The organism is Streptomyces sp. NPDC020875 (assembly GCF_040641415.1).
Classification (GTDB): Bacteria; Actinomycetota; Actinomycetes; order Streptomycetales; family Streptomycetaceae; genus Streptomyces.
Map to the genome: position 1 here is coordinate 1 of NZ_JBFADP010000018.1, position 55,407 is coordinate 55,407.

Sequence of the window (55,407 nt, forward strand, 5' to 3'; positions counted from 1 at the left end):
CAAAGCTGCCTTTGGGGGGACCCCCAGGGGGCGACCCTGCACCCCCCGACCACGCGCACTGGACATGCCACTCGGGGCTGGAGCCCGTCCCGGGGGAGGGGTGACTGCCACCTGATGTGGTTGGTCCACCCGCGCCCCGGTGGAGGGTTGCCCGCGCAGTTCCCCGCGCCCCCAAGAGGGCCCGTCTTCTCTACAGGTCCGGTGCTGGGGAGAGCATTTAGGGGCGCGGGGAACTGCGCGACAAGCCACGACCGGGGCGCGGTCGAAACACCTCCGGAGGAGGCACATCCATCCCCGCCCGAAGGGCGCCCCCTTTCCGAGGCGGCTCGGAGGGGGCAACCAGGGGCGCGGGGAACTGCGCGACCAGCCAGCCACGGTCCGCAGACCGCGAACAACAGCAGGGCGCCGGGCGCGGCCCGGTAGTGGCGGGTCCTCCCCCGGAGGGCCCCGGCGCGGCGCACCCCGCAGCGGGAGGCGACCCCGCGGGAGGCGACTACCCCTTGCTGACCGCCGTGAGGATTTCCGGGCCCCGGCGGGCCGTGAGGGGTGCGGCCAGGCGGAGGCCCGCCCAGGCCAGCAGCGGCCCGTAGACCACTCCGGCGGGCAGCAGTATCCACAGGCGCGCGTCGTCGAGCAGGAAGAGTGCGACGATCAGCGGTGATACGAGGAGTGCCGAGAGGAGTCCGCCGCCCGCGAGGGAGATCCAGGCGAGGGACGCCTGTCCGGGGGCGACGTTCTTGTAGGCGTTGTCCTGGGGGATGGAGTAGGGGAAGCGCGCGGAGCCGTACGCCCCGGTGCCCAGCATCGCGCCGAGGACGGCGAAGGTGATTCCGAGTGCGGGCGGGAGTCCGGGGAGGTCGTCGACGGCGATGGCGACGGCGACGGTGACGAGGATCGAGTAGGGGAGGGCGATCAGGAGGAGTGCGAGGGCTCGGGCCCGGAGTTCCTCGTAGGCGTCGCGGGGGGTGGACATGGTCTGGAGGACCATCCAGAACGCGGAGGTGTCCTGCCCGAACTGGTTGTACATCTGCATGCCGAGCATGCTGGTGGCGAAGGCCGCGAGGTAGATGGAGCCGTTGCCCTGGAGGACGTAGAAGAGGGGGATGATCGCCCCGAGGGCCAGTCCGGAGACGAGTCCGGCTTTGGTCTTGGGGTCGCGCCACAGGTAGCGCAGGGCCCGCTGCATCACGGCGCCGGTCCGGCCGCCGGGCAGGAGCCGGAAGAGGCGGCTGTCGCCGCTGGTCTCCTGTTCGGAGGCGGCGGCGAGGGTGGAGCCGTCGGGGGTGGTCATCAGCCGGGTCAGCATCCGGCGCCACCACAGCAGCAGTGCGGCGAGGGCGGTCGCGGTGATCGCGAGCTGGGCTGCGGCGATGCCGTACGCGCCGTCGCTGGTGGCGTCGACGGCGCTGATCGCGGAGGCGACGGGGAGCCATTGGGCGATGTCGGCGGCGGGGTCGAGGGCCCGGAATCCGTCTTCGGAGCGGCCGAGTTCCTGGAAGGCGAAGTTGACGCCCTGGAGTCCGACGGCGATCACGAGTCCGCTGAGGATCGCGAGGTCGCGTCCTTTGCGGGAGGTGAGGAGCCGGATGTTGGCGGCGGCGACGGCCCGGGCGAGGGCTATGCAGCCGAGCAGGGCGAGGGGTACGGCGACGATCGCGACGGCGACGGCGGCCCAGCTGTGGGCGAGGCCGATTCCGGCGCCGAGCAGGACGCAGAAGGTGAACAGGGGGCCTGTGCCGACGAGGGAGGCGGCGGTGAGCGCCGTGACCAGTGGCCCGGGCCGCAGCGGCAGCATCACGAGCCTGGTGGCGTCGAGGGTTTCGTCGCCGCTGGGGAAGAAGAGCGGCATCACGGCCCAGCCGCCCGCGAGCACGGCGGCGTACAGGATGCCGAAGGTGGTGACGTAGTCGCTGTCACGTCCCAGGACGAAGCCGAGCAGTTGGGCGAAGGCGAAGAGGACGGCGAGGACGAGGGAGATGACGAAGACCGTCTTGCGCGCGGTGGACTGGTGGAGCCCGTTGCGCAGCAGGGTCAGCTTCAGCCGTACGAAGACGGCGGCGAGCTCGCCGGTGGACAGTTCGCGCGGCCCGGCGGGGGAGTCGGCGACGGGTCCGGCGGCCGGGGCTGCCGCGCTCATCGGTCCGTACCGTTTCCGCCGCCCAGCCAGTCGAGGGCCGCGCCGGTGTCCTCGTCCCGTACGCCGACGAGTTCGAGGAACGCGTGCTGGAGGGTGGGCGCCTCGCCCCTGACCTCCGCGAGCGGGCCCTGGGCCACGATCCGGCCCTGGGCCATCACGGCGACCCAGTCGCAGAGCGATTCCACCAGCTCCATCACATGGCTGGAGAAGATCACGGTCGCGCCGGACGCGGTGTACCGCTCCAGGACGCCCCGGATGGTCTGGGCCGAGACGGGGTCGACGCCTTCGAAGGGTTCGTCGAGGAAGAGGACTTCGGGGTTGTGGAGGAGCGCGGAGGCGAGTCCGATCTTCTTCCGCATGCCGGTGGAGTAGTCGACGACCAGTTTGTGCTGGGCGCCCGCGAGTCCGAGGACGTCGAGGAGTTGGGTGGCCCGCTTGTCGACCTCGTCGCCGGGGAGGCCGCGCAGCCGTCCGCTGTAGGCGAGGAGTTCCCGGCCGGAGAGCCGTTCGAACATCCGCAGGCCCTCGGGGAGTACGCCGATCCGGGACTTCACGGCGACCGGGTCGGCCCAGACGTCGTGGCCCGCGATGGAGATCCGCCCGGTGTCGGGGCGGAGCAGGCCCGTCACCATGGAGAGGGTGGTGGTCTTGCCCGCGCCGTTGGGGCCGACGAGGCCGATGAACCGCCCGGCGGGGAGGGTGAGGTCGATACCCGAGACGGCGAGTTGTTCGCCGAACCTCTTCCACAGACCTTCCACCTGGACGGCGGGCGGTGCGGTCGCCGCCCTGCCGTCCGCCGGGTTCTCCCCGGCCGCCGTCTGCTGGTCCGGCATGGTCGTGCTCCTTCGGTCCCCTGTTCGTGCCTGTACGGGGCCAGCCTAGACAGCTGGGAGAAACGATTTTTCAGGTGCGGGTACGGGTACGGGGTCCCGGGCTTTCGGCCGCCCGGTGGGGGGAGGAGGGGGCGGGGCGACCGGGTGGGGGGAGCGCCGGTCGGAACGCCGGCGGCGCCGGTGCCGCGTATGTCCATACGTAACGGGGCGTGGGGGCCCCGGGTCGTTCAGGTCCTCGGGTTCTCGGGGCCGGTCAGGCGGACGGCACCGTACCCGGGCGGCTCCGCTCCCGGCCGCAGGCGTACGCCAGCGGGCTGATCAGCTCCTCCGCGTCCGGCAGCCAGCGGTTCTCCGGGGTGGGCCTGCGGGCCCACTGCACCGGGCCCAGGCCGCCGATCCGGGTCGGCGGGGCCGCGATGTAGTGGCCCTGGCCGCGCGGGACCAGATCGAGGGAGCTGGGGGCCCAGCCGAGGTCGCGGACGAGCGCCGGGGCCTTGGCCGCGCCGCCCGGCAGCACCAGGAAGATCATCCGGCGGTCGGGGGTGGAGATCACCGGACCCAGCGGAAGGTCCATCCGTTCCAGCCGCGCCAGGGCCAGGAACCCGGCCGACTCCGGCACGTCCAGTACGTCGAACGTCCGTCCCGTGGGCAGCAGTACGGCCGCCTTCGGCTGCTTGCCCCACATCCGGCGGGCCCCCGCCGCGCTGCCCGTCGCCTGGTTCACCCAGTCCGGGCGGGTGGCGTGCGCGCCCGGGGCGGCGCAGTCGGTGTCGCCGCAGGAGCAGTACTCCTTGCCGTCGCCCGCCTCCAGCCACGTACCGGGGAACACGTCCCAGTGCCGTTCCTCCGCATACCGCACGGCATGGTCCAGCAGCTGCTCGCCCGCCCGTTGCCGGGGGATCTGCGCGGTATCCGTAGTTCCGATGGTCTCTTCCACGACCTCTCAACTCCCGTGATCACCGGGGGTTACGGGCCCCCTACGGGCCGCCCCCGGCATCATGATCCCGCATATGGGGCGCATCGATGCACATACGGGGGCGCGCCTGTACAGCGGTCCCGGGACCGGGTATCACCCTTGGGAGGGGCGGTCGTGCGGGGGAGCGCGCCCCCGCGGGCGACGATGCCCGGTGACCGTGGACGGGTGCAGCGATCCGGAGTGCTTCATTCCGGTTCGGTCGAGTGCGTCCGGGGGCATCTTTCGGGGGGACTTCCGGATTTCTTGACGTACGGGCCCTCGGATGCCTCCAGCATTCTGGAGAAACCCGACCAACTCGACCAACGCTCTTAAGTCTGCATTCTCCGTATATCCGCCGGGCAGTGATCAAGACCCTCTCGGAACCCTCCGGGTCTTCTCGGACCGAGGTATTTCCGAATTCAAGGATTTCGATCACCCGACGGCGCCTCAGGGGGTTAAGGATCCAATGGCAGCCAGGCCACTCGTCGCCCGCCAGCCGAACGAACGGCTGCAGGCGCTCATCCAGGAAGCCGGGTGCTCCAACGCCGGGCTCGCGCGCCGCGTCAACATGGTCGGCGCGGAACGCGGACTCGATCTGCGCTACGACAAGACATCCGTGGCGCGCTGGCTCCGAGGCCAGCAGCCCCGGGGCCGGGCACCCGGCATCATCGCCGAGGCCCTCGGCCGCAAACTGGGCCGTACGGTCACGATCGACGAGATCGGCATGGCCAACGGCAAAAACCTCGCGTCCGGCGTCGGACTCCAGTTCTCCCCGACCGTACTCGGCGCCATCGAGCAGGTCTGCGAACTCTGGCGCAGCGACGTCGGCCGCCGCGACTTCCTCTCCGGCGCGTCCGTCGCCGCGTCGGCACTTGTCGAACCCAGCCGCGACTGGCTGATCACCGGCGCCGACACCCAGGTCGCCCGGACCGCCGGAGCCCGCGTCGGCAGCGCCGACGTCGAAGCCGTCCGCGCCATGACCGCCGCCCTCACCGACCTCGACCACCGGTTCGGCAGCGGACACATCAGGCCCGTCGTCGTCCACTACCTCAACTCCGTCGTCTCCGGACTGCTCTCCGGGTCCTACCGCGAATCCATCGGCCGCGAACTCTTCGCCGCCGTCGCCCGGCTCACCGAACTCGCCGGATACATGGCCGTCGACACCGGCCAGCCCGGACTCGCCCAGCGCTACTACATCCAGGCGCTGCGACTCGCCCAGGCCGCCGACGACCGGGGGTACGGGGGGTACGTCCTCGCCGCCTCCATGAGCCACCTCGCCGCCCAACTCGGCAACCCGCGCGAGATCGCCCAACTCGCGCGCGCCGCCCAGGAAGGCGCCCGCGGCCAGGTCACCCCCCGGGCCCAAGCCATGTTCTACGCAGCCGAAGCGCGCGGCCACGCCCTCCTCGGCGACGCCCGCACCTGCCAGACCGTCGCGGGCAAAGCCCTCGCCGCCCTCGAACGCGCCGAACCCGACAAGGGCGACGACCCCGTCTGGATCGACCACTTCGACGAGGCGTACCTCGCCGACGAACTCGCCCACTGCTACCGCGACCTGGGCCACTCCGAAGCCGCCGCACACCACGCGGCGGGCGCGCTCGAAGGCCACCCCGAGACCCGGGCGAGGCGCCGCGCGATCGGCTACGCACTGCTGGCCACGGCACAGGTCCAGCAGCGCGAAGTGGAACAGGCGTGCCACAGCGGCACCCGCGCCCTCGAACTCCTCGGCACACTCCGCTCCAGCCGGGGCGCGGAATACCTGGACGACCTCCAACAACGCCTGGAGCCCTACGCGGCCGAGCCCCCGGTCCGCGAATTCGGCGCGCGCTTGGAACTCCAGGCGGCGTAGTCGCCTCCCGCTGTGGGGTGCTTGGCTTCTCGGGCGCCTGGTGCCGGGGTTGCCTGTGCCCAGGCGGGGTGTTCGCGCCTCAGGCGCCGGCGGGGCTGTTGAAGATGTGACCGTTGCTCCGGCGGTATGCGGGCGGTCTTGTGCGGCGTCGGGAGGGTCGGTGGCCTCCGGGCTCACCTCCTCTCGGACGGCGGAAGTGGGGGTCTTGTCCGGGAGACCCGGTCTTTTCCGCCGTCCGTTGCGGGGGCGACCCTGCACCCCCCGACCACGCCGACCGAACATGCCACTCGGGGCCGGAGCCCGTCCCGGGGAGGGGTGGGTGCCACCTGATGCGGTCGGTCCACCCGCGCCCCGGTGATGGGCTTGTCGCGCAGTTCCCCGCGCCCCTGGTTCCCCCCGGTTGTCGCCCTCCGAAAGGGCCCCGCCCCTCACCCCGGGGCCGGGACCCATCGGAAAGGACCCAGCCCTTTCTCCCGGGGCCGGGACCCTTTTCAGGGCCGGTGCGGGGGAGAGCATTTAGGGGCGCGGGGAACTGCGCAGACCCTACACCCTGGTAAGTCGAAAAGCACCAGGTCAGACGCAGAAAAGCCCCGTCCGGCACGGTGGCCGAGCGGGGCGTTTTGCTGTCTGGGTCCGTCAGCAGGTGGGCCAGTTGGGTACTGCGGGCCGGTCGCCCACGGTGGCGGCGTAGCTGATCACGTCGCCGATCCGCGAGGCCCCTTCGTGGTCGCCCTGGTCCTCGGCGCGGGCTGCCGCTGCGTCCAGCGCGGGGAGCAAATCGCTTCCGATCGCCCCTGTCTCGAACAGTCTGGTGATCGGGCCCCCTCCATCCTGGTGGGCTCGGATGTTGGTCCGGACAATCTCGTCTGCGGGGTCACTCATGAACCGAGGGTATGCGCGCTTCCGGTCCAGTCAGGAGCAGAACGACGACTTCACGGCGGCCACGATCGCGGCGGCCTGGTCGTCGCTGAGGCTCGGCACCGTTCCGCCCTCGAACCGTTGCTTCGTGTTGCTCTGCACCGCCGACGCTTCCTTGCCCTGTTTGATGTCGAGACACGTGCTCCGGGCTCGGCTGACGGCTCGGTCTTCCTTGGTGACCAGGCCCGTGTCTACGGCTGTCAGAGCGCTTATCAGGGCTGCCCGCTGCGCCGTGTCCGGTGTCGGGACGCCGGTACCCGTGGGGGGCTTTGACGGCGTCGTAGAGGGTGTGTCCGCTGGATCCGTGGTCGCGGTGGCGGATTTCGTGGCGGTGGGCTTGTCGGTGGAGTCGTCGCCGTCTTGCACCAGTGACAGGACTCCGCCGAACGCGACCGCTGCCGCACCGATGATGATCCACTTCTTTCGGTCCACTGTGTCCCCTCCACTGACTTACGGGCATGTACACCCACTACGGATCGATCATGGATCCTCACGGTGGACATGGGAGAGCCCCGTCCGACACGTGGCCGAACGGGGCTCTCTTCTGTCTGGTACTTACCGGATCACATCGTCCGGGGACGGTCCGGCACCGTACAACGCGGCATGGTCGGGGCACGCGTACTGAAGTATCGGCGGGCCGCTCGCGCGTTCGGTCGCGCCGACGACGACGGCAGCCGTGGTGCAGCGTCCGCAGTAGACGCAGGGGGCGGCGAATTCTGTCGGGAGGGTGGCGTTCAGTCCGTCGCGTGTCACAGGACCACCGCCGATACGCCCTCGGGAACGTACGCGTAGTCGATGCCTGCCAGTGCGAGAGCCACCGCCACCCGTCGCTGTGCTTGCTTCTGCCGCTCGATCCAGGGACCCATGTACGGCGGGATGCGGAACGTTCGGGGCGGGGGCGGCATCGTCCGGGCGAGGACGTGCACGGGGATCGGAGATTGCGGGGCGCAGATGACGACGGGGACGGGCCGGCTCGGCTCGGGGGCGCGGTGTCGGCCCCGGGCGGGGAGTAACTGGTGCAGGGTCCATGTGAGCGCGCGGACGATAAGGTCTCGCATGTCGGTTCAGCTCCTCAGTGGCTGATCGGCAGCCCCGATGACCGGGCCAACGGTTCATCGGGGCGTTTTCATGTCTGACGGTAGAGAGCCTGTACACCCCTGTCCACCCCCATGGGTCGCTATGGGTGGAAGTGCGTCGTGGTTGCCCCCTCGGTAGCGTCAGGGTGTGGAGTTCGACCCCATGCGCCCGAAGTGGCAGCAGATCGCAGAAGAGATCACCCGCCGCATTGAGCGCGGGGAGTATCCGGTGCGCTTCCAGCTTTCAGAAGTCCGGTTGGCAGCAGAGTTCGGCGTGAACCGGGACACGATGCGCAAGGCGACGAAAGCCCTGCGTGAGTCCGGGATGATCACCACCATCCCAAGCATGGGAACCTTCGTGGGGTCCCCCGAGGGTGACAAGGGCCAGGGGTAGCCGATCCGAAGTGCACGGAGCCCCGCCCGTCACGATCGGCGCCGTGACAGGCGGGGCCGGCGGGGGCGCCGCGCCGTTCCGGCCCATTCCTCCGGCAGGGGCAAGAGGGGCCGAATCGGAGCCCGGAGCCTGCCCCACAGGGCTAGGCTCCGGTCTGTGGACGCACCTTTCGTCAGCGCGGACGATCTGGACCATCCGGCGTGCGGTATCTGCCCTGGGAAGAGACTGCCCCGGTCCGGGTTCGTGGTCTATGACCGGCCGAACCGGGACTGTCCGTTCAACCCTGCGGACGGACATCGGTACACGTCGGACGGAACTCCGGCGTGCGTCCACCCTCACAAGATCGGGCTAGAGCCTGATCGGTTCGCCCCGCCCCCGCTTCCGGTGGACCTACCTGCCGCGCCGACTGATGCGTCTACCTGGTGGTCACGTCTACGCCGAGCGGGATGGAAACGCGCTTCGCGCGCTCGGTGACCCCGATCCGGGAGAACACTCCGTCCAGCACCCTGCGACGACGCTCGGTCTCAGCCGCGCCGATCCAGTACCGGTCATTGACCGGTCCGAACGCGAGCCGATACGACTGATGGGTGTAGTCGCCGTGGTCCCAGAGACCACCACCCGCGCCGTCTTCCATGTCCGTCATGTGCACGAACCGGAAGCCGCCCCGCTCCTGCATACGGCACAACAGTGTGAATTGAGCCGTGAGCGCGTGCGACATGACGTCGACCGGGACGGGCAGCCGGAGTTCTGCGGCCCGCTCGTTGCCGTCCGTCAGATCGAACACGGCGCTCTTGAGGGCCATGGCCCGGGTGGTTTCCTTGAACAGGGCCGGAGCGTCGGCGGTGGCGTCGTACTCCGGGATGATCGTGTACCCGTAGCAGTCGGTCCAGTCGGACGAATACTTCGCGCACGTGTCCCACAGTCGCCCGAACTCCGGGTCAGCTTGCATGGTGCGGTGGATCTCGCGGGCACGCTCCGCCACCTTCTCAGGGGCGGGGCGGACAAGGGTTGCGGTGGTCACTTGCCACTCTCCCTTTTCGTTGGGTGTCTTTCAGGACCCGTCCCCGCCGAACGGCCATGACAGTGGTGTCCGGCGGGGACGGAGCTTGGGAAGCGCTACACGGCTCCGGGTCGGGAAGCCCAAGCGTCGAAGCCTCTAGTCCTCGCCCTGGTCCGGGGATCCCGTTCCGTTCGGGCCCATCTGCACCCGGTCTTGTGCGTGCTGCCGTCGTACGCCGGTGCTAGCCCCGCGCATCAGGGCCCGGCGCCCCGCAGCTTCCTGGTTTTCTTCCGGGGTGGCAGGCTCCCCCCGTGCGGCTCGGACCGCTTCGGCACGTACGGCCTTGACCGTGGAGGACTTGCGCTTGTACATGTTGCGCTCTCTCTCGGTGGTGTCCGGACCCGAACAGGTACCGGAATACTCTGGGGACGGCATTCCTGGGCGGGGGGCCCGTATGGCTTTGGTGTCGGCGTGCGCACGGCGTGCAATACCGAGGCCATCGAAGAACTCGGCCAGCCATCCGTAGCTGACGCAGTACTCCCGGGCGAGCCTGGTGAGGGAGGCGCCCATCAGATACCTGTCAGCTACGCGATCCTGCGCGAGGATGACCCGTTCCTGCGCTGCACTCGGCGGGGGCAACTCCCGGTCCGGGCGGGCCGATGCCTGGTGCGGATTGCAGTTGTCGGTATGTGCGGTGTTCTCGTGCAGGGACCGCAGATCTCGGACTTTTATGAACGGGTCGATCAGCCCTGCCGCTGCCGCGTCGTGCATCCGCGTCCGCAAGGTCCGGCACACCTCGCAACGCTCCGGGTCGGGCGGGAACCCACGCGGCCGGGACAGGTTTACGGCGATCATTGGGGAGACTTCAAGCGTGTGTCTCGCGAAGGGGTCAGTCCGAGGTACTGCCGCACAGGCGCATAGGCAGCCGGGACATAGGTATCCAGCAGATAGGGCGGGATCCAGGCCGTTTCAGCAACTTCGCGCGGGGCGGCCACGTGCGCCGTGCCGGATACCACCAGGCATGCCACGTAGACGATGTGGCGACCGGTCCAGTTATGGGTTCGTTCGCCGATCCGGACCCCGGGCACGACCGTGATACCGGCCTCCTCGTGTGCTTCCCGTACCGCCGCCTGCTCCGCGGTCTCCCCGGGCTCGATCCCTCCGGCAGGGTGCTGCCATAAGAGACCGGGCTCCGGCTTCCGGCGCCGCACCAGCAGCAACCGCCCATCGGTAATACGGGTGACGACGGCAGCGGCTATGGACAAAAGAGGCTGTCCCTTGCGCATGGCTGATCGACTCTCCAAAGCGGTTAGGGTTTCGGGCCCGGCCGTTCCATGGCGGGGGACAGTAGAACGGCCGGGACCCAGGAGCGGGGATCCTCAGCCCCGCCCCGCGCCTCACCTCGCGGGGTCTCTCAGTAGCAACCCGTGCCAGGTTGCTCCCCGTGGGGTGAGCGTTGGTCCGCACTCGGTCGGACTTCCCGCGACTACGACGGGGCCGATACCGAGAGCGGCGTTCGCAATGATGATGTGTACTTGCTACGGGCTTGCGGTGCTCGACTCCAGATCGGCACGCCGTTTGGCAGGGGCCAGCGAGCGCGACACGGGCCATATCGCCAGCGTGTAGCGACCCGAGTAGTCGGCCACGGTGAATGCGACCGGACTCCCGGCGGCGAGTAGCGCTAGGGCATCCTCGTGCGCATGGTCGTCCGACTCCCATCGGCGTAGCTCCGTGGGCACGTCGGTGCGCGGTCCGGGCAACTCGACCAGCGCCCCCGGGGCGTCCCTCGCCCACCATGCGTTCGGTGCGGGGTCGAGCCCATCGGCGAGGCGGTGCGCCTGGTCGCGTAACCAGCGCAGCGCGAGCCGGCGCGAACCTGCCGAGGTGGACCCGAGTTTGACGCAGACCAGCTTGCCGCCCGCGGGGCCCTCGGCGGTCACTTCGGCCAGATAGGGCCCGGTCATCGGCGGTGCTCCCGACGCGCGGTCTCGAACTCGCGCGCACGGAGGCGAGCGAAGGTGTCGGCGGGTTCGGTGTGCTCGGGGAGTACGGACCAGCTCGGCCCCCCGCCCACGGGGCGGAGCGTCCAACGGTCGCTGGTCGCTCTGCGGAACTCGCCCGCGCGGTCCCGCGCCGTGTCGTGCAGCAGCGTGCCGAGCGGGGGCGGGATGGCGGGCGGGGGTTCCGGCGAGGTGAGTAATCCGGCCGCCGCGTCGTGCAAGGTTCGGCGGCGGGACTGGTCGGCTTCGGTTCGCTGTGTCATGGCTGCTGCCTCCGGGGGATGTGAGGCCAGACACCGGAACCGTACGGACGGGTGCGGACCTAGACCACGGACGGTGCGCCATCGATTACGCAGCATGCTGCTACCGAACTAGCACGTAGCGTGAGAGCTAGCCGGAGATGCCCAGGTGAGTGGCCATGTCCCGCATCTCAACGGAGAGAGTTCGCTTACGGGTCCGAAGAACGTCGGTCATGATCCTTCGCGCCATGGGCTGGTGCTTGATCCACTCGGGCTGATCCGCACAGACCTCCGTAAGGGTGTCCATAACGTTTTGGTGCGCGCCCAACAGCGAGTGAGCCTGTGCCACATCCAGCAGATGTCGGCCCCAGTTCGCACCCTGCGGCTTCCCGATCCGCTTGCGGTTCTCAGGGTGGAGCACCTCACTCTCTGACTTGCGAAGGACCGCACGCGCCTCGGCCCTACCGTCCCCCTTGATCAAATAGTCCTCAATGGCCTTGATCGATGCTGTGATTGGACCGAACCCGCCCCACGTGGCGGGGAACTCGCCATCCTCCGTCACCAGCCCCGCAGATGCTCGCGCAACCATTCTGCGAGCGGCCTTTGCTTCCTGCGGGCGGTTGTCGCGGACTGCTGCCGCCGCCGCGCGCATCCAGAGTTCGCCCCAGATACCAATGCGACTCACGTCAGTATCCGAGATTCGGGGCTCCATCGCCTCTGCGGTCTGTACCGCGAGGGTGTAACAGTCGGCAAAGCGATCTTGCCGAAGTAGCAACCAGCACAACCCCACTACCCCGGTTGCGACTGTCGACCGATCCCTTGCCGAACGTGCTTCCCGAATCCCCTCGGTCAGTGCGTAGTAGGCAAGATCGTATTGCCGAACTTGTGTGAGGTACTTACCGCTGACCAGGAACGCAAGAGCGCGAACCCTGGCAGCACTATTACGAGCTTCCTCGGTCTCAGCACTTGCGTGGGCAACTGCGGCATCCCGCAACACACCGGGCAGCGCCTTCGCAACCGCGTCGAAGTCATCCGCGCGATAGAGATCATGGACGGATAGCACCGAACCCCGCAGGGACGGCAGTTCCACAACGGCGTGGGTCGTGCCTGTCAGCACCCCGTCAACCCCGACGGGTGGCATCAGGGCTGCACGGATTGGCATCAGTTTGCGCCGAGTGCCGTCGTCGCCCCTCACGGGTTCGGGCGAGCCAGCCACAAAGAGTTCGGATGTGGTCACGCCCAGGACTCGCGCGATGGTGTGGAGGGTGGCAGTGCGCACCGTCCGGCCTTGTTCGGCCTTTTGCACCGTGCTGATCGACAGCCGCGCGGCTTCGGCTAGGTCTTCCTGAGACAACCCGCGCGTCCGCCGGACACGCTTGATGGTCTCGCCAACTTCTCGCGACATCGGTTCACTCCGCCTCTCTCGGGGCCCAAGTACGTCGCACCCAACGTACGGGCCCCGAGGGAGATTTACCCCGGGTGCAGCAAACGGCACCCTTCTGTGGAGATCCCGCCCGTCAGGCGACCAGCCCCATCATCCGGGCCGGCTGCGGGATGTGCTGCCCGTAGGCGCACGAGGTCACCGGCTCGATGTCCCCGTTCGGCTTCCAGGTGCCGCACGGGTGGCGCACCCAGTAGGAAGCCCCGGCCAGGGCGCCGGTCGCAGCGTCCCGCGCCAGCAGCCGGAATCGGCGGACGCTCGGCACGGCGAGCAGATGCGATGTCGCCCCGCCGAGGGTGACCAGAACGCGGGACAGATCGCGACAGGTACTGATGATGTCTTCACCGAGGACTGTTGGAAGCGAGGGACAGGCGCCCCACGTGCCGTTGCTCCCGGGAATTTCAACGTGCGTATGAGCTAGGTACTCCTTGCTGTGCGTCACCATGGCGTCACGCTAGTACAAGAGTTCGATTCAAGGAAGCCTCCCGTTTACCTATTGGGGGCGCAAAATCGACCCCATGCATCCCTACTCTGAACTGGGCTCGGAGCGGAGTCTTGCACGTTTGGCTTGAATTCGCCCCTAGGTCCGACCATGCTCGGGCGGGCGCCGCGATCACATGCAGTTAATTCGCAGCAATGTTCGCGCAACGGGCAGCAAACGGTCTGAGAATCACAACTCCTGCTCGACGCAGGGGCCTTGACCTAATAGACCCATGGCATATTCGCGACCGCACTTGGTCATTTGGCCGAGCCGGGCCGGAGGGAGAACCTTCCGCCCCGGGGAGGAGGCGGGAGCGTGCGTACTTCAGAGTGATGTCTGAATTCACCATGCGCGTGCACCAGCTCGGTACAGCTCCCCGAACCGGGCACGGCCCTTTACCCGGGCTTGCCGCACTTGGTACGAGGTGCATCCCATGTCCGCCGCGAGGGTGGCGTCCGGTTCCGTCGCGTAGTCGGCGACGGGCGTGATCCCGTGATCTGCCTTGAGGACGTGTCGCTGACGCTCACTCAGCCTCCCTAGGACACGGTGAACCTCCGACCGCACCGTAGCGCGCCCCACGGATACGTAGTCGCTGGCTTCAACCAGATCCACCGGCACTTCCGACACGGCCGCTATCACGTCACCAATGGTGGTGGAATCCTCCCTGAAGGGACGGTCCAGCGAGTCAGTCCCGAGCCACGCGAGCAGTGCGGCATACGCACGCCCCTGGCTCATTCTGCGAGTCCCCATGGCTTCGGTGGTCGCAACACGTGCCGCGTCGTACGGATCCCCGGCCGCGAGGTCAAGGGCTAGCTCGAAATCCTTTGCCGTGGACGGACTGACCCCCTGGCATGCCACCTTGCGGCGGTGCTCGTTCATTGCCGTGCGAAGAGGCCGGTCAATATAAGCCAGGAACTCACCGCGCGCGGCACCCTCGAAGGTGGACAGGCATTCCCAGATGCAGATACGCCCCACCTGAGCAAGGTCTTCGACCAGCTCACGGTCTACGTGACCCCCGCGGCCTGCGTGGAACATGGCGCGGCTCACCACTAGGGGTTCGACTTCAGTAAGCAGTACCGATATGGCCTCAAGGTCATTACCTTTGGCCGCGGTAATCATTTCAGCAGTGAGCCGCTTCATTGGATACTCTCCTTCGGTCGTCGATACCCCTGCACAGGGGCACAGAGGTTTCCGGGAACGGAGAGTTCATGACCCGTGAATGCGCGTCACGCAAGCACAAAAAAGCCCCGCCCCTGACTCGCAGGGACGGGGCTTGCGCATTGCCGAATCGCTGCGAGGCATCCAATTTATGAATACCGGAGCGAATCAGCAATGCACATAGATCGCACTTTATTGGGCATAGACCTCCTTAACGTTCGGTTTGACCCATCAGATGAAACTTTTCGAGACGCTAGGTCATCTTGTTATCAAGTTCGGATACTCTCCGTGTCTTTTCGTGGAGATCTCATGGTGAGCGATACCGTTCCGTTACGGCTTGACGGGCAACCAGGGGGCCGCTCAATCGTCCTTAAGGCTTAGTAGTCAGCGCCGTACAGGCTGCCCCAGGAGCGTGCGCCGATTTCCGCTTCCGCGGTGATGGGGACTCCGTACAGGGTCATGGCCATGCAGCGCTCGAACTCGCGGGCAACGTCCTCGGCATCCTCGGCGGGTGCCGACGCGAGGATTTCGTCATGAATAGGCAAGCGACAGTATTCGAGCAACCCGGATTCCTCGGCGGTGATCAATGCCTGTCCGAGCAGATCCCTAGCCGCGCTTTGACAGGCGTAGTTGACCACGGAATAGGTGCGGTCCCGGTCCAGCGGAAGCCGTCGGCCCGTGGCAGAAATGAACACCATCGAGTTTTGGAAAGCCTGTCGCTGCCACCGCGAGGACGCGCGCTTAATCTCCGGATAGAGCCGGTCATAAGCGGTTAGGGTCCGCTGTACGTCCTCAACGGGTGCACCGGTTTGCCGGGCAATGGTAAGGGCTCCGCCGCCGTAGATTTTGCCGAGCCCGGTCCCCTTGGCTAGCTTCCGGTGCGTCTTAGTGAAGTCGTCGCCGAAAAGGAGTCGCGCCGTAAAGCTGTGCAAGTCCTCACCGGCCGCGAGAGTTTCGATCATCCGGCGCACCTTCGCGAGGGCCGCGAGGACCCGCATTTCAACCGCTTGGAAATCGGTTGACACCATGACGTGTCCGGGTTCGGCGAGGATCGCGCGCCGGATGATGAAATCGGATGACGGTAGCTGGTGCAGCCCCGCCGTTACGGACATGCGACCCGTGCGCGCCGCGAGGGGCGATATTGCAGGGTGAATGCGACTGTCGGAATCGGCATTCTCTAGAAATGCCTGCGCATACGCCGTGCCCCACTTCCCCGCTCTTTTGGCCCTCAACACGGCGTCCGCGAGGACGTTGGGTTCTCTCGCCCCGATCCTCTGCCAATCACGGTCAAGGTCCGCGAGGGGTAGCAGGACAGCTTTGTCTGTCTTCAGTGCCCCGGAGTCGGTCCGCTCCGTCAGTCGCTCGCCCATGCCCGCGAGAGCGTCCGCGACTTGCGCCGAGCTGTTGACCGACGACACCCCGTACCGAGCTGCCACCGCCCCGTACCGGTCCGACTCTTCCCGGAGCCGGCCCGCGAGGGGCCGCGCATAGTCCTGGTCGACCAGCAACCCGCGGCGCTGCATGGTTGCGCAGATGCGAGCGAGGGTGTGTTCGTACGGCACCAGGGCGGGGCGCACATCGAGCCGGACCAGCTCGGCGCGGAGCGCGGGGGCGAGCCGAGCCGTCAGCAGAACGTCAAGTCCCGCGTACAGCAGATAGGTTCTGTTCGTGAGCGGAATACCGGCCCACCCGGTCTCTTTCGTGAACCCCAAAGAGTTGAAAACCTTTGTAAGGCCGTTCTGTGTGTCCGGGGCTGCGGGGTCCACCCATCGGGCGGAAAGCGGTTTGAGGGCCGTTCCTGCCCCGCCCTCGGACGGCTGCCGCGGGTCGATAAGCGCCGCAAGAATCCGGGTATCGGTCGTGATCGGCGCAAGGTCTTCCATCGGAATCCCTGCGTGCGCGTCCAGGACCAGCCAATCAAACATGGCATTGTGGATCAGCACTTCCCGGCATCGGCGGAGCGCTTCCCGTGCGTACTGTGCGTGGTGTCCGCCTCGCTCGTACAGCAGGACCCATGCGTCATGCGCGTCGCCGAATTGAACCGTCCGGAGCCCGTACCCGGGACTGTAAATGTTGAGTCCGGTCGTTTCAGTGTCGACGGCTATTGGCCCTCGGGTGTGAGCCTGGTCGACCCATTCCCGGAATGCGTCTAGGTCGTCGGCGGTCTCTGGCACATGTACCCGTACAGGGTCACCGGCTAGAACGTACTGCAACTCGATCATGCGTTCCCCCTGAAAACAAAAAAGGGGCCGCCCACCTGGTGTAGGTGAACGGCCTCTGTCGGTACTGCTACTCGCCGAAGATGCCCGGACCGGACGTGTCGTGGCTTTCCTTGGCGGGCCGGATTCCGCCGAGGGCAACCCCGGTCTTTGTGCGCTTCTTTGTCGCCCCGCGCTCCTCCATAGCTGCATAGAATGCCTGCCGTGTCCAGCGCTCTCGGGTCGGCAAGTTCTCAGCCTCGCACCATTCCAGATATGAATTAAAAGCGTCGTTCCCGCTCATTGACTCGGCGTCGTCGGCCCACGCGAGAACCCCGGGCAGGAAGCCGGCGAGGGGGTCCGAGGTCTGTCGGTACTCCGTGCTTGCAGCCGTTATGACCTGGGGGTCTTGCAGCCCCTTACGGTGCCACTCAACCGCCCCGGTCACCGCCCATGCGGCAATGCCCTCCGCCTCGGCGAGTAGCTTCCGGTCTAGGTCCGGGTCCCGTTCGTGAGGGGCGAACCATCTTTTGAACGGGATCAGCTTTACCCTGCGCCAAAGCCCCTCATCCTGGCTCTTGAATTTGGGCTTGTGGTTCGTGGCCAGCAGCAGCAGGAACGACGGGCGAAACTCGAAGAATTCCCGGTGCAGGAAACGCGCTGAGATCATGTCCTTTCCGGTCACCCGCTTGAGTATGGATTCTGACATTGCCTTGCCGGACTCGCCCTCGGACGCCATGACAAGTCGAGCGCCGCGCAAGGCTGCAATGTCATTCGGGATACCGCTGCTCTTGCTTTCCTCAAAGGTGGCGAATGGCGTCGTCCTCGCAATCGCCCGGAACACTGCGGTGACGGTCTCGACTAGGACTGATTTCCCGTTGGCGCCCTTGCCCCAGAGAACCCCGAAACTCTGTTCCGACACGTGGCCGGTAATGCCGTACCCGACCAGCCGCTGAATGTATGCGGGCATCTCAGGCATTCCCGGGAAGACCTCGGCGAGGAAAGATTCCCACCGGGGGCACACCGCGTCGGGCCGGTAGTCGATATCAAGCCCGTACGTCAATAGGTCGGCCTGGTCGTGCGGGCGGAGCCTGCCCGTGCGAAGATCGACCGTTCCATTGCGGAAAGTCAGCAGGTCGGGCCGATTGTCAAAATCGGTCGCGCCGATGATGACACTGGGGACGGACCTTAGCTCGGTCATCAGTGCGTCAATGCGGCTGGTCATTGTGAAACCCCGCGCCGGCTGTGTCTGTCCCGCGAGGACCAGCGCGGCCCCCATCCGGTGGATTTCCTGCCGCACCCTGTTGTCAGAGCGGACCCATATGCGTCCGTCCCAGGTATAGAAACCGAGACCGGCCGCGTAGCGGATTCTCCCGGAGCACCAGGCAACGAGAGCGTGTGCGTTCATGGCGTCGCTCTCGCCGAGGGTGCCGACCAGGCGCGCGAGGATGTCCGCCGCTTCGGTGCCCTCGGTCCTGGTGACCGACTCCGCGCCGGTCCGGTCGGCAAGCTCGACGGACCGGTCTGCCGCTTCCCGCTCGGCGGTGTCCCGGACGGGTCGGGCCGCCTTGACCGCGCGGTGCAGCTCGGCGGGGAACGCCGCGGGGTCGCGCGCTCTCCAGTCGGTCACGTCGTCGCCCTGGTGGGGAATGTCGAGCACCAGGGCCGTAACCCCGTGGTCTGTCAGTCCCTCGGCGAGCCGAGCCGAGAACCCGTTGCCCGCGGTGTCGTTGTCCCCTGCGATCACGACCAGTTGCCCGCGTAGTCCCTCGGCCAACTCGGTTATGAGAGCAGGGGAGTTGGCGAAGCTTGCGCCACGGACGAACACCACGTCGTACCCGCACGCAACCACGGTGAGCCCATCCGATGGCCCCTCGGTCACGACCGTGACCCCGTATCCGCCACCGCCCCGCAGTACTCCGTACGGCGACCAGCGGAGCCCCTTGGGGTTGACCAGCGAGAGCCACCGTGCCGAGCACTCTCCGCCGAGGTCTCGCCCCTGTAGTCCGCGGGGCACTCCGTCGAACCCCAGCAACGGCACGGTGAGCCGAGGATGTGCCCGGTACTGCCGCGAGACGTGCGTGAACCCCTCGGCCTGGTCGCCCTGGTCAACGCCGAGCCCTAGTTCCGCGGCAGTCTCCACATCGAGCCCGAACCGGTCGGCGAGATACTGCCGAGCCCGTGCCGACCACTCGGCGGAGTAGTCGCCGAGGGCGAGGGAGCACCGGTCGACGTACGCCGTGAGTCCGGCAATGAGTCGTACGAGGACCAGCTCGGCGCGACCCGCGGGCACGACGTTCCCGGGGCCGGTGGCATCGAACAAGTCCGACCAGGACAGCCGTACCGCCGAGATCACGTCCGCGGTGTCACAGCCGGCCCGGCACGTCATCCGAACCTTGTCGTCCTCGCCCCTCCATATACGGAGACTCGGACGGCTGTCCTGGTGCCCGGGGCATCGAGCGGAGTACCCGCCGTCCTGGTGGGCGGTTACGTCGCCGAACCGGGCGAGCAGGTCAGCGAACAGCACGGGACGACACCCCCGCCCGTCGTGCGTCCGCGAGCAGTACGGCGAACCGGTCGAGCGTCACCGTGGCGTACCACCGGCCGGTGTCGAGCCCCCGGGCGGACACGGTCACCCCGTACAGCTCCGCCGCTTCCTGCGGGTGCAGAGCGAGGGCGGACCGGACCCGGGTCCACGTACGTACGGAGAAATGCACCCGCCCCGCCCCCACCCCGGAGCCGCGCCGTTTGGCGACCACCACCCCGTACGGGAACCCCGCGTGCCTTGCCTCTACGTGTGCTTGCCGGAGCCACTTCGGAACGGCGGACTTCTCAACGTCCTTACATTCGAGAATGAACGGCACCGCATGGATATCCCCTACATCCCGTGCCCCTTCCTGTGCCGCACGGCGGATGTTCATCGGGTCGAACGGGTCCCGGAGTGCCCCGAAGTTGTCCAACAGTTCTAGGGTGTGATTCAGGTAGTCCCGCACGGTGCTTTCCCATGCCGTGCCCTTGCGCTTATTCGGATTAGACAAGGTCGGCCCCCTGGTTGATCACTGCACCCCGGGCCATGGCATGCGCGACCGCATCGAGATACCGCGTCCAGTCGTCGCGCTCCCGCCATCCTGGGAGTAGAAAAATGGTGTCCCCCGCGCATGCCTCGCGGATATCCCCGAGTGGGTCGGCGTAGGAAGTCCCCACTTCGTAGATCATCGATTTCCCCCATAAAAAAGGGGGCCGGACGAGTTAACCATCCGGCCCCTGATCGGGTCTGTCAGCCGTACCGCTCGCCCGTGATGTCCGGGAGGATGAGCCGCACGTGCTCTGCCGATATCCATTCCGAACGCAGTGAACGGCGCTTGACAAACCCGGATTCAATTCCCGTCGGACGGACCCGCAGCATCGGCCGAAGCCTGCCGTCGACAAACCGAGTCGTGACCTTCTCTACGACGGCGTCCGCGAGCCGTACCCGATTCCCCTGCCGTGCCGCGTACGCAATCAGGTCGCCCGGATACAGTTCCTCGCTGCCGTAGTCCGTGACGACTCCGCGCTTCCCCATGTGTCCCCCTGGTGTCGCTGTAGGTCATTAGATGTCTGAATGCCGCGTAAGCCTGCGGCGGGCACACGCCATTACCGATCGCTTTCAGGTGGTCGCGCCTGTTGAGCCCCGGAACACCGGTGACCCAACCCGCAATGCCCATGAGCCATTCGGCGAATTCGGCCGTGAGCCGGATTCCTCCGCGGGGTCCTCGCTCGGTCGGAGCCGGCGCGGGATGACCCGTCAGTTCTTCCCATCGGCGGATGGCGGGCAGGAATTCGCCCCACCATGCGGTAGGAGAATGACGAACGTCCGCAGATTCATCCCACCCGTCCGTTTCGGCGAATTCCCCGGTCCCCCTGTTGAGTCTGAGGCGGTCGGAGTAGGGCAGAAGGAAAACGGCTTCATCGGCGAGCGTGGCCGCATGTGCGCGCCGCTTCCCCCCCCCCGGAGAGGGAATGAGAGAGAGCTTCCCAATACGTTTCAGCGGGTGCTGTGCCCCGCCATTGCTGCCAAGATTTGCCGTTGGGGTTCTGAGGCACGGCAAGGCAGAACCAACGGTCCCGTTGGTGGGGGGCTCCAACTGCGGATGCTCGATAGCAACACCACCGACAGTCGTACCCGATCTCGGCCAGGGCCCGGAGTACATCGGGCATTCCGCGGGTTCGAATGTTCGCAACGTTTTCCAGGAAAACGAGGTCCGGTCGAATTGCGCGAATGGCGTCGGCGACGTGTGTCCAGACCCCCGAACGCGTGCCATTGATACCCGCCCCCCTTCCTGCTATGGAAATGTCTTGGCACGGAAACCCGGCCGTTATAGTGGTGATCTCACCCGCGAGGGCGAACCAGTCGATTTGAGTAATGTCGCCGAGATTCGGCGCGTCCGGATAACGTTCGGCGAGGACCCGTGATGCTGCCGGATCTATTTCGGCAACGTGCGTCACGCGGTCCCCGGTGAGCATTTCCACGGCCAGGCCGAGACCGCCGTATCCGGCACAGAGTTCGAGAATGGGCATGTGTGTTTCCCCTGTTCAGGGGCCCCGGGCGCATCGGCACCGGGGCCCCCGCGGCTCGGTCCCTAGTCGGCTATCGCGTCATTCCAAGACTTCAGAACCCGAATGACCGGCTTGAAATACGAGACATCCCGACCCCGCTTGGTGGTGTATTCCACCAGCTCAATGGACAGCTCGGCGAGGGCTTCACCGCCTACCTTGTCGAGTGCATTGCCGATCTCGTGAAGCACTTCGGCAAGCTTCCAAGATCCGGTCTGGAAACGGAAAAGGCCAAGGTCGTAGTCCTCGGCGATCCGGAAGAGAACGGAAATGCTCGGCGAGGGGCCGCGCTTGCTCTTTGCCGCCGCCTTGCGGTCCTCCATAAGGGCGGGGCAGCCGCACGCCTTGCCCTTGTCCTCCTCCGGGGAAAGGAACTCAACCCCGTCACAATGGTGAATAAGATTCGAGCCGTTCCACAGCTTCATATCCGAGCTGATGGCATCCGGCCCGGAAAGGACGACCTTGATTCGCTTGGTTTCGGTCAGAATCTCAATGAAGTTCTCGGAAGTCGACTCGGTCTCTTCTGGGGTGCCGCCCATAAGCTGAGCGATAGCCGCGGCAACGTCCGGGTCCCCGGTGGTCACCTTCCATTCGGCGAGAGCTTCCAGAACGTTGTTGACCGACCGGCCCGAATGGAACCGGCCCACGGTGTCATCACTGAAAGTACCCTTCGGCATAGCGTCCGGGTCGGTCTCGAAAATGCGCAGAGCCATACTGTCCCCCTGGTTTTTGGCATGAAAAAAGGGCGGACCGCTCGATACGGTGTCGCCCTCGGAATGAGTTGGTGGTGGTGCTATTCAGTTATGCGCGCCGCTGCGTACCCGTCACCAGCCGGCGCACCCCGGAAGCGATAGCGCGCCCAATGACCGTCTTGGATATCTCGCGGTCCCACTTGAACACCTTCCGCAGCGTCAGGAAGATCTCAAAGACTTCGCCCTCGATGCGCACAGGCAGGAATTCCCACCCATCCGGGGTGATGTGGAGCACCGCCGCGCCATCGAATTCGGGCATGTCCTCGGCGGCCCCGTTCGGGGCAATAATCTTGTCCGCGTGTGCATAGGCAGACATCTGCAAGGCCACATCCGGATAGGTACTCTTGCTGGTCTTCCAATCGACAATGAGCGTGTGCCACTCGCCGTCGACATGGTCCGGCTTTCCGTCCTCGCCGAGCTGTACCCGCAGGATCGCATCAAAGCTTCCCGCATACTCGAACGTGTCCGACCATGCGATGTCCTCGGCGCGCACCAGGACCGGGCGCACTACGTCAAGGAATTCCGCAAAACCGGCCCGGTAGGGCTCTAGGTCAGGGTGCACACGGCCGATAGTCTCGCCCCGGATCATGCGTTCAAAAAGGTCGTGTGCCTGTGAGCCGACCTTTGCCCGCGCCTTTGTGTACCGGGCGTGCGCGTTCCTCAGATAGTCGATTGCCCCCGTGGGGTCGCTCTGCGCAATGGCGGTCACCGCGGCCAAATTCTCGATGGCGGTTTCCGCGGCCATACGGGCGGCCCACCAGACGAGAAAGGGCTTGGGCAGCATCCCGACGATGCTTGTAACGCCCGGGTACTTGATCGCGGTCTTCGGGTCCACGTACCACCGGGACCCGCCGCGCTGGATAGTCCGGATAGCTCCGGGCATGAATGTTCCCCCCTCTGGGAAGTTGGATCGGCGAGGGGGTGTCAAGGGTGACGAACTTTGGTCTCTTTCAGGTTTGTATAGAAAACCCTAGGAAAACTGAGATTGCCGTTTGCCCGTCACCCCGACACCCCGGGTTCAGCGCCGTACGGCGAGGCGGTCCGCTGCTGCGTACAGCTCGGCGAGCGAGCCGGAGTTCGTCAACGTCGCGTCCGTGGGGTAGTCGGCTAGCTCGGTCTCGGACCGGTGTGCCCGTGCTTCCGGGTCGGCCTGGTGGTCGTGGTCCCCGGGTCGCTCGATGCGCACCAGCAGTGCCCCGCGGGCTCGGAGCGCGTCCGCCTCATTGCGGTACCGCACGTCCGTGACGACGATCGGGAGGTTCCACCGGTCGGCGGTGGCGATCTTGTCGAGCGCGGGTCGAACCCACACTTCGGAGTCACGGTCCCGGAGCGACTGCCCGACCCGTTGCAGGGTCCGGCGAACCTCCCGACGCTGCTTCGCTCGGTCCCACCCCTCGATGCGGACGATGTGGGAGAGACGCAGCGGGACCGGCCCGTATGGTCCGGGCATGGTGCAGACGATCGGGTCCAGATCGAGCGCCAGGGCGCGCACCGGATCCGCGAACGCCACCCGGACGAACGCGAACCGTTCGATCAGTCGGCCCCCGACCGTGTCCTTACCGGAGCCCGCGGCCCCGATCAGTCCGACGTGTCGGTAGCTCACGCGTCGGCCTGGTGGTCGCCCTCGCCGGCTGCCGTGGTCTTGCGGTCCTCGGCACGCTGGACAGCCTCACCGGTACCGAGCACCGCACCGACCAGACCGAGCACCAGGGCCGAGGGCAGCGACGGCACGTAGTGCACGACCAGGGCGAGCGACGCAGCGGCAACCGCGTAGATACGGGCGGGATGAGCAGAGACGAAAGGCATGGTTCCCCTTGAAAGTTGCTGTGAGTGAGTGGTGTGTGGTCGAGCTGGTCCCGGCCGGGGTCGAGCTGGTCCCCGCGCGCCGGAAGTCGGTCACGGCGTGTTGTCGACCCGGGGCACCTTGAGTGCGTCCCACGTGGTCCGTCCGGGCCACCCGTCCGCGTCAGAGCCGGAGTAGCCCCGCTTCCGCTGCCATGCCGCGTAGCTCTTGCGGTCGCTCTCGGTCCACTGCGGACCCGGGCCCGCCGCGTACCGTCCGCATCCCTCGGCAACCAGCCGGCGACCCATAGCAGTGATCAGCGCCGAGCGGGGCGAGGACCGGAAGAACGCGGCTCCGGGGAACGGCGCGTACCGACTCGCGGGGGGCTTGGGCTTGGGCTTGTCGCCCACCAGGACCGACGCTCGCCGGACGATCTCAGGAAGCTGAGCGATGATCCGGGTTCCCGGACATGCGGGATGGTTGCCCCACGCCTTACCGCCCATGGCGTGATAGCCGAGCCCCCGACCGGTCGGACCGGTGGCAACCGCGAGGGGCACGCCGTACCGCTTGTGAGCCCACGCGAGGATTTCGGCGCATCGGTCGAGCTGGTGTTCCGAGAGCTTGTCCCCGCCCATTCCCTCGTTCTCAATCGAGAGCCACGACGGATTGCCCCCTGCCTGTGCCCAAGCCTTGTCGGCGGTGTCGACCCACTGATAGAGCTTGCCGCCCTTGCCGGTCCCGAAATGGCTGGACGCACGGGCTCGCGGGTTCCGGAACCAACTGTCCGTACCGGCGAGGGTGCCCGCCATGATGTGAATCACGACTCCGCGGACGCTGGTCTGTCCGCCCTTTGTGTGGTTGATCGGAATGGGGCGCCACTCGGCGCCCGGATGCTTGGCCATGCTTCCCCCTGTGTGGGCATGAGAAAGCCCCGCCCGGGTCTCCCGGTACGGGGCTGGTATCTGTGGTTGTTCGGCTCTACGGGCTGCCTGCGATCTTTGCCACGGCGAGACCCGCAGCAACTACGGTCGCCACTGCGGTAATCACCGTGGCGGGAATGACGAACTTCCCTCGGTCGCCCTCAAGTCCTCGGATACGGGTCTCGTGATCCTCTAGCGTCTCCTCTACGGATTCGCCTTGCTGTCCGAGGGCTTGCACGTCGCCCCGGAGCCCCAAAACCTCGTCATAGATTTCACGGGCACCGATGCTTACAACACCGAGGGGTTCATCCTCTGGATTGTTCCGGCTGGCCGGGTCTCTGTTCATGTCGATAGCAATGCTCCCGGTTTTACGGGCGGGTCGGGTGTCAGCCCTGCGTCCACGGGCAGCCCGTTGGAGGCAGTTCCCCGCAGTGTCAGAATCTGCCGTACACCGTCGCTGTCCCCGCTCGTTTTGATGCCGACGACCCACGCAAGGGTGTCCAATTCTGCACCGAAGGAATCAATCACCCGAACAACGTCCCCTAGTTCAATGCGCGGGTCTGCGAGTATTTCCATATCCGCAAGCAGTGGCGCGGGGAGGGCACCGGCTGACAGTAGAGATGCCGCGAGAGATTCAGCAGAGACGGCATCCTGTACCCACCCTTCAGGGTCGTGCATATATGCCTGGACGCCGTATCTTTCCTGGCTTTGAGCGTGGTAGTACGTCGACCAGAAATCGGACGGAGTTCCTTCCACGGTTGGTGTCACAATGGAAACGGACGGGCCGCCGTTCTCACCTCGCAGCCACACTGCTTGGCTGCCACGGTTGTACATGGTGAGGAAAAGTTTCCCGTCGCGCCGTTCGGTGCTTACGTCGACCAGGCCGCTTATTGTCGGCGCCGTTTCAGAATTCTCTGTCGTGAAACGGATTCCCTCGGCGCCCACGGTCCGAGTAGTAGGCGGCGGAGGGGTGTCCAGCTCATCATCTGCGATATACCACCAGATGGTGTAGGACGTGAGGGGGTCGATGCGCCGTATGAGCGTCGCCCACTTCCGGGAGGTTTTGTTTGCTGTGACGCGCCACCAGTGCTGCCACTTCACAGAGCACACATTCCGGCATGCATCAATTTCCTCACGTGTGGTGAGCGACGCGATTTCCCGTCGCGTCGTCACTGTGAGATCAGGTGCTGTGGGCTGCACTTCCCAGCGTCGGCGCCCCCTCCACCGGAAGATCCCGTCCGCGTCGAATTCTGCCGTACTGAGTGACGCATTGGCGATACTTGTAATGGCTTCCCACGCCGTTCCAGTGACGACGGGAATGACGCGCACCGGGGTGTCAGGGGCGTCGAGTGAAGCTGTTTTGGTCCAGTTACCCGCCTGCGTGTACTCAGCTGGCGTTGCGGGTTTGCTCAACCGGCTGGACAGTTGCAGTGCCTCGGCCCTCATCCCTCCTCCCAGCCGTACCGAGATATCAGCCATCGTGGCGATACCGACAGTGGTGGAGGTTATCCACCCCGGATTGATGTTGATCACCTGCCCCGTAGGGAAAGTGATAGCTCCTTCGATTTTCGGATACCACTCCGGCGTAAAGGTGAGCCAAAGCGCTATGTGCCATCGGCCGCCATGGCGATTCAGGTCCGAGTATGTCCAGGCAACGGAAGGGTTATTGGCGGGTACGCTGTTCGCCCCCGCGGAGAACGTGAGCTTGCCTCTGAAGTCGATGGTCATATTCGTGTACACCACGGAGCCCAGAGTATGGGTCCAGGAAACGCCCATGTCCATGGTCTGATCTCCGCGCGCGCCGAGATTGTCTATCCAGATTTCATAGAGAAATCCGCCGCCATGCAGATTGCCGTTAGTCGAGCGTGTTCTAGGCGTGTAGGTTGCGCGGGTCTGCCCGTTGAGAGCCCCCTCCACCGCGCATTCCCACGGTGCACCGGTCTTGGTCCACTGCGACCAGTCTCCGGAGAGATCTTTGAGGTACCCGATGTTCGCTGCGGCGCCGCCGTGCAAACTGGCGTACAGAAGCGCGTCCCCACGGGGCGGCGGACACGTGTGGATACCCGCGCCGCGTATCAGGTGGTCGACGCACCATGTCGGCGAGGCCACCCAATTGGTTGCCGGACCAAAGGGTGTGGCCGTATCAATCCCACCGGCGGGGCGGGGAAGGCGGGCGGGCATTCTCAGGCGCTCCGCGCCGTCGAGGGCAGCGACCGAAACCGTATCGGCTCCGTGCGAAGCGGAGCGAGACCGGACAGTCCCCCGGAACGTGTCGAGCGTGGTCGAGCCGAGCCCCCATCCGTGGACAACGGACTGTCCGGGCCGGACCGCATCGCCGGTCGACCGGGGAGCCCACGGGCCGTAGAGCGCCGGAGCCGGCTGCCCCCCGGTCCCGGTGATCACCGCGTCAAGCTGTGCGGCACTGGTGCCGGAAAACGCTCGCAGCGCCGAGGGAAGATCGGTTCCGTATCCCCGGTCCAGTTTCCAACTCGCTATCTGTGGACGGAAGTTGTGACCGCCGAGCCGTGCCGTGGTCGACGCGCTCCGTTCACCGGCCGCGAGTGCCGCCGTGAGGGCGGGATCCGTGGGTCTCACTGGGCTACCTCCACCAGCTCTAGAGAGATGTCCCGCCATCGGCCGTCACCGGGTGCGGCTCCGTGGCCGTATCTCGTGATGCTGTACGGCGGACTCCCCTCGCCGTGCGGAACGTCCCCTGCGACCAAGGCCGAGGACACGTCGCCGAGGGCAAGCACGGAACGCCCGATCGGCCACGCGCCGAGGGCGGAGAACCGCACAACGGGTCGCGCGTACGCAGTGTTCACCGGTACCTGTTGCACAAGCGGTGCCGTGCCGTTCTGCGTGGCCGTACCCGTCACGGCCCCCGCGGCATCGATCCACTGAATCCGCAGCATGGCGACCGGAGCCCCCGCGGCGACCAGCCCCGGAGCCCACCACGTGACAACCATCCCGGGGGCCACCGGGAACCCGTACCACCGAGGGTGTTGCCAGAAGAGATCAGGACCGTTCGACGCGGGGACGGTCTTGACCGTCGCGGTGACGGGGGCCGTGCCGGTCGTACCCCCCGACAACTCGATGTCCGACCCGGACCAGGACCATGCCGAGGGCGAGCCGGTTCCGTCGCCCTGGTGCCCGCCGAGCATCGAGCCGGCGAGTGGGTCCACCACCGCTATCGGTCCCGGACCGTCCAGCCGTCGGGCGAGCCGGTCCAGGTGCCGCACGTCGCCCGGCTCCATCGACCCCCACCCGAGCTTGAGCCGACGGGGCTGAACCGGGGGTGCCCACGTGGTGACACCCCCGGAAAGGGCCCGGAACTCCGACACGTTCAAATCCGGCGACCGGTCGAAACTCGATGCTCCGTCTTTGATCTCCCGGAGCGCTCCGGGCCGACCAATCCACATCTGTTCACCTCCGTGCAAGTTGGCGGTTTCCACCGGCGACCGCACGAGCAATCTCGGTCTCACCAACGCGGACCACGATCTCTCGCCCTCGGTCGTCTTCCAGAGCCTTCAGCAGTGCCGTAAGCCCCGGATCCCGAACGCCGGTCCCTGCGGGTGCCCGGAGGATTCCCGGAGCCCTCGCGGGGCGAATATCCGGCACGGTGACCATGGCCCTTAGCCGCGCGTCCAGCGCGGGTTGTGCGTCGTCCACACCTTCAATGACACCCGGGGGCAGCCACCGGCCGACTTCATCCCGGAGCAGAGTGGACGGAGAATTGATTCCGAGCGCGTCTGCAATGGGCCCAGGAATCGCGGACTTTGCCCACGATATGAGCTTGTCCCGGAGCCACCGGCCCATTCCATTGATGCCCTCCCAGATACCCCGTGCGAGGTCGGCGCCCTGGCCAACGAGCAGCTTCCCGAAGTCGCCGAGGTTCCGCGAGATCGTCCCGGGCAGTCCTCGCATCCAGTCGGTGAACTCGCCCAGTTTCTTGCGCGAGTTCGTACCGAAATCGGCGACCCATCGCACGGCCCCGATGAAAGCCTGTCCGAGCGCGCCGATAAACCCGATGGTGTTGCCTATCCATCTGATAGCCGTTCCGAGGGCGGAGAACAGGGCCGAGAAAATGGGTCCGGCGAGGCGGATTACGACCGGGATCACTGCGCCGAGGATGCCTGCCGCGAGCCGACCGAGCCACGTAATGATCGTGGTCACGACGGATATGACGGGCTGCGACTTCTGTACCAGCTCGGCAAGGCGGCTGCCGATCATCTGCACCGCAGGGGATACCCGCTCTGATATGAAGTTCGACAGCTCGGCGAGAACCGGCTTTACATTCTCGGAGAACGCCGAGTGTATTCGCATGGCGGCGGGCCACACGGTTTCCAGAAGAATTTGGCCGAGCCCGGAAAGCGTGGAGCTAACCGCACCGCCGACCGTAGAAGCGAGGCCACCGAGGGCCGGAAGAACCTGACCCGATACGACAGACCACATGCCCGAAAGCGCAGGTATAAACCGGCTTTGGAACTCGTTGATGATGCCTCGGACTCCGGGCGCGAGATCGGTCCGGAGGACGCCACCCACGCTTGCGGCGGTACTCCCGAATCCGGAAAGTGCACCCGAATTCGAGAAAGCTCCCATGAGGGTCCTCGCAGCTTCGCCTGCCACTCGGAAAGCCGGGGCGAAGAATTCGCGCGTTGCGGACCCTGCGGACATCAAGGCCGGAATGACATGGTTGCCCATGAAATTTACGACAGCCATTTCCGTCTGACGCTTGAACATTTCGAGCTTGGCACCCGCACCGGAATGCAGCGCATCACCCATCTTGCCTGCCGCGCCCGCAGTGTCTCCCAGTGCCTTTACGGCGGTACTGGGATCCATTGCGAAAAGTGCCTCGCCGAGGTCTTCAGCCTTAGTGCCGAAAAGCCCGACCGCTACGGCATTCCGCTCGGCAGGGTCCTTAATGGCCTTGATTCCATCGAGAACCTGTTGCAGTCCCTCGCGAGCACCAGCACCGCCACCCGCGATTTTCTTGGTCATTCCTTCGGCGCTTAGGCCGATCGCTTCGTAGGCTTCCTTGCTGGCTTTACTGCCATCCGTCGCTCTGATCTGAAATTCCTTCAGAGCGTCGGCGACCGTATCGGTATCCCTCGCACCAGCAGCCATACCCTGAGCCATAAGGCCCATCGCATCAGCGCCGGAGAGACCAAGGTCCCGGAATTTGGTGCTGTACTCATTCATGGTGTCGCTGAGGTCGTCAGCGCGCGGCCCCATCTTTTGCATGGCGACCGTCATAAGGTCGAGCGCTTCCGTACCGTCTTCGGCGATACCGGTTTTCAACATCTGGCCAACCGCATTAGCGGTCTGACCAAGGTCCAGCTCGAATGTGCTGGAAAGGTTCGAGACCTTAGCCGTAATGGCGTCTATCTGCTTGTTGGTCGCGTCCGGTGGCAGAATGCCGGACCGCATCACGGACGCAACAGCCGCCGCGGCATCCTGCACGGAATCAGTTATCCCGTGTGCGTAGAGATCACCGGCGACCTTGCCGTAGCGCTCCGCTTCCTTGGGTGTCGACCCCAACTGAGCTTGGATTTTGCCCGGGATAGCCGACTGGTCAAGAGCCTTTGTGAAGCCCCCGACCAGCACCGCAACGGCAGCCGCGCCAACGGCAGCCAATCCGCCTTTCAGGGCTCCGCCCATTGCCCCGGAGAAACCCGTACCGGCCTGTTGCCCGGCATTCTGTCCCGCAGCGTCCGCGGGTCCGGTGACTTGCTGCTGTAGCTCCGCCGCAAAGCCTTGGACTTCCGGTACGACGGACACGTAGCCCATGCCGACTTCAACGGCCATCAGCCATCACCCCCCGGTTCCGGCTGGTATCGCGCGAGGTATCCAGCGACTTCCTTCGGGCTCCGGTCTGTGCCGCCTATCCGGCCCGTGCCGACCCCTGGCCGCGGAATGGGCGACGGTCGCCGGCCCGGACTCTTGGACCCTGCATTACCGCGCTGCCAATTGCCCTCGGCAACCCGGTCATGAATCGCCGCGAGCAGCTGCGTTTCCAGCGTCCACGCACCATCCGGACCGGCTATCGTCCGGCCCAATGCCGAATCGGGCGGAAGGTTCAGCACCAGGGCACGGAGCCGTCGCCATGTGAGTCCCGTACCGGGCCGGAAAAGGTCCCGGATATCGGTCTGGTAGTAGCGCTGTAGGTCTGCCTCTATTGCCTCTCCGTGCTCACTCAGGAGTCGGCAGAGGCCGGAGATTCCCCCAGCGCCGCCCCCTCATGGCGCTGCCAACGGCGGAACAGTTCGCCGAGGGCAGCGAGGGGCGCGGGAAGGGAATCGAAATGGGGCCACTGGTCACCGAGACCAGCCCTGAGAAGGTTCTCAATATCCGGAGCGCTCGGCGCGTCCAGATTGACCGCCTTAAGAATCCCCTTGTCCAGCTCCCCCGCGGGGGTAAGGGTGAACTCAGTATCGGCGAGGGTGAAGCGGAAGGGCTCGCGCCGGGCCTCATTCACCCATGCATTGAGGTCGAATGCGTCGCTCATGTTGACATTCCTTTACTGTGTAGACGATACGTTTCAGCGACGCATTACGGCGCGGGAGTCGAACCCCATGCGGGGTCATTGCTGTACTTGATTGCCACGGTGCCATCAGGACCGGGATAGGCAGTCACGGTAATTTCGTAGGCAACCGCTTCATCACCCTTGTAGGTAATGTCCCCGGTTTCCGTTACCTCACCATCCGGGATCACAACCCGGATATGACTGGTGCCGTCGATAACGTCGAATCCGTAAGCGCGCCGGTCCGGCCCCGGGGCCTTGATGGCAAGTGCGTGCTTGCCGGTGGCCGTAACCACCTTTGAGCCCTTGTGGTAAAGCTCTAGAACCGTCTTGCTGGTCTCGATGCACGTGAAAGAGAACGTCATCTCGCTGGACGAAATGACCTTGCGGACGGTCTGGCCGCCCTGCCATCCCTTGATTTCGCTGGATTCTGCCGAGTTGGATTCGGTGATTCCGTCGTCAGAGATCCAGCCGATATCAACAGCGGCAGCCGGCCAGTTGGTTGTAGAGTCCGTGGGCATTACGGTCTTGGCCGGGGCGACATACGCCGCACCCGTGATCGCAACGCGCACGGCATTCGCATTGAGTGCCAAAGCTGTTCCTTGGGAAATGGCTGCGGAGCATCCTCGACGCAGCAGAGAGAGCCGCGGAGCCTCACCAGGGGCTCGACGCAGCAGTTAAAGAACGCGTCCCCGCATGTGTATTTCCACCGCGATTGCGTAGCGGGGCGAGGACGATTCGGAGTCGGGCAGCCACTGCGGGCCCCCTACTTCGGTCACCCGGTAGACGGGGACCCCGCCGCGGACTCCGGGCATTGCTCCGAGCAGTCCGCGCACCAGGGCGACCAGATCAGCCGCCCCCGATTCGGTGTCGGCCCACGCGTGGATATCGAGCCGAGGACGATCGGATACGACCGTCTGTTGAAGACCCCCGACCCGCTGAACGCGAACGAACTTCTTAGACCGGTCCGATGGGACGCGGGACACCACGGGGACGGGTTCGCCAGCAGCCGCGAGGGCGGGGCGGAGATAGCCGACCACCACCGCCACCGCATCCGGCATGACAATGACCGGGCGGTTCATTCCCCGCCCCCGTCCAGACCCCGCAGCAGTGCCGCCCGGGTCCCCTCGGCGTCCCCGTGCTTGTCGTAGTTGCCGATCACTGCGGCACGCCAACGGCGGGGACCTAGAGCCGAGTCGGTACGGAAATCGCCCTCGGCGCTCTCGGCAATCCGCTCGGCAGCTCGGCGAACGGCTGCCCCTGCACCATCCGATTTCGCAAGACTGCTGATTCCTCGGCGATTCGGGCGGAATCTCATCCGGTCACCTCCCGTAGCCGTACCTCTGTGTGGTGGTGGACCCCGCCGAGGACGTACCGGGCAGCGTCGCCGTCGATTTCCCGGAGCCGACCCGCGTGCTCGATGCGGTCCCCGGGCTCTAGGTCGATGTCGACCCCGGTCCGGGTGGTCAGTCGCCACCCGGTGACGATGACCGGACGGTCCCCGGTGCCCTCGGTCGACGCGTCCGGCTGGACGGAGACTCGGCGCACGGTCGTCCTGGTCGCCGAGGACCAGTCCCGGACGCTGTTGCCGTACCGGTCGACCACCAGGGCGGCACGGATCACCACCACGGTCTCTGTGTAGAGGAAAGTCACCGGAGCTTCACCACCGCGACGCGTCGCCGGTACCGGGCGAGTAGGTCTCTGTCCGCGGGGGCGAGGGACGCGCCGATCGTCTCCGCGGAGTAGGTGACCGAGACCGAACCCACGCTTTCTTGTCTCAGATCCCGCGGGTTGCCGAGGACCCGGGCCGCGAGGGTGAGCACCACCGCGAGGACATCCCCGGGCACGGTCGCGTACCCATGGGTGTAGGTGACGTGCACGGCCTGGTCGCCGAGGACGTGCACCCGGTCCCGGACCAAGCGCCACCGGTCGGCGGGGACCAGCTCGGCCCCGCGCCGTACCGACTGGACACTGATCACGGGACGCTGAGGCAGCACCACCGCCCCCCGGTCCGGGTAGAGCGTCGCCGAGCTGGTCCCCCGGGTGAAGTTCTGTCGAGCCTCGCGACGGACAACGTCGGAAGCGACATCGAGCACCACGGGGGCACCCGCGGGCAGCTCGACACGGTCCCGCTGCATCCAGCTGGCGAGCTGGTCCAGCGATGCGAGAGGGGGCAGCACCATAATTCCCGCCCCCTTATTCCTTGAATTCCTGTGCGCCGCACTCCATGCACCGGACAACCGTCCGCGACCCCTCGCCGGAATCAGGGGCCGGAAAGCCCTCAATCCTCGGCGAGGGCGGACACCAGTCCTCATGCGGGAGTTTCGGGGCGGACGCACCAGCACGCTTACGCGGTGGCATCCTCGCGGCCCTACTTGACGAGAACGCCGTTAAGGCGAGCGGCAGCCTGCCCGCCGAAGATGGCGACGCCACAGAAGAACTCAATGCGGGTTCGGTAGGCAGGCTTGCTGTCCAGTTCACCGAGATCACGCACCTTGACCCCACCATTGGTCAGCCCGGTAACCGCCTTGTCCCCCTCGCTGCGCCCGAACCGCACCGCGTAAATGGAACTGGCATCGGTCGCCGTACCCTGGGTCTCTGTTGTAGGAAGAATGTCGAGCCCCGCAGCAGTTTGCCCCGGGTCCAGCAGCGCAATGCCCTGATAGGTGGCCACGAGCTTACCGGTCAACGCTTCCTTAACCAGTTCGAAACCGCCCAGCCGACGCGCCGAAGACTGAATCTTGGCGATGACCCGTCGGTTCGCGTAAAGGGCACCATTACTGGCATTCAGGCCGGGGACCTGCGCAATCAGGGCATCGAGAGCGTCAAAGAAATCGTGCCCACCGGCGATCGGGCCCATTCCGTTGGGGCCTGCCGAAAGAACCTGACGGCCCACCAGTCGCTTACGCAATCCATCGAAACCCTTCGGATCGGTCACGGTGTCGCCGTTGAAGAAAGCGTCCTGGAACCGATAAGCAGCGGCCTTAACCTTGAGCGTCTCCTGAAGCGCTCGCTGGTTATTGATGTTGCTGCGCGTCTGCGCAATAAACGTGTCAAGGTCGGCGTCACCGCCCAGAATTACCAGCGACTCCGTCTTGGTGTTCACGGTGCCCGTAGACTCGCTGTACGGCTCGTTCACGCCCCGGAATTCCACACCTGGCAGCGTGGCCTCGGCATTGTACGCATAAGCGTTCCCCTCGATGGTCATAAGGGGCAGTCGGTCAAGGATAGGTGATTCCTGAACGAAGGTCTCGACAATTCCACGCTGAAGATCGTCGGTGGAGAGCTTTGCCGACTCTGCAAGGCTGATCGCCATTGGACTTAACTCCTTGGTTTCGGTAGGAATATGAGGCTTTCCGTTTGTCGGGAAAGCCCCTGCGGGTGGACGGATTGGAGGTGATCTACTTCGCCCCGTTATTACGCTCTGCGCCGTTCAGTCGCTCCAGCGGGCTGTCAGGCTCGGTCTCGCCGGTCTTGCCGCGCGGTCCCGCGCCCACATCACCCCACGGGGCCGCCGCGCCGGTCGGGGCAGTGCCCGCGGTCTCGGCAGCCGCAAGGTACGGCTTGTTCTTCACCAGCTCTGCGACCGCAGCAGCCACCGCCGCTACGTCGATGTCACCCCCGGAGCCGGCGAGGGCCGACACATCAAGCAGTGCGAGAGCGTCCGCGGGGTCTCGGAGCTTCCCCGCGGCAGCCGCCCGGATCTCCGCGCGAACGAGCTGTTCCGTGAACTCCTGCCGAACCTCTGTCCGGAGCGCGTCAAGGTCGGTCCCCTTCTGCGCAGCGTTCGAGCGCCGGAGCCGAGACGCTTCCGCCTCAGCCTCGGTCGCCCTCTTCTCTGCGGCAGCACGGGCGGCACGCTCGGTCACCAGCTCGGCGGACGCGTCGCCCTTGGCGCCCTGGTCGTCGCCCCCGGGCTTCACACCCGGGTCCCCCTGCGGGTCGCCGGTCGGAGCCGGAGCCGGGTTCGGGTCCCTCTTCGTCGGGTCGCCGGTCGTGCCCGGAGTCGGGTCGTCAGCCATATGTGAATCTCCTTCTAGACGATGTATCCGTGTTTTTTGAGCATGGCGATTTGGTGTTCGCGGTCGTCTCCCGCGAGCTTGAATATGGCCTCGGGCATAAGCCGCGCCTGAGTGGTCCGTACGTAGCGGCGCCCTGCCAATTTCTCCAGATCGCTGCGCATCGCTTTCGCGCCGATACCGCGTCTGGTCGTGCCCTCGACAGTCATGCGCAGCGGTCCTCGGCTGGTGAGCGCGGTAGCCATTCCTCGGCGTGAGTTGATGATCTGCCCGAGATCGGCCCCCGCCTCAAGTGCCTTGACCCCCGCGGCCCCTAGCCGCTTGTGCTGTTCCTCGGGGCTCATCTCCCGGAAGAGATCTTCCGGACCCTTGCTCGCTCGCCATTCCCGATCGGTCATCGGCTCCACGCTGCAATCACAGCGAGGGTGCCGTTTGAAACCCTCGCTGTACGTGTACTGCCGACCGGCAAGGATGATGCACCGGGCGCAAGCAGGAAGTCGTACGACGCGTACGTAGAAACGGCACCGGGGTTCAGCAGTCATGGCGACGGACGTAGCCGTACGGGCGGTGTCGGAAAGCGTTGTCCCCACCATGGTTGCCATCTGATTCAGCCCCGCGAGCGAAGCGACTTCCGGCGCTGCTCCGAGGGCAAGAGCCTGAGCGGTCCGAATCGCAGGCAGATACAGCATGGTTGCGAGGGGTCGACCGTCCGCGGCAATACCCGCAAGCCTTTCCGGAGCGAGCATTCCGACCGGGCCGGCTGCCGCACCCTGAGCGAGCATCGCACCGGTGACGAAAGCCTGAGCACCAGCAGCCACGGACAGTTGTCCCGACATGACCGCAGCGAGGATTTGCCGCCCGGTCTCACCCGCCATAGCGGCAAGGATCCGGTCCGGCGGCACGTCCCGCCAAAGAGCCTGTACCGCCTCTAGAACGCCCCGCGTCGTTGCCTGCACTTCCATGTACCGGGCGAGGGCGAGAGCCCCGGAGTCAGCCATTACGCGGCTTCCGGAACGGGTTCCGCGCGTTCCCGCTCGCCCTCGACAGGCTTGGGCCCGTACAGACCAGCGATGTCCCCACCGACGATTGCGGCAGCCTGATCATTCCGCATTCGCTTCCAACGCCCGATCTCTTCGGGCGTGACTTGCGGAATCCGCTCCCAAAGAGCTTCATCCGGAACACCGATGGCTTGCCACTTGACCAGCGCATCGGCGTACTGTGCATCGGTTCGGAATTGTGGGTCCCGCCACACGACGGAGCCGTAGGCGAGAGCGTCCGCACGGCCCGGTTCACCGGCCGCGAGCGCTTCCAAGCGCATGACTTCCTGTAGCCCCGCGCCGAAGTGATCCTGTCTCTCGTATGCCTTGGCGACCAGGCCGGACTCATCGGCCGATACGGCGGACTCCGGAATATTGATCAGCTTCTTATTCAGGTAGCTAGCGGGGGTCCGGGTCTGCGCCGCGATATGCTCGACTGCCTGAGTGATCACGTCCAGAAATCCCCGGAGATCAGCGGCAGAGAATTCGGCGATACTCGCGCCCTGGCGTTCGAGCCACAGCAGCCGATCCGACCGGAACTTTGCCAGCGGCTCATCCTCCTCGCCGACCACTTCACCCGTGTCCGGGTCGGTGATCTCCCTTACCGGTCGGTCCATCCCAAGGACCACGCGCGCTGGAAGTGCTCGTTCATCGGACGCAGTCATAACGTGCGTCCACAGTGAATTGATCGCGTTCTGTAGCGGGATGACCGGAGCAAGCTCGGAAATCGGCGACGCGTCCAGCCGGGTTTGATTCGGAAGTTCCACCAGCGGGACCACTCGCAGCGGGTTGGGAATGTGGCTCGGCTCGCCGCGGGAAAGCCCCGCCGTTCGCCCGGTCCACTGGCCACCGGCACGCCGCGGACGCTGCCACCGGTAGACCATCGTCGGAGTAAACAGTGCGGCAAACTCAAGATCGTGAGCGTTCCAGATCTTAAGTCCCGCGGCGCGGAGCAGGTGACGACCCGGAACATACTCCACAATTGCCTGAGTAGCTTTCTCAAAGGTAATCTCTGTGTTCACCCCGTCGGGTTTCCACACCAGCCCGTAAGAGCGGCCGGCTATCAGTGCATCCAGCAGCGCCAGATTTACTTGAACATGGCACTTTGAACGCTTCCACGCCCGTGCGGCAACCTGATCTATCGACCCATCCTCTAGTCGGAAAGCGAGGGGCCTGAGTCGCTCGGCGGTCGCAATGACAATTGCCCGAGACCAATTGTCAGAGAACCCGTCGAAAAGCCCCCCGGCTTGTGTGCTGAATTCCGGCGAGGCAAAGAGCAATGGGTGTTCGCCCTCGAAGTAGTCCGACCAGCGCCGCACCTTCTGGCCTCGGAATTTCAACTCGCGGTAGAGCCGCATCGTCATCTGTAGCGGTGTCTCAGTCATGCATCCCCCCTTTGTTTCTAGGCACTCGCGGCGCGAGGACGTTTCAGCGGGCGACGCACATAGCCGTCAAGGGCCATCACTGCGGCAGCAATCCCGTCGATGCGGGCACTGGACTTATCGCGGTCCGGTTTGACGGGCCTCATGTTGTCGTTGCCGTCCCGGTAGACCTCAACGACTGAAGCATTCCAGCGCAAGACCGGTTGACCGCCGTGCCGAATGCGTCCCTCGCGCAACAGCCTTTCAAGCTCTTTGCACCCGGGGGACATGCCCAAGTAGGTCTGCGCCACCGGGACTACGTCGACCCCGCGAGTTTTCTTCTCTATTCGCTGGACCAACTGCCCCGCGAACATGCGGTCATAGCTGATGCGCTGGACGTCCAGCCGTCGACAGTCCTCAACGATCTGACGCTCAATCGCGCCATAATCAATCGCGTCGCCCTCGGTCAGTGTCAGCAGACCATCGGCAGCCCATTGCCTGATCGGAACTTGTAGCTGTTGCTCTAGCTCATCGGCTCTTTCTTCCGGGAGCCAAAAGCGCGCGACTAGCTCTAGCTCGACTCCGGGCACCCGGGACTCAACGGCGAGAACCCATGCGGAAAGGTCGCTCACTGCGGAAAGGTCGACCCCGCCCCAAGCGCGCCGGTACCGAAACGCCTTGTCGTTCACGGGGTCTTTGCCTTCATCCCAAAGGGAGATCGGCAGCCACCGGGAAGCAGACCGCATACGCCTGTTGAGAGACAGACGACAGAAGGTGGCGAAGTAACTCGGAGTGCTCTTGGCCTTAGCAGCCTCACGGCGCATGTAGGCGAGCGAGGGCGAGACACCCAAACCGGGATTTGCCTTGTACCAAGTTTCCTCGGCGTACGGGTCGTCCTTCTCATCGGCAGCCCAGATAACGCCGTAGTGGGCAGGATCCGAAACCACGTTGTCCGCGCAACGGCGGGTGTACGTGTGTTTCTCATCGTAGATACTGCCCTCGGTACCCTCATCAGCCGTCGTAATGAAGATGATCAGCGGCTGATCACGGGCACCCGTACCGGTCTCGATCGCGTCGATAAGGTCGCGCCGTTTGTGTACGTGGACTTCATCGACAATCGCCCCGGAGACATTCAGCCCGTGCGCGGTCTCGGCAATCTTGCTAAGGGCCCGAAAGATGCCCCCGGTTCGGGGCACCCGAATGAGCCCCCGCAGAACCTCAACCCGCCCCCGAACGGCACGACTTGTCAGAGCCATTCGCTTAGCGTCGTCAAAGACTCTTTCCGCTTGCGGAAGCGAGCCGGCTGCCGCGTAGACCTCGGCCCCGATCTCCCGATCGGCGAGCAGCAACACCAGTCCGATGCCGCTGGAAAGCGTGCTCTTACCGTTCTTCCGCGGCACCTCAATCCACGCGGACCGGATCACGCGTACTGCACGGCCTAGTTCCGGGTCATGAGCGAGCCACCCGAAAATGGGGGCCACGACCCAAACGACTTGCCACGGCGCTAGCTTCAAACGCGAGCGACCCCAACGGCCTTTCGTGTGCTTGAACTTCTCAATCGCCCGTATAGCGCGCCGAGCGGCAGCCACATCGAAATATGCCCCGGGCGCATCCTTCGCTTGCGCAGCGACCACCAGGGGCCGCGAACGGCACGCAGCGGCAATGTCATCCTCGGCCAGACCGAGGGCCCGCAACGCATCGAGCGGGACCGGAAGATCGTCAGTCGAAAACGTCGTCATCGTCGTCCCCGTTGTCTTCCGGTGGTGTCAGTCGACCCCGGGCAGACGGAGACAAACCAAGCTCGCCGATGTACCGGGCAAGCTGCGTGCGGTACTGCGTCACAATCGTGGTCGCGCCGTTCTTCTGCCACCCTCGCTCGCCGAGCATCAAAATGCCGTTCGTGGATATCTCCCGTTCGCACTGGTCGATACGTGCGATGCAGATGCAGTAGTCCGTAAGCGTGCTGGTGTCCACGGTGCCGACACCGGCCGTGAATTCCAGCACCGGGACCACCCTGCGCCACTCGCGGGAAGCGACCGTGCGGCACCGCTGATTCACGATGCCTTGCACTCCGCCCACGTCTGCGAACACGTCGAACCAATCCGGTTCCACCAGATCGGCGGGTGGCAGTCGCACCCCCTCGGATACGGGCCGCTTGCCCGGGTTCCCTTCCCTGATCACCTGTAGCGGTGGCTTTCGCCGAGTTGGGTCCGCCATTCCTCACCCCTTCCGGGTCGTCTGGTCGTCTGTGGGCAGCGCCGAGGACCCGCGCAAAGGGCGGTAGCTGCGGCGCGCGTTTTTTGCCTCCCTGCCGATCTTTTAGGCGCGGGGCAGGGGGACCCCGCCCGGGGCCACCCGCGTCAGAACGGCGGACGCTCGCCTGAGTGGCGTTCTGAGCGCCGTTCAGCGGCGAACCCACCAGGCTGGTGCCGAGCCGTCTCGCGACCGTGGCACGGCGCGCACAGCGGGCGCAGATGCTTCCACGCGTCCGGGTTCGGCTCGCCCCTCGCGATCAGGTCCCGCCGGCTCACCGGATGGTGGTCGGCAACGTTCGCCAGGGCGGCGCAGAGGACACACCAGGGGTTCGCGTAGAGGTACGCACGCCGAGTGCGCTGCCACCGCGTGTCGTACGTCCGTCCCCCTGCCTCACGCGCTCTGTCTGCTTCCTTCTGGTGTTCGGGGCAGCGACCACCACGGGGGGTCAGAGCGGGGCACCCGGGGATGGTGCAGGGGCGGCGGGGTCTACGGGGCACCAGGACCAGGGCGGGGGGTGTCCTCGCCCACCGGGGCCGTACTGGTGGACCACACGGTCTCAGGAAGCGGAGCAGCAGCGATGGCAGCACACACCGCCCGGAGCCGTTCCTCGTCGTCCGTGCGGTGCACGTGGATCTCATCCACCCAAGCCACCGGCCGGTACAGACGCTGCCACTCGGCAAGGGTGACCCCGTTCGGCAGCCACCCCCCAAGCCCCTCGGCTACGGCCTGGTCGTACGCGTCAGCCGTCGACACGGGCACCCCCGAACTCAGTGTTCGTCTTGAGCCCATGGCAGCCGACGCAGAGTGCATGAACGTTTCTGTCCGTGTCCTCGCCACCCATGGCCAACGGCCGGACATGGTCAATCTCAAGCTCGGTCGCGCGGAAGTCGTTCATGCACCATGCGCACCAGCCGGAGCCCCGACCGTCGACCAGGGCACGGAGCCGAGCCGCGCCGTCGAACCGCTTTGCTCGGCGTCGCCCTCGGCGGGCACGGGCACGGACCGGCGTCCGACTCTCGTACGCGCGGTGGTGAGTCTCGCAGCGGCCCCGATGGGTCGCGATTGCCGGACAGTCGATACAGCGCACGTGCGCCCCCTGTTCTGTTGTCGTCTTGGTCGTGCTCCCTCCCGGAGTCGAACCGGGGACTCTGCCGGGTACCCCGGATCTCCCGCGAACGGGGCCGGTACGGCGCACCTCTACCACTGGGTCAAGGGAGCGAGATCGGGTGTCGTCCTGGTCGGCTCCGAGCCGGCGAGGGCGACAAGGGGACTGCACATCGTTGAGCGGTGCAGTCCCCGCGCTCTGCCTCACGACCACTGCGGCCACCCGTGAGGGTGCGTGCTGCACGGGCAGAGCTGGTGTCGAGCCCCGGGCACTCAGACCACCGTGTCCCCCTGCGCGGCGGGTGTGCGGTAATCCCGGGCTCACTCTCTACAGGGGAGCGGAGGTTTCCAGCGGCCTCGGTGACCGCACCCGTTCCTTCCTGCTACCTCTACAGGGGAGCGGAGGTTTCCCGGAGCCGCGGACGGGTGTCAAGGTGACGGGTTGAGGGCCGATTCTGGTTTCTCTTAGGTTTTTCTATGGAACCTAGAAAAAGGGTCAAAGTCGTCACCTTGACACCCTTCCCCCTCGCTGGTCGGCAGCCTCGCGCCGAGGGCGGGCCGCCAAGGGTCCGGGGACGCGCTGTACGCCCGTGTGCGGGCATGACAGAGCCCCCGACGACCACGGGGGCCATCGGGGGCCGGTCGGGGTGTTATGTGGCAGGGACGTTCATGCCCTGTTGGGCCAGCCCTTCACCGGGGGTCGCTCGCCGACTCGCTCGGCGTACCCGATCACCTTGACCACCTGGTCCGCGTCATCGAACCGCGCGGCGTCGCACAGGATGACGACCAACGCGCCGAGGTCTGTCGTTGTGTCCTGGTCAATCGCGCCCGTGTCGTGCAGGTGGCCCACGGCTCCGCGCCGGTCGGCGTGCGGGGCGAGGATGGCGCGTACGTCGTCGTCTGTCAGTAGGTCCATGGGAGCGAGCCTAGGAACCCTCGCGGGGCTGCGCGGCGGTTTTAGGGCAGCGTGAAACGCAAAAGAGCCCCGACAGTCACGGGGACTATCGGGGCTCTAGGGGCGGCACGGCCGTAACGCGCCCCGTCACCGGGGACCGCACCTGATCCGTGCTCCCATGTCGGCACAGACTACGGGTGAGGATATCGAGCCGTCTATGCAGCCTGCCTGAAAGCGTCCGCATCGGGGTCGGCGTTCTCGGGCTCGGCCCATGCGAAGGTGACCCGGGCGTCCCCGTTGAAGCGGTGTCCGGGACCGGGTGCCTTGCGGACCGTCACCATGTCGATGGCGAGTCCGAGCAGATCGCGGCGCATCACCGGATCTGCGCTGTCCCACATCTTGTGGGCACGCCCGTTCACGAGTAGCGACAGATCGACCGTGCCCGGTCCGGCAAGCTCGGTGAGCCGTTCCTCTGCGGTGTCCAGCCGCCTTTCTGCGGCGTTCTTGTGGGGGATGCGGTAGCGCGCCGACCGCCCGGTGTAGAACCCTGCGCGGTCGTCGCTGTGCCACCGGTCAAGTGCCGCTTTGGCTGCTTGCACTTCGGCGCGTGCGTCGGCGAGTTCCTGCGACTCCTCCGGCTGGTTGATTGCCTGCCAACGTTCGGCGACCGCGACCAAGAGGGGGTCGTGGTCGTCGGCCAGGTGAAGCCGCTCGGACCACTCCTTGACCACGTACGCCTCTATCGCCGCGCGGCTCACCATGGCCGGTGCGGGGCACGCCTCGGGCCCGTCGTGGTGCCGTCCGCAGACGTACGAGCGTCCGTCCAGACTCATGTACCCCTTGCAGGAGTCGCACCGCAGACGCCCCGACAGCGCGTGTGCGGTCCGGCCCTGCCGTGCGGCAGCCGACGCGGCAACCATCTTCGGGATTTGGTTCCCGGACATGACGCGCCGAGCCCGCGCGGCAAGCTCCGCGGCGATCATGTCCGGGAGCACGGCATCGGTGACGACGCGGACCTTCTCGCCCCGCTCGTTGAGGAACGGAACCCGGTCGGTGTGGGACTTGCCGCCCGGGGAGTGCGTGAGCCACCCCTCATAGACGGGGTGTATGACGATGGCGCGGATGGAGTCGGCCCGCCACATCTTCCCCAGCGGCGTGCACAACCCCTCTGCGTTCAGCTTGCGCGACAGGGCCCGGGACGACGTTCCCCCGGCAATCTCGGTGAAGATCCGGACGACCACTTCCCACGGGGTCACCTCCCGCTGTCCCCCGACCAGGCACACGTACGGGGTCCGGTTCGGCGAGAGCTTCCGCGTTCCGGGGTCGACCTTCAGACCGAAGGGGGCACGGCCGAGCCACCTTCCCTCTTTCCGCTGCGTGGCTTTGGTGGACCGCACGTTGTAGCTCAGCCGCTGGGACTGCTCGCGCGCGTTCTCGGCACGGTCGATGATCCACCGCCGGTCCCGCTCGTCCATGGAGTCAAGACGTTCGTAGTCGAAGATCACCCGGGCCTTGCCGAGGATCGGCACGACCGCTTCCGCGCCCTTGCGGGAGAACCGGTCGAGCGCGAACACCCACAGCGCGGGCACTTCACCGGCCAGCACTGCCGCCATGGCCGCGTCATACTTCGGACGCTCGATGTCCGACCAGGCGGACAGGTTCTCTCGCCACACCTTGCGGACGCAGTAGCCGTTGTCCTCGGCCCAGCGTCGGCCCCGGTCTTCCTGGTCCCGGATGCTGAGAGCACGCTCACCCTCGCGCACGACCTTGGACTTCCTGAGCAGTAGATCCACGTGGGGGCGCCCGTGGCACGGGCACACGCCTATGTCTGAACTGGTTTCCATGCCGTTCCGGGGGAGCGGAAGGTTCCCGCTCGGGCGGCACTCAGACGCTGCGGTGGGCGCCGACGATGCCTTGAAAGTACGCGCGGGGACGGTAGCGGTAGACATGGCTACCCCTTCTGACCTGCGGGTTCGGCCCGTTCCGGGTAGCTCCCAGGGTGTCGGATCTACCTGCGCGACAAGCCACAGACGGCCCGCAGTCGAAACACCTCCGGAGGAAGCACTACCCATCCCGCCCGGAGGGCGCTCCCCTCCCGAGGACGGTCGGGAAAGCAACCCAGGTGGCGCTGGGGGTCCCCCCATTGCCGAAGGCATAGGGGGCGGAACTGCGCGACAAGCCGCGACGGTGGCGCAGACCGCGAACAACACCAGGCCGCCGGGCGAGGCCCGGTAGTGGCGGGTCCTCCCCGGAGGGGACAAGGCCCCCCGTCGCCAACCGCGTCGCGCGCGATACATTGAGGGGTTTGGAGAGACCCGCGCGGCTTGGACGGAGGTTCCGGTGACGCACAGCGCAGGCGAACGTGGAAACGGGTACGGGCACGGGCACGAATCCGGGGCGCACCCGCCTCGTGAGGGTGACCCCTGGATACCCGATACGCCCGCGACGGGGCAGCCGTGGGGCCCGCCCCCGCCCGGCGCGCATATGCCGCTGCCCCCGGAGCAGCCGCCGCCGCCCGGCGCGATGGACGCCACGACGTTCATCCCGCCGGTCCGGGGTGACGCGGACGCCACCACCGTCATCCCGCCCGTCCAGGGCGGCGCGGACGCGACGGCCGTGCTTCCGCCGGTGCCCGCGGACGATCCTCCGACCGCGAATCTCGGCGCGGTCCCCCGCACCCCCGTTCCGGGCGAGTTCGACAACCTGTTCCGGCGGGCGGAGCGGCCGGAGCGCGCGGAGGAGCGGGAGGCGCGGCGTAAGACGTCGCAGTACGCGGTCATGGGTGCCGTGATCGTCGGCTGTGCCGTACTCGGTCTGGGGTTGAGCGCCGCGATCTGGGGCGGTGACGACAGCGACGACAAGCCGTCGTCGCCGGTGGCCGCGGATTCCGCGTCCGGAGCGCCGGAGCGGTCGAAGGAGCCGGGCACCTCCCCCTCCCCGAAGGAGTCCCCGTCGCCGTCGCCGTCCGCGTCGGAGGATCCGGACGAGGACGACGACGAGGACGCCGCGAAGAAGAACCACCCGGCCTATCCGCAGGCCGAGGCGTTGGACAGGCTGCTCGCGGACAGCAACAGCAGCCGCGCGGCCGTGGTGCGTTCCGTGGCGAATATCCGGAAGTGTGCGAATCTGGATCAGGCCGCGTCGGATCTGCGTTCCGCGGCCGAGCAGCGCCGGACCATGGTGGCCCGGTTGCAGTCGCTGCCGGTGGACAAGCTGCCGCGGAACGGGGAGTTGACATCGTCGCTGATCCGGGCCTGGAATTCGTCGGCCGCCGCGGACGATCACTACGCGGCCTGGGCCGAGCAGGTCAAGAACAGCAAGAAGGGCTGCAAGGACGGCCGGGCCCGGTCCACGAAGCGGGCCGTGGAGGGCAATCGGGCGAGTGGTGACGCGACGACGGCGAAGCGGCAGGCGTCGGGGATGTGGAACGCGATCGCGAAGGATTTCGATCTGACGTCGCGCCGCGCCGAGCAGCTCTGAGAACCCGAGGGTCCCGGGAGCGTGTCACCGGGGTGTGTACGACAGCACCTCCGAGACCCGTGCGGACGCCCGTTGCTGGGCGGTCAGTCTGCCGTCCCGTACGACGTGGAAGGTGACCGAGCTGTTGACGGCCCTGGGGTAGCCGGGGATGCCTTCCTGGTCGCCGTATTTCCAGCGGAGGGTGGGGGTGAGTCCGCCGGTGGAGACCGCCAGGCCGCCGTCCAGGGCCCGGATCAGCTTGCGGGACGTGATCTCGTCGGAGTCGACGGCCCGGATCGCGGAGTTCAGTACGGAGAAGGCGATCCAGGTGGTCTGGGCGCCGGAGTCGGTGGGATCGATCCGGTTGTCGCCGAAGGCGTGTTCGTCGACGACTTCCTTCATGAGGTTCCAGCGGCTGTCGTCGGCGCCGGGGTACCAGCCGGTGACGAACGCGCCTTCGTACGGGCCGTTCCGGCCGCCGGTGCGGTTGATGAGGGACTGGCCGACGCTGCCGGTGACCGAGGAGAACCTGATCTCGCGCCCGTCGTCGGGCAGTCGGCGGTAGGAGTCGACGAAGGTCTCGGTGCGTTCGCCGAGTGCGGCGGTGACACAGCCGGGCCGCTCGGCGCCGCCGTTTCCGGAGCCGCCGGTACGGGTCCCGGCGCCGACGGCCGCCCGGGCCTTCCGGGCCTCGCGGGTGTAGTCGGAGGCGTTGTCCGGCGCGAGGACGTCGGCGGGGGCCTCGTGGTCGCCGTGGGCGAGCCCCGCGCCGAGGAGCCGGGGCAGCCGGTCGCCGGCGGCGGAGTCGGGGCGGACGATGGCGACCTCGCGGCAGGCTTCGGCGAGCTGGAGGCCCTGTCCGGCGAGGAGCGCCGCCTGGCCGCCGTTGACGGGGTAGGAGACGTAGGAGGTGAACTCCTCCTCGGCGAGCCCGTAGCCGCCGATGAAGGGGATCGCGGCGGCTTCCAGGGGGGCCATGAAGGCGCCGCCGTGCTGGCTGTACGAGCCGACGACGGCGTCGACGCCCTCGTCGACGGCCCGGCGGGCGCATTCGGACGCGCCGGCGGGGGTGTTGCCCTCGTTGCAGGTGATCACTCGGAGCCGGTGGCCGTCGATGCCGCCGGTGGCGTTGGCCCAGCGTTCGTACGCCTTCGCCATCGCGGGCATGCCGGGCATGTTGGTGGCGTCGGTGTTCTCGGGGGCGAAGGTCATCACGGTGACCGGTTCGGGGGAGCCGCCGCCGATACCGGGGATCCGCCCGCAGCCGGTGACGAGGAGGGCGCCCACGACGGCCGTGATCACCGCCGAGCCGGTCCGCGACCCGATCGGCGCGGCGGTGGGGGCGGCGGCCCGTGTACCGGCTCGCGCGCCGCCCGGGTGGGGATGTCGTCGCTCTCCGTCGCCCCGGTCCCGGTCACAACGAGCGTCCGTGTCCGGGGGGCGAGCCGCCCTCCGCCGGACGGGTGTGGGCGGTCGACAGCAGTTGCAGCCCGAGCCGGAGCCTGCGCCGGGCCTCGTCCTCGGTCACCCCGAGGTCGGCGGCGGTCTGCCGGTAGTTCCGCCGCTCGAAGTAGGCCAGCTCCAGGGCCTGGCGGAGCGGGGCGGGCATGGAGGTGCGTATGTAGTCGGCCCTGGCCTCCGCCGACGCCCGGCGCACCCGCGCCTCCAGTTCCTCCGTCGTCCCGGCCGCGCCGCGGGCCAGGGCGGCGGCCCCGGCCCTGCGCAGCCGCTCGACGGCGATCCGGTTGGTCACCCGGGCGACCCAGGAGCGCATCGAGCCCTGCCGCGGGTCGAAGTCGCCGGGGTTCTCCCAGAGGTAGCCGAAGACGTCCCGGGTGGTCCGGTCGGCGGCTTCGTCGTCGGCGAGCACCCGGTGGGCCAGGCTGTGGACGAGCGTGGCGAACCTGTCGTACAGCTCACCGAGCGCCGCGGCCTCGCCGCGCGTGAGCCGCTGCTGCATTCTGCGGTCCCAGCGCGGCTGGGTCTCCTTCGCCATCGGTCCCGGCCCCCAACCTGTCCCGTTTCGTATCCCGTGCGCGGTGTCGTGGTGTGTCGCTGTCGTGTTGTGGCGTTGTGTGTCGGTGTAGCGGTGTGTCGCTGTCGTGTTGTCGGGCGGACCGTCGCGCCGTACCGGTCCTACGGATCACGGCGGCGTTCCGACCGGTCCGGCGGGTCAGTTCCGTCCGCGGTCGTACCCCTACCCCGTGAGCCTCCACGAATGTAATGCGCGCACCGGCCAACGCACGCCCCTTTGCGCCAAGTGCGCCCCTGGAGGGGGGTTGAGGTGGTAATGGGGGCCTCCACCGGGGCCTGTTTCCGCACCCCGGGGCGGCGCGATTCCTCCACCGGCCGTTCACCGGGGGTTCGTTTTCCGCCCGCCCGAGGTCAATTAGCGGGTAGTTGCACGCGTCAGCCTCCCGGGGCCTTACGCTCCCGGCATGGACAGCGCAGAGTACGAGCGCAAGATCGCGTCTCGATTCGCCGCATTCGATCAGGACGGCAACGGCTACATCGACCGTGAGGACTTCAGCGGTGCGGCGGCGCGGCTGCTCGCCGAGTTCTCCACCACCCCCCGCTGCGACCGGGGCCAGGCCCTCTACATCGGGGCGGAGGCGTTCTGGCAGGGCATGGCCGGGATCGCCGATGTCGACGGCGACCAGCGGGTCAGCCGCCAGGAGTTCGTGACGGGCGCGGTGAAGCGGCTGCGGGACAACCCGGACCGCTTCGCCGAGATCGCCCGCCCCTTCCTGCACGCGGTGATCGCGGTCGCCGATCCCGACGGGGACGGCATCACCCCGAAGGCGGCGGAGCGGGTCATGAAGGTCCTGGGCGTGCCGCCCGAGACGGCTTCGGTGGCGGCGCACGCCCTGGACACCGACGGCGACGGCCGGATCGACGAGGACGAGGCCCTGAAGGCGCTCGCCGCGTACTACGTCACGCCCGAGCAGCCGTAGCCGGACGCAGGTCCGGGGCCGGGCCGTTCTGAGCGGTGCCCGGCCCCGGAGCCGTAGCGGTACGGCTCCGGGCACCGGCCCGCCTCACCCTCGGTAGGCGGAGAAGAACTCCCGGACGTCCGCCAGCAGCAGATCCGGCGCCTCCATCGCGGCGAAGTGCCCGCCCCGGTCGTGGTCGTGCCAGCGGACCACGTTGTTGATCCGCTCCTCGTCGCGGCGGAGCGCGATGTCCTGGACGGTGAAGAGGGAGACCGCGAGCGGTACGTCCGACGCCTGCTCCTCGCCCCAGGCCCGCCCCTCCTCGTAATACAGCGCCGCCGACGAGCCCGCCGTCGCGGTCAGCCAGTAGAGCGTCACATGGGTGAGCAGCACATCCCGCCCGATGGCCTCGTGCGGCAGCTCCTTCGCGAGATCCGTCATATCGCGGAACTTGTCGACCATCCACGCGAGCTGCCCCACGGGCGAGTCGGTGAGCCCGTACGCCAGTGTCTGCGGCCGGGTCGACTGGATGGCGAGATACCCGCCCGCCTCGTTCATGAAGGTGTTCATCCGCCGCACCCTGGCCCGCTCCCGGTCGGTCAGGGTCGGGTCGTCCTCGGCCGCGCTCGGATACGTCGTCCCCCCGTTGACGTGCACCCCGACGACCCGCTCCGGCTCGGCCAGTGCCAGGGCCCGGGAGATCCCGCTGCCGAAGTCGCCGCCCTGCGCCCCGTACCGCTCGTACCCCAGCCGCCGCATCAGCTCGCCCCAGGCGGCGGCGATCCGCCCGCTCGACCACCCGGCCTCGTTCACCGGCCCGGAGAACCCGAACCCGGGGATGGACGGAATCACCAGATGGAAGTCGCGCGCCAGCGGCTCGATCAGCTCCAGGAACTCCACCACCGACCCCGGCCACCCGTGCGTGAGAATCAGCGGCAGCGCGTCGTCCCGCTCGGACCGGATATGCAGGAAGTGGATGTCCAGCCCGTCGATCTCGGTGATGAACTGCGGATACGCGTTGAGCCGCGCCTCCTGGGCCCGCCAGTCGTACCCGTCGGCCCAGTAGTCGGCCAACTCCCGCAGATACCCCACGGGCACGCCCCGCTCCCACCCCTGCCCGGCAATCTCCCCCGGCCACCGGGCGCTCCGGATCCGGGCCCGGAGACCGGCCAACTCGGCCTGCGGGATCGCGATCCGGAAGGGTCGTACGAGATCGGCGGTGGCGTTCTTCGTGCTCGTGTCCGTGTTCATGGTCGTGACCGTAGAGGCCACTGCGGACGGATGGTGTCCTATATGCCACGCAGGTGTGTCCGGCTCCTGCCCATTGGCCCCGAAGGCGGTGATAGTGGGTGTGGGCTGGCAGGAACTGTGTTGGTGCACCATCGAGATGCTTGAGCGGAGACTGGCAGCGTGCGTGACGTTGGCCCGGGTGCCCGCCCCAGGTGAGCCAGCGGACCCTAGCGCTGGGGGTGCTTCAGCGGAGCGCTCCTGGGGGAGACAGGGAGCGCATGTATGACAGGCCGAAATAGTTTGCTGGACTTCGGGCGTTCGGTGCTTAACATGCCCAGGATGCAAGGTTGGAGGCACGGATCATGGACGTACGTGGCGCGGGTTTGGGTCAGGGCGGCGGGGCTGATCTGAGGGCGTCGAGCCGTAAGCTCACTCAGCTGGCCGATGACCTCGACGCGATGCAGGGGCACTTGGACAAGCAGATAAAGCGCATGGATGCCGTGGTTGACCGCATCGAGAAGGGGTGGCGAGGACCGGCAGCGACGGCGTACCGCAGTTTCCACCGGGCGGCGGCTGAGGATGCCGTGCGAATCCGTGAAGTGATCCGGCACCTTGAGCAGGCTGTACGTCTGAGCCGGGACGGATTCACGGAACAGGAATTAGAGGTACTGGCCGAAATGCGCAGCATTTCGGTAGACGTTGCGAGTGAGGTCGGCAGGTTGTCTACAGTGAACCCGGAAGCCGCCGGGCCCGTACCTCCGCGCAGCAGCCTCGATTCCTTCTGACTTGCTTTTCGGGAGTCTCTATCTTGGAACCTGCGAAATGAGGGGATCATGTCCACCGGAAACGCGGACGACAGTCATATCACTGTCTCCTTCGCGGCTCTACGTGAACTAGTTGAAGAATTAGAGAACATTCTCAAGGGGCTGAACGGCGGTCTGGACGACCTTTACGGTCGTATCCTGCCGGTTGTGCTCGCCTGGGAAGGGGAGGCCCGCGAAGTCTTCGTTGACAAGCTCGACGAGTGGGATCATTCGGCCCAAGATCTTCAGGCAGCCCAAAAGTGGTTGCACGAATGCGCAACCACAAGTCACATTAACTATGCGGCAGCGCACCAGGCCGTGCTGCGAGGCTGGGGGGCCGGCTGATGGGCACACCACCGCCGAACCAGAGCGGGACCATCGACGTCAAACCGGCCGATCTATATCGAGTGTCCGGTGGAGTAGCTATCCAGCAGACAGTCCTGGACCGAGGTGCCAAGGCTCTCCTCGAAGATCTGCGCAAGTATCCGGACGCAGGCGGTTATGGTGCCTCGCCGCAGGCATTTGCGACGTCGTACGTGAAGGTGGGTAACCGCTTCTTCGAGGTATGGGCCAAGAGTGTTGCCAGCATCGGGGGAGCGGCCGTGGGATTTACCTCGACGGCCAACACATATGCGACAGCAGAGGCGGCAAACGATCCGAAGGGTAAGGCGAAGCCTATCCTTCAGCCGCCGCCCGTGGTCATTGAGAAACCTCCAGCTTACGGATCCGTTCCGAATCTTAAATGGGGTGACGACGATGGCGGTGACGACTTCATTCGCAGGATCCTCGAATGGGTTCCCGAACTGGTCCGGGACGTGCTGCGGCCAGTCGTGAAGCACGCTTTCCGAATGGGTAAAGTTGCAGAGGTCTATCCATTTCCGCAGCAACACTATTTGAACTCGCTGTCCAAGGCGTGGATGGGAGCGACCAGCTCTCTCTCCATTGCGGAGAGTGGGCTGACCGGAAACATTAGTAGCATCACCCAGCAGGCCAACAGCGAGTGGCACGACGCAATGCGTCAGTTCTGCAGTTCCCTCTGGGGCACAACGGCGTGGGGCAAGAGTCGCGAGGGCTACGACTGGAAACACGACAGCTCCTCATCGCAGACCGCCAGCCATCCTGTGATGTCTGTGCTGTTCGACACGGCGAGGAAAATAGGGGACCTCTTATATGAATTTGCTGAAGCGGCGGTGTATCTCAATCGCGAGGTTTGGGATGTCTATGTAGAGGCTATTCGTGATGCGATTCCCAAGGTGGAGGTGAACCTCAAAGATGGCGTTGGTGTGGATGATGTCAAGGGTTTCCTTAAAGGCGTTGCCAAGGGTGTAGTTAAAGGGGCAAGCCAGTTGGGTCAAGGCATCGTGCTGAACATGAACACCGCCAAGCTGAATCTCATTGTCGCTACATATAATCGACGCGTCGATGCGCTCGTTCCGCAACTAGATGCGCTCATGGGCCCATTGGGTGAGGCTTATCGGAGTGCGCCGATGTTCGCGGCGCAGGAGGCGCGTGCGCAAGGATTCGGCATGCGGGCCTTGGAGGATTTTAAAGATTCTCAGGTGTGGCTTAAGATTGACTCGAGTGGTAGGTATGATCTCAATCTCGCCGCTAATGAATATATGGAAAATGGTCACACTCTAGATAAGCATGTCGGGAAGACGGATGAACAGCTTGCGCAGCGCCTGCGTGATCAGCAGGTGAAGGGGGCGACCGAGGCGTGGCCGCACGGGAAGCCATATCCGAGCAGTTCTTCGGCCTTCCCTGACTATCAGAGGGCGGAAAGGTTGACCGAATACAATCTAAACCAGAACAGGGCCGCTATCGAAGCGTGGATCAAAGGCCCGCCGCCGCCTGAGGAGGGAGCGGTCAAGAGCTTCTATGAGACCGCGCCTAACGGTGAGACCAGCGGCCGTAGTGTGAGCAGAAATCCCGTTAACCCGAACGACCCGTTCTCCGGGTACAAGCAGGGTGGCATGGATGCCAAAGTTTACGATGTTACCGGTATCGATACTCGTATCCGGTACGACAGCAGTCGGACGCCTCCGTTCACTGTGATGACGTCGATGCCCACCAAGTCCTAGGTCGAGTCGCCAGAATGCCCCCTCCGCCTGGAGGTCGTCGATTCCGGCCGGAATTATGGCGGCATGAAATGAAGCTCACCCTTTGAAAGGCTGGCATGAAATGGTCGTCGACCAGACTTCCTGGGAAACTGCGACACGTCATTTGTACAGGGATGCGGTCGCTTTCGTTGCCACTGGTCCGCGCCGCCACGAAGACTGGGTACTCGATGTTCTCGCACTGATGGCCCGGGTTGTTCAGGACCCCCGGGGCTGGGCCCGTGTCGACGACTCGGAAATGGATTCCGAACGCGTTGACTCCCCCGTTTATCCTTTTGCCGTTCATCCTCCGGGGTACATCTCGTCCCGCCTTATGGAGATCGATCGCAGCAGCGCCGAGAGTCTGCTCCTGGCACTCACCGAGGCCGGTTGCACCCTCGACAACCTCCAATACTTTGACGAGTCCGAGGAAGAGTTGAGAGCGATGGCCCGCACGGTCCTGGACCGCTACGGGAACGAGGCCACCTATCACACCAACGTTCGCAGGGCCGGTAGCGCGCCCGGCACGCTGGACTTCGCCCAGAAAGGCTTCGAATACGCTCCATTGAGCGTCCTCATGGAGGATTGCGGACTGGTCGTGGTCTCTCCCGAGGAGGTCGGGCTGTTCTGGAGCTTCTCCGACTAGCCATACGTCGCAGCCCACTGCGAGGACAAATTTTTGAGAAGGTGAGTCCGTGCTGACCCGTTCCGCGTCCTACCCCGACCGTGAGACCGCGCATTGGGCCGTTCAACAGGTAGTGGCGGCCAACGAGCAAGCCATCCACCGCTGGCTCGCCCAAGGCACCAGGGCACGACTCACTATCGAGGGCGCCTGGCCTTCCCGCGAATCGCCCGTAGGTCGGGTTCAGTTGGAGGCTGACCTGCTGGCCGGGCGGGGGCCTGTCGATGTCCGGGCGGCACGTGTGGTGTTGCGTCGTGTGCCGTCGAGTCCGCAGGGCTTCATCGTCCATACGACCGTTCCCTTCTATCTATGAGGGCTGCACGCAGATGTCCATGAAGCCAATCGAGTTCGAGCGCCGGTACGGAGAGCTGGATCAGGTGATGCGCGCATATCTGGGACAGTCGGCCGACGACACTCCGGAGCGGCGCAGCCGGGCTCTGGACGCGTATCTTCGCCATGCCTGGCACACCCGTCCCTGGGCCATCGCGGTCGCGGAGGGGCAACTGCGTGAGTACAGCCGACGCCCGCCAGGTCGTATCCGGCGCCAGCTAGGCGAGTTCTATGCGATCCCCGATACAGGCATGCCTCAGTCCGGTATCGGTGACTGGCTGCTGGTGCTGGCCGACCATCTCAGAAAGAGCATCGAGGAGGGAGACCCTCCGAAACCGTCGTCCCCGCAGACTCACTGGGAGTGGCATGCGCGATTCCCGGAGACCGCGCAACTGCTCGGGGGATGGTTCTCACAGGACGTCGTGGACGAGTTCCCCGGCCATGACGACGCCATCTCCGACTATGCCGCCACCACCGACCCCTATGTGGTTGCCCGCCTCGTAGGTGAACTCCACGAGTTGCTCGCCCTGCCTCTGGACGAAGGGGATTACGCCTTGGCAGCGGCGGAACTCGGTATGGAGGTCGGCCCGCCCGAGCCGTTCTCCTACGGAGCTTGGTTCCAGTCGGTCGCGGTGAGACTGGCCGACGCCTGATCAGGGCTGACTGCTGCTCCCTGATGGAATGCCGTTGTCCGGCCAGGACGAGTCGCACGGCCCCCGCGAGGAGTGCCCGGGCGAGTTCGGTGAAGCGGTGATCGGCTCCGAAGAGTCGTACGCGATCGGCCAGGACGCGCTCGTGGAGTTCGAGCGCCGCGTCCAGGTCACCGGCGCGCTGAAGGGTGTACGCCAGATTGCTCCGGGCCGTGATGGTCTCGGCGTGTTCGGGGCCGTACAGCCGCTCGCAGGCGGCGATCGTCTCCTCGTACAGAGGGACGGCCAGCTCCGGCTCTCCCAGATCCCGGTGGGCGGCGGCCAGATTGGCGCGGGCGTTGAGCGTGTGCGGGTGGTCGGGACCGTGGACGCGGCTCATATCGGCGACGTTCCGCCGGTGCAGATCCCGGGCCAGGGCAGGTTCTTTCCGCAGCGCGTGGAGGTACGCCAGATTGGCCCGGGCGACCAGGGTGTCGGGGTGCTCGGGGCCGTGTACCCGTTCGCAGTCGGCGAGCAACTGTTCGTGCAGGGGTGCGGCGGTCTCCAGGTCCCCGGCCAGCCGGTGCGCGCTGGCGAGGAGACTGCGGGCGCTGAGGGTGTCGGTGTGGTCGGGGCCGTTGATCCGGGTGTGGATGTCCACCGAGCGCCGTGCGTGGCGCGCCGCCGCCCCGGCCGCGCCGTCGCCCTGGAGGAAGAGGGACGCGGCCAGCAGCAGACCGGCGGTGTGGACGTCCTCATCGGAGCGGTCCGGTTCGGCGAAGGCCACGACGTGCGGCAGCAGTTCCCGCCAGCGGGGCCAGCCGGACACCTCGGTCAGCGGGCTCCCCGGCAGCGCCCCCACCAGCAGCTCGACGGCGTGCAGCCGGGCGGCGGCGACGGCCTCGGGGGTGCGCTGGGGATCGTCGGGATCGGGGGTACGCGCCACGGCCTGGACGAGTCCGTGGACGGTCACGGTCTCCCGGGTGAGGGTGATCATGCTGTAGCCGTGGAGTTCGGCGAGGGCGTCGTCCACGGCGAGCGGATCGGCGGAAAGCGCGGGCGGCAGATGTTGCAGCACGTCGCGCGGCAGCGGGTCGGGGGCGAGCCAGGCGAGCAGCCGCAGCAGATCCCCGGCGAGCGGCTGCCGCTCCGTGATCTCCTGGAGGGAGACCCGCCAGATCCGGTCGATGGTCCGCTGGTTCTCCATCTCGTCCTTCCCCGTCGATGCCATGGCGTACATCCGGCCCGGATGGCGGCGCAGCCGCTCCCGGTACTGGGCCGGGCCGATGGCGGTGGCTTCCATATACGCGGCGGCCTGGTCCAGGG

The 55,407-nt window shown here is 66.3% G+C and carries 54 protein-coding genes, 1 tRNA gene and 1 pseudogene (1 of these 56 only partly in view); 10 read left to right on the plus strand and 46 right to left on the minus strand.

Annotation, left to right across the window (positions count from 1 at the left end; translation table 11 throughout):
* Positions 1 to 493 precede the first annotated feature (493 nt).
* The 3 genes from AB0G74_RS12565 to AB0G74_RS12575 form a co-directional block, all read right to left on the minus strand.
* Positions 494 to 2,137 carry a transporter gene (locus AB0G74_RS12565; RefSeq protein WP_361144176.1) on the minus strand — a complete coding sequence of 548 codons (1,644 nt, stop codon included), beginning with the start codon at positions 2,135 to 2,137 and terminating at the stop codon, positions 494 to 496.
* A complete protein-coding gene (locus tag AB0G74_RS12570; RefSeq protein ID WP_361144179.1) occupies positions 2,134 to 2,970 on the minus strand; it encodes an ABC transporter ATP-binding protein in 837 nt (278 codons plus the stop codon). Before AB0G74_RS12570 ends, AB0G74_RS12565 begins: the two co-directional genes overlap by 4 nt.
* Before the next feature lie 253 nt (positions 2,971 to 3,223).
* On the minus strand, positions 3,224 to 3,907 hold the full coding sequence (locus tag AB0G74_RS12575; RefSeq protein ID WP_361144182.1) for a bifunctional DNA primase/polymerase: 684 nt from the start codon (positions 3,905 to 3,907) through the stop codon (positions 3,224 to 3,226).
* Positions 3,908 to 4,391: 484 nt separating this feature from the next.
* On the opposite strand from AB0G74_RS12575, the gene AB0G74_RS12580 reads away from it, so the two are divergent.
* The gene (locus AB0G74_RS12580; RefSeq protein ID WP_361144185.1) at positions 4,392 to 5,774 is read left to right on the plus strand and encodes a transcriptional regulator; all 1,383 of its coding nucleotides are present in this window, start codon (positions 4,392 to 4,394) and stop codon (positions 5,772 to 5,774) included.
* A 636-nt stretch (positions 5,775 to 6,410) separates the two neighbouring features.
* Here the strand turns inward: AB0G74_RS12580 and AB0G74_RS12585 are convergent.
* The 3 genes from AB0G74_RS12585 to AB0G74_RS12595 all read right to left on the minus strand — a co-directional run bounded on the left by AB0G74_RS12585 (position 6,411) and on the right by AB0G74_RS12595 (position 7,750).
* Entirely contained in the window at positions 6,411 to 6,656 is a 246-nt protein-coding gene (locus tag AB0G74_RS12585) for a hypothetical protein (RefSeq protein WP_361144188.1), read from the minus strand.
* Positions 6,657 to 6,686: 30 nt separating this feature from the next.
* Complete coding sequence (locus tag AB0G74_RS12590) at positions 6,687 to 7,124, minus strand: DUF732 domain-containing protein (protein WP_361144192.1); 438 nt, start codon at positions 7,122 to 7,124, stop codon at positions 6,687 to 6,689.
* Between the two features lie 317 nt (positions 7,125 to 7,441).
* On the minus strand, positions 7,442 to 7,750 hold the full coding sequence (locus AB0G74_RS12595) for a hypothetical protein (RefSeq protein ID WP_361144195.1): 309 nt from the start codon (positions 7,748 to 7,750) through the stop codon (positions 7,442 to 7,444).
* A gap of 166 nt (positions 7,751 to 7,916) precedes the next feature.
* Here AB0G74_RS12595 and AB0G74_RS12600 point away from each other — a divergent pair, with 166 nt between their 5' ends.
* Positions 7,917 to 8,162 (plus strand): GntR family transcriptional regulator, encoded by a 246-nt coding sequence (locus AB0G74_RS12600; RefSeq protein ID WP_361144198.1) that lies wholly within the window; start codon positions 7,917 to 7,919, stop codon positions 8,160 to 8,162.
* A 415-nt stretch (positions 8,163 to 8,577) separates the two neighbouring features.
* On the opposite strand, the gene AB0G74_RS12605 is transcribed toward AB0G74_RS12600, so the two are convergent.
* The 36 genes from AB0G74_RS12605 to AB0G74_RS12780 form a co-directional block, all read right to left on the minus strand.
* Positions 8,578 to 9,183, minus strand: a complete 606-nt coding sequence (locus tag AB0G74_RS12605) for a hypothetical protein (protein WP_361144201.1) — start codon at positions 9,181 to 9,183, stop codon at positions 8,578 to 8,580.
* Positions 9,184 to 9,318: 135 nt separating this feature from the next.
* Positions 9,319 to 10,017, minus strand: coding sequence for a hypothetical protein (locus AB0G74_RS12610; protein ID WP_361144204.1), 699 nt, complete (start codon positions 10,015 to 10,017; stop codon positions 9,319 to 9,321).
* Entirely contained in the window at positions 10,014 to 10,448 is a 435-nt protein-coding gene (locus AB0G74_RS12615; RefSeq protein ID WP_361144207.1) for an NUDIX hydrolase, read from the minus strand. The genes AB0G74_RS12610 and AB0G74_RS12615 overlap by 4 nt, the downstream gene beginning before the upstream one ends.
* Positions 10,449 to 10,700: 252 nt before the next feature.
* The gene (locus AB0G74_RS12620) at positions 10,701 to 11,126 is read right to left on the minus strand and encodes a hypothetical protein (RefSeq protein ID WP_361144210.1); all 426 of its coding nucleotides are present in this window, start codon (positions 11,124 to 11,126) and stop codon (positions 10,701 to 10,703) included.
* A complete protein-coding gene (locus AB0G74_RS12625) occupies positions 11,123 to 11,425 on the minus strand; it encodes a hypothetical protein (protein ID WP_361144213.1) in 303 nt (100 codons plus the stop codon). The genes AB0G74_RS12620 and AB0G74_RS12625 overlap by 4 nt, the downstream gene beginning before the upstream one ends.
* 127 nt (positions 11,426 to 11,552) lie before the next feature.
* Complete coding sequence (locus AB0G74_RS12630) at positions 11,553 to 12,806, minus strand: helix-turn-helix transcriptional regulator (protein ID WP_361144215.1); 1,254 nt, start codon at positions 12,804 to 12,806, stop codon at positions 11,553 to 11,555.
* A gap of 112 nt (positions 12,807 to 12,918) precedes the next feature.
* Complete coding sequence (locus AB0G74_RS12635) at positions 12,919 to 13,287, minus strand: hypothetical protein (RefSeq protein WP_361144218.1); 369 nt, start codon at positions 13,285 to 13,287, stop codon at positions 12,919 to 12,921.
* A gap of 378 nt (positions 13,288 to 13,665) precedes the next feature.
* Positions 13,666 to 14,463 (minus strand): hypothetical protein, encoded by a 798-nt coding sequence (locus AB0G74_RS12640; RefSeq protein ID WP_361144221.1) that lies wholly within the window; start codon positions 14,461 to 14,463, stop codon positions 13,666 to 13,668.
* A 395-nt stretch (positions 14,464 to 14,858) separates the two neighbouring features.
* On the minus strand, positions 14,859 to 16,703 hold the full coding sequence (locus tag AB0G74_RS12645) for a DNA polymerase (protein ID WP_361144224.1): 1,845 nt from the start codon (positions 16,701 to 16,703) through the stop codon (positions 14,859 to 14,861).
* Between the two features lie 67 nt (positions 16,704 to 16,770).
* A complete protein-coding gene (locus AB0G74_RS12650; RefSeq protein WP_361144227.1) occupies positions 16,771 to 19,206 on the minus strand; it encodes a phage/plasmid primase, P4 family in 2,436 nt (811 codons plus the stop codon).
* Complete coding sequence (locus tag AB0G74_RS12655; RefSeq protein ID WP_361144230.1) at positions 19,193 to 19,672, minus strand: hypothetical protein; 480 nt, start codon at positions 19,670 to 19,672, stop codon at positions 19,193 to 19,195. The genes AB0G74_RS12650 and AB0G74_RS12655 overlap by 14 nt, the downstream gene beginning before the upstream one ends.
* 284 nt (positions 19,673 to 19,956) lie before the next feature.
* On the minus strand, positions 19,957 to 20,241 hold the full coding sequence (locus tag AB0G74_RS12660) for a hypothetical protein (protein ID WP_361144233.1): 285 nt from the start codon (positions 20,239 to 20,241) through the stop codon (positions 19,957 to 19,959).
* A gap of 383 nt (positions 20,242 to 20,624) precedes the next feature.
* Entirely contained in the window at positions 20,625 to 21,236 is a 612-nt protein-coding gene (locus AB0G74_RS12665) for a DNA cytosine methyltransferase (RefSeq protein WP_361144236.1), read from the minus strand.
* A 62-nt stretch (positions 21,237 to 21,298) separates the two neighbouring features.
* A complete protein-coding gene (locus AB0G74_RS12670) occupies positions 21,299 to 21,985 on the minus strand; it encodes a hypothetical protein (protein WP_361144239.1) in 687 nt (228 codons plus the stop codon).
* A gap of 88 nt (positions 21,986 to 22,073) precedes the next feature.
* Positions 22,074 to 22,859: a hypothetical protein gene (locus AB0G74_RS12675; protein ID WP_361144242.1), complete on the minus strand. Its 786-nt coding sequence runs from the start codon at positions 22,857 to 22,859 to the stop codon at positions 22,074 to 22,076.
* A gap of 183 nt (positions 22,860 to 23,042) precedes the next feature.
* Positions 23,043 to 23,627 (minus strand): hypothetical protein, encoded by a 585-nt coding sequence (locus AB0G74_RS12680; protein ID WP_361144245.1) that lies wholly within the window; start codon positions 23,625 to 23,627, stop codon positions 23,043 to 23,045.
* A complete protein-coding gene (locus AB0G74_RS12685) occupies positions 23,624 to 23,830 on the minus strand; it encodes a hypothetical protein (RefSeq protein WP_361144248.1) in 207 nt (68 codons plus the stop codon). The genes AB0G74_RS12680 and AB0G74_RS12685 overlap by 4 nt, the downstream gene beginning before the upstream one ends.
* 90 nt (positions 23,831 to 23,920) lie before the next feature.
* Positions 23,921 to 24,709: a peptidoglycan-binding protein gene (locus AB0G74_RS12690; protein WP_361144251.1), complete on the minus strand. Its 789-nt coding sequence runs from the start codon at positions 24,707 to 24,709 to the stop codon at positions 23,921 to 23,923.
* Positions 24,710 to 24,785: 76 nt separating this feature from the next.
* Entirely contained in the window at positions 24,786 to 25,073 is a 288-nt protein-coding gene (locus AB0G74_RS12695; protein ID WP_361144254.1) for a hypothetical protein, read from the minus strand.
* Positions 25,070 to 27,322, minus strand: a complete 2,253-nt coding sequence (locus AB0G74_RS12700) for a hypothetical protein (protein WP_361144256.1) — start codon at positions 27,320 to 27,322, stop codon at positions 25,070 to 25,072. The genes AB0G74_RS12695 and AB0G74_RS12700 overlap by 4 nt, the downstream gene beginning before the upstream one ends.
* Positions 27,319 to 28,146: a hypothetical protein gene (locus tag AB0G74_RS12705; protein ID WP_361144259.1), complete on the minus strand. Its 828-nt coding sequence runs from the start codon at positions 28,144 to 28,146 to the stop codon at positions 27,319 to 27,321. The genes AB0G74_RS12700 and AB0G74_RS12705 overlap by 4 nt, the downstream gene beginning before the upstream one ends.
* Positions 28,147 to 28,150: 4 nt before the next feature.
* Positions 28,151 to 30,532: a phage tail tape measure protein gene (locus AB0G74_RS12710; RefSeq protein WP_361144261.1), complete on the minus strand. Its 2,382-nt coding sequence runs from the start codon at positions 30,530 to 30,532 to the stop codon at positions 28,151 to 28,153.
* A gap of 388 nt (positions 30,533 to 30,920) precedes the next feature.
* Positions 30,921 to 31,232: a hypothetical protein gene (locus AB0G74_RS12715; RefSeq protein WP_361144264.1), complete on the minus strand. Its 312-nt coding sequence runs from the start codon at positions 31,230 to 31,232 to the stop codon at positions 30,921 to 30,923.
* Between the two features lie 44 nt (positions 31,233 to 31,276).
* Complete coding sequence (locus tag AB0G74_RS12720; protein ID WP_361144267.1) at positions 31,277 to 31,840, minus strand: hypothetical protein; 564 nt, start codon at positions 31,838 to 31,840, stop codon at positions 31,277 to 31,279.
* Between the two features lie 721 nt (positions 31,841 to 32,561).
* Positions 32,562 to 32,900, minus strand: a complete 339-nt coding sequence (locus AB0G74_RS12725; RefSeq protein ID WP_361144270.1) for a hypothetical protein — start codon at positions 32,898 to 32,900, stop codon at positions 32,562 to 32,564.
* Positions 32,897 to 33,430 (minus strand): hypothetical protein, encoded by a 534-nt coding sequence (locus tag AB0G74_RS12730; RefSeq protein WP_361144273.1) that lies wholly within the window; start codon positions 33,428 to 33,430, stop codon positions 32,897 to 32,899. The genes AB0G74_RS12725 and AB0G74_RS12730 overlap by 4 nt, the downstream gene beginning before the upstream one ends.
* A 188-nt stretch (positions 33,431 to 33,618) precedes the next feature.
* Positions 33,619 to 34,563: a major capsid protein gene (locus tag AB0G74_RS12735; RefSeq protein ID WP_361144276.1), complete on the minus strand. Its 945-nt coding sequence runs from the start codon at positions 34,561 to 34,563 to the stop codon at positions 33,619 to 33,621.
* Between the two features lie 85 nt (positions 34,564 to 34,648).
* Complete coding sequence (locus tag AB0G74_RS12740) at positions 34,649 to 35,269, minus strand: hypothetical protein (protein WP_361144279.1); 621 nt, start codon at positions 35,267 to 35,269, stop codon at positions 34,649 to 34,651.
* Positions 35,270 to 35,283: 14 nt separating this feature from the next.
* Entirely contained in the window at positions 35,284 to 36,141 is an 858-nt protein-coding gene (locus AB0G74_RS12745) for a hypothetical protein (protein WP_361144282.1), read from the minus strand.
* A gap of 122 nt (positions 36,142 to 36,263) precedes the next feature.
* Complete coding sequence (locus AB0G74_RS12750; RefSeq protein WP_361144284.1) at positions 36,264 to 37,688, minus strand: phage portal protein; 1,425 nt, start codon at positions 37,686 to 37,688, stop codon at positions 36,264 to 36,266.
* Positions 37,689 to 37,705: 17 nt separating this feature from the next.
* A complete protein-coding gene (locus tag AB0G74_RS12755) occupies positions 37,706 to 39,403 on the minus strand; it encodes a terminase TerL endonuclease subunit (RefSeq protein ID WP_361144287.1) in 1,698 nt (565 codons plus the stop codon).
* Complete coding sequence (locus AB0G74_RS12760; RefSeq protein ID WP_361144290.1) at positions 39,384 to 39,800, minus strand: phage terminase small subunit P27 family; 417 nt, start codon at positions 39,798 to 39,800, stop codon at positions 39,384 to 39,386. Before AB0G74_RS12760 ends, AB0G74_RS12755 begins: the two co-directional genes overlap by 20 nt.
* 859 nt (positions 39,801 to 40,659) lie before the next feature.
* Positions 40,660 to 40,815 (minus strand): HNH endonuclease, encoded by a 156-nt coding sequence (locus tag AB0G74_RS12765; protein ID WP_361144293.1) that lies wholly within the window; start codon positions 40,813 to 40,815, stop codon positions 40,660 to 40,662.
* Positions 40,816 to 41,039: 224 nt separating this feature from the next.
* Positions 41,040 to 41,138, minus strand: a tRNA-OTHER gene (locus AB0G74_RS12770).
* Between the two features lie 553 nt (positions 41,139 to 41,691).
* Positions 41,692 to 41,940 (minus strand): hypothetical protein, encoded by a 249-nt coding sequence (locus tag AB0G74_RS12775; protein WP_361144296.1) that lies wholly within the window; start codon positions 41,938 to 41,940, stop codon positions 41,692 to 41,694.
* 194 nt (positions 41,941 to 42,134) lie between these two features.
* Positions 42,135 to 43,712: a recombinase family protein gene (locus tag AB0G74_RS12780; RefSeq protein ID WP_361144299.1), complete on the minus strand. Its 1,578-nt coding sequence runs from the start codon at positions 43,710 to 43,712 to the stop codon at positions 42,135 to 42,137.
* 691 nt (positions 43,713 to 44,403) lie between these two features.
* Between AB0G74_RS12780 and AB0G74_RS12785 the strand changes: the two genes are divergently transcribed.
* A complete protein-coding gene (locus AB0G74_RS12785; RefSeq protein ID WP_361144302.1) occupies positions 44,404 to 45,399 on the plus strand; it encodes a hypothetical protein in 996 nt (331 codons plus the stop codon).
* 24 nt (positions 45,400 to 45,423) lie between these two features.
* On the opposite strand, the gene AB0G74_RS12790 is transcribed toward AB0G74_RS12785, so the two are convergent.
* Positions 45,424 to 46,680: an ABC transporter substrate-binding protein gene (locus AB0G74_RS12790; protein ID WP_361144305.1), complete on the minus strand. Its 1,257-nt coding sequence runs from the start codon at positions 46,678 to 46,680 to the stop codon at positions 45,424 to 45,426.
* Between the two features lie 112 nt (positions 46,681 to 46,792).
* Complete coding sequence (locus tag AB0G74_RS12795) at positions 46,793 to 47,374, minus strand: sigma-70 family RNA polymerase sigma factor (protein ID WP_361144308.1); 582 nt, start codon at positions 47,372 to 47,374, stop codon at positions 46,793 to 46,795.
* Positions 47,375 to 47,816: 442 nt separating this feature from the next.
* Here AB0G74_RS12795 and AB0G74_RS12800 point away from each other — a divergent pair, with 442 nt between their 5' ends.
* Positions 47,817 to 48,332: an EF-hand domain-containing protein gene (locus tag AB0G74_RS12800; protein ID WP_361144311.1), complete on the plus strand. Its 516-nt coding sequence runs from the start codon at positions 47,817 to 47,819 to the stop codon at positions 48,330 to 48,332.
* Positions 48,333 to 48,416: 84 nt separating this feature from the next.
* Here AB0G74_RS12800 and AB0G74_RS12805 read toward each other — a convergent pair whose 3' ends face one another.
* A complete protein-coding gene (locus tag AB0G74_RS12805; protein WP_361144314.1) occupies positions 48,417 to 49,562 on the minus strand; it encodes an epoxide hydrolase in 1,146 nt (381 codons plus the stop codon).
* A gap of 341 nt (positions 49,563 to 49,903) precedes the next feature.
* On the opposite strand from AB0G74_RS12805, the gene AB0G74_RS12810 reads away from it, so the two are divergent.
* The 6 genes from AB0G74_RS12810 to AB0G74_RS12835 all read left to right on the plus strand — a co-directional run bounded on the left by AB0G74_RS12810 (position 49,904) and on the right by AB0G74_RS12835 (position 54,105).
* On the plus strand, positions 49,904 to 50,326 hold the full coding sequence (locus AB0G74_RS12810) for a WXG100 family type VII secretion target (protein WP_361144316.1): 423 nt from the start codon (positions 49,904 to 49,906) through the stop codon (positions 50,324 to 50,326).
* Positions 50,327 to 50,374: 48 nt separating this feature from the next.
* Positions 50,375 to 50,689 carry a WXG100 family type VII secretion target gene (locus tag AB0G74_RS12815; protein ID WP_361144319.1) on the plus strand — a complete coding sequence of 105 codons (315 nt, stop codon included), beginning with the start codon at positions 50,375 to 50,377 and terminating at the stop codon, positions 50,687 to 50,689.
* Positions 50,689 to 52,425, plus strand: a complete 1,737-nt coding sequence (locus tag AB0G74_RS12820) for an RNase A-like domain-containing protein (RefSeq protein ID WP_361144322.1) — start codon at positions 50,689 to 50,691, stop codon at positions 52,423 to 52,425. The genes AB0G74_RS12815 and AB0G74_RS12820 overlap by 1 nt, the downstream gene beginning before the upstream one ends.
* Positions 52,426 to 52,525: 100 nt before the next feature.
* Entirely contained in the window at positions 52,526 to 53,086 is a 561-nt protein-coding gene (locus tag AB0G74_RS12825; protein WP_361144325.1) for a hypothetical protein, read from the plus strand.
* A gap of 49 nt (positions 53,087 to 53,135) precedes the next feature.
* The gene (locus AB0G74_RS12830) at positions 53,136 to 53,435 is read left to right on the plus strand and encodes an RNase A-like domain-containing protein (protein ID WP_361144327.1); all 300 of its coding nucleotides are present in this window, start codon (positions 53,136 to 53,138) and stop codon (positions 53,433 to 53,435) included.
* A 13-nt stretch (positions 53,436 to 53,448) separates the two neighbouring features.
* Complete coding sequence (locus AB0G74_RS12835; protein ID WP_361144330.1) at positions 53,449 to 54,105, plus strand: contact-dependent growth inhibition system immunity protein; 657 nt, start codon at positions 53,449 to 53,451, stop codon at positions 54,103 to 54,105.
* Between the two features lie 109 nt (positions 54,106 to 54,214).
* Here the strand turns inward: AB0G74_RS12835 and AB0G74_RS12840 are convergent.
* Positions 54,215 to 55,407 (minus strand): annotated as a pseudogene (locus tag AB0G74_RS12840) (tetratricopeptide repeat protein) (its annotated part continues 460 nt past the right edge of the window); the annotation flags it as partial.

Excerpts from the sequence above, each read along its gene's own strand:
- AB0G74_RS12810 (WP_361144316.1), top strand. The coding sequence starts at position 49,904 with ATGGACGTACGTGGCGCGGGTTTGGGTCAGGGCGGCGGGGCTGATCTG.
- AB0G74_RS12695 (WP_361144254.1), bottom strand. The coding sequence starts at position 25,073 with ATGAACAGAGACCCGGCCAGCCGGAACAATCCAGAGGATGAACCCCTC.
- AB0G74_RS12580 (WP_361144185.1), top strand. The coding sequence starts at position 4,392 with ATGGCAGCCAGGCCACTCGTCGCCCGCCAGCCGAACGAACGGCTGCAG.
- AB0G74_RS12805 (WP_361144314.1), bottom strand. The coding sequence starts at position 49,562 with ATGAACACGGACACGAGCACGAAGAACGCCACCGCCGATCTCGTACGA.
- AB0G74_RS12610 (WP_361144204.1), bottom strand. The coding sequence starts at position 10,017 with ATGATCGCCGTAAACCTGTCCCGGCCGCGTGGGTTCCCGCCCGACCCG.
- AB0G74_RS12660 (WP_361144233.1), bottom strand. The coding sequence starts at position 20,241 with ATGGGGAAGCGCGGAGTCGTCACGGACTACGGCAGCGAGGAACTGTAT.
- AB0G74_RS12570 (WP_361144179.1), bottom strand. The coding sequence starts at position 2,970 with ATGCCGGACCAGCAGACGGCGGCCGGGGAGAACCCGGCGGACGGCAGG.
- AB0G74_RS12645 (WP_361144224.1), bottom strand. The coding sequence starts at position 16,703 with ATGATCGAGTTGCAGTACGTTCTAGCCGGTGACCCTGTACGGGTACAT.
- AB0G74_RS12750 (WP_361144284.1), bottom strand. The coding sequence starts at position 37,688 with ATGACTGAGACACCGCTACAGATGACGATGCGGCTCTACCGCGAGTTG.
- AB0G74_RS12665 (WP_361144236.1), bottom strand. The coding sequence starts at position 21,236 with ATGCCCATTCTCGAACTCTGTGCCGGATACGGCGGTCTCGGCCTGGCC.
- AB0G74_RS12620 (WP_361144210.1), bottom strand. The coding sequence starts at position 11,126 with ATGACCGGGCCCTATCTGGCCGAAGTGACCGCCGAGGGCCCCGCGGGC.
- AB0G74_RS12800 (WP_361144311.1), top strand. The coding sequence starts at position 47,817 with ATGGACAGCGCAGAGTACGAGCGCAAGATCGCGTCTCGATTCGCCGCA.
- AB0G74_RS12715 (WP_361144264.1), bottom strand. The coding sequence starts at position 31,232 with ATGAGCGACGCATTCGACCTCAATGCATGGGTGAATGAGGCCCGGCGC.
- AB0G74_RS12615 (WP_361144207.1), bottom strand. The coding sequence starts at position 10,448 with ATGCGCAAGGGACAGCCTCTTTTGTCCATAGCCGCTGCCGTCGTCACC.
- AB0G74_RS12755 (WP_361144287.1), bottom strand. The coding sequence starts at position 39,403 with ATGACGACGTTTTCGACTGACGATCTTCCGGTCCCGCTCGATGCGTTG.
- AB0G74_RS12785 (WP_361144302.1), top strand. The coding sequence starts at position 44,404 with ATGCCGCTGCCCCCGGAGCAGCCGCCGCCGCCCGGCGCGATGGACGCC.
- AB0G74_RS12795 (WP_361144308.1), bottom strand. The coding sequence starts at position 47,374 with ATGGCGAAGGAGACCCAGCCGCGCTGGGACCGCAGAATGCAGCAGCGG.
- AB0G74_RS12625 (WP_361144213.1), bottom strand. The coding sequence starts at position 11,425 with ATGACACAGCGAACCGAAGCCGACCAGTCCCGCCGCCGAACCTTGCAC.
- AB0G74_RS12565 (WP_361144176.1), bottom strand. The coding sequence starts at position 2,137 with ATGAGCGCGGCAGCCCCGGCCGCCGGACCCGTCGCCGACTCCCCCGCC.
- AB0G74_RS12585 (WP_361144188.1), bottom strand. The coding sequence starts at position 6,656 with ATGAGTGACCCCGCAGACGAGATTGTCCGGACCAACATCCGAGCCCAC.
- AB0G74_RS12730 (WP_361144273.1), bottom strand. The coding sequence starts at position 33,430 with ATGGTGCTGCCCCCTCTCGCATCGCTGGACCAGCTCGCCAGCTGGATG.
- AB0G74_RS12630 (WP_361144215.1), bottom strand. The coding sequence starts at position 12,806 with ATGTCGCGAGAAGTTGGCGAGACCATCAAGCGTGTCCGGCGGACGCGC.
- AB0G74_RS12765 (WP_361144293.1), bottom strand. The coding sequence starts at position 40,815 with ATGAACGACTTCCGCGCGACCGAGCTTGAGATTGACCATGTCCGGCCG.
- AB0G74_RS12705 (WP_361144259.1), bottom strand. The coding sequence starts at position 28,146 with ATGTGGATTGGTCGGCCCGGAGCGCTCCGGGAGATCAAAGACGGAGCA.
- AB0G74_RS12775 (WP_361144296.1), bottom strand. The coding sequence starts at position 41,940 with ATGGACCTACTGACAGACGACGACGTACGCGCCATCCTCGCCCCGCAC.
- AB0G74_RS12825 (WP_361144325.1), top strand. The coding sequence starts at position 52,526 with ATGGTCGTCGACCAGACTTCCTGGGAAACTGCGACACGTCATTTGTAC.
- AB0G74_RS12820 (WP_361144322.1), top strand. The coding sequence starts at position 50,689 with ATGGGCACACCACCGCCGAACCAGAGCGGGACCATCGACGTCAAACCG.
- AB0G74_RS12740 (WP_361144279.1), bottom strand. The coding sequence starts at position 35,269 with ATGGCTGACGACCCGACTCCGGGCACGACCGGCGACCCGACGAAGAGG.
- AB0G74_RS12670 (WP_361144239.1), bottom strand. The coding sequence starts at position 21,985 with ATGGCTCTGCGCATTTTCGAGACCGACCCGGACGCTATGCCGAAGGGT.
- AB0G74_RS12745 (WP_361144282.1), bottom strand. The coding sequence starts at position 36,141 with ATGGCGGGTGAGACCGGGCGGCAAATCCTCGCTGCGGTCATGTCGGGA.
- AB0G74_RS12640 (WP_361144221.1), bottom strand. The coding sequence starts at position 14,463 with ATGAAGCGGCTCACTGCTGAAATGATTACCGCGGCCAAAGGTAATGAC.
- AB0G74_RS12815 (WP_361144319.1), top strand. The coding sequence starts at position 50,375 with ATGTCCACCGGAAACGCGGACGACAGTCATATCACTGTCTCCTTCGCG.
- AB0G74_RS12690 (WP_361144251.1), bottom strand. The coding sequence starts at position 24,709 with ATGGCCAAGCATCCGGGCGCCGAGTGGCGCCCCATTCCGATCAACCAC.
- AB0G74_RS12835 (WP_361144330.1), top strand. The coding sequence starts at position 53,449 with ATGTCCATGAAGCCAATCGAGTTCGAGCGCCGGTACGGAGAGCTGGAT.
- AB0G74_RS12685 (WP_361144248.1), bottom strand. The coding sequence starts at position 23,830 with ATGCCTTTCGTCTCTGCTCATCCCGCCCGTATCTACGCGGTTGCCGCT.
- AB0G74_RS12635 (WP_361144218.1), bottom strand. The coding sequence starts at position 13,287 with ATGGTGACGCACAGCAAGGAGTACCTAGCTCATACGCACGTTGAAATT.
- AB0G74_RS12595 (WP_361144195.1), bottom strand. The coding sequence starts at position 7,750 with ATGCGAGACCTTATCGTCCGCGCGCTCACATGGACCCTGCACCAGTTA.
- AB0G74_RS12710 (WP_361144261.1), bottom strand. The coding sequence starts at position 30,532 with ATGGCCGTTGAAGTCGGCATGGGCTACGTGTCCGTCGTACCGGAAGTC.
- AB0G74_RS12735 (WP_361144276.1), bottom strand. The coding sequence starts at position 34,563 with ATGGCGATCAGCCTTGCAGAGTCGGCAAAGCTCTCCACCGACGATCTT.